The sequence below is a fragment of the Ancylobacter oerskovii genome (assembly GCF_018390555.1).
Classification (GTDB): Bacteria; Pseudomonadota; Alphaproteobacteria; order Rhizobiales; family Xanthobacteraceae; genus Ancylobacter; species Ancylobacter oerskovii.
In genome coordinates this window covers 166,683-223,686 of sequence record NZ_JAHBGB010000033.1, presented here as the reverse complement: position 1 = coordinate 223,686, position 57,004 = coordinate 166,683, and the positions used below count along the sequence as shown (strand labels likewise).

The following is a 57,004-nucleotide window of genomic DNA, read 5'->3' as shown; positions in this document are numbered from 1 at the left end:
TTGCCTCGCCGCCTGTCCGTGGAACAAGTTCGCCGCGCTCGGCCGCGAGGCGCGGCTCGCCGCCCGCGAGGAGAACCGCAACCCGGCGCTGGCGGAGCTCGCCCGGCTGGATGACGGTGCCTTCCGGGCCCGCTTCGCCAAGAGCCCGATCAAGCGGACCGGCCGCGTGCGGTTCCTGCGCAACGTGCTTACCGCCATCGGCAATTCCGGTGATCCGGCGCTGGCGCCGGAGGCCGAGCGCCTGCTCGCCGATCCCGAGCCGCTGATCCGCGGCGCGGCGGTCTGGGCGCTGTCGCGCCTTGTGCCGCCCGCCGTCTTCGCCCGCCTCGCCGCCCGCCACGTGCCGGCCGAGGCCGATGCCGCGGTGCGGGCGGAATGGGATCCTTCGCTGGAGAATGCCGCGTGACGACCTTGATCTGCCTCGGCTACGGTTTCTGCGCCCGGGGCTATGCCGCCCTGTTCGCCGCGCGCTTCTCCCGCCTTCTCGGCACCACGCGGAAAGGCGAGCGCGACGCCGGCCCCGTCCGCCTTCTCGCCCCGGATTCCTCCCTGCTCGCCGATGCCGCCGCCGGCGAGGCCGCGATTCTCGTCAGCGCCGCGCCAGGGGAGGCGGGCGATCCCTTCCTGGCGTCGCTCGCCGATGCGCTCGCCAAGGGCACCGGGCCGATCGTCTATCTCTCCACCATCGGCGTCTACGGCGACAGCGCCGGCGCCTGGATCGACGAGGGCGCCCGGCTCGATGGCGGCAAGCCCCGCGCCGGTCGCCGCATCGAGGCCGAGGCCGGCTGGGCCGCGCTCGGCGCCCGCACCGGCCGCCCGGTGGCGGTGCTACGGCTCGGCGGCATCTACGGTCCCGGCCGCAATGCGCTGGTCGACGTCGCCGATGGCAGCGCCCGCTGCATCGAGCGCCCGGGCCAGGTGTTCAACCGCATCCATGTCGACGATATCGCCCGCGCCGTCGACGCCGCCTTCCGGCGGGGGTTTTCCGGCGCGGTCAATGTGGTGGACGACGAGCCCTCCCCGGCCTGCGCGCCGGTGCGCCACGCCGCCCGCCTGCTGGGCCGCCCGGAACCGGTCGCGGTGCCCTTCGCGGAGGCCGCCGCCTCGATGTCGGCGATGGCGCTGTCCTTCTGGGCCGATAATCGCCGGGTGCGCAACGATCGGCTCCGGCGGGAGCTTGGCGTCGACCTCGCCTTTCCGAGCTATCGCGAGGGGCTCGCGACGCTGTTCGCGCAGGGCGAGGGCGCGAGCGAGGGCGCGGCCGGCTGATCCCGTTCCGCCGCCGGGCCGAAGGCACGCAGGAAGGCGTCGACGGTGAAGCGGATGGCGCGGTCGACCTCCTCCGGCGCCGGCGCGTCCATCTGGCCGAACAGCATGGGGGTGACGGTCTGGGCATAGCAGCTGCAGATGAACTGCCGCGCCGCCAGCTCCGGCGCCTCCATGGCGAGCTCGCCGCGGGCGGCCTTGCCGGCGAGCCAGTCGCGCAGCAGCGCCACGGCGGTCTCGATGCCCGCCTCGTGATAGGCGGCGCCGATGGCGGGAAACTTGTCGGCGACGCCGATCACCACCCGCAGCGTGGCGATGTATTCCGGCTCGGCCATCGCCGCGATGTAGCGGCGGGCCACCGCCGTCAGCTCCGCCCGCACCTCGCCGTCCGGCGCCAGCAGGAAGCAGCGCTCGGCGGTGCCCGAGCATTTCTCGCGCAGCAGCGCGCGGAAGAGCTCTTCCTTCGACGGGAAGTAGGTGTAGAGCGTGCCCTTCGACACCCCGGCCGCGCGGGCGATCTCGCCCATGCTGGCGCCGTCGAAGCCGCAGGCCAGGAACACCCCCGCGGCGCCGTCGAGGATCTGCCGGCGCTTGGACGCGCCGGGCGAGGGAAAGGCCCAGGCAAACGGCAGGGTGACGGAGGCTTGCATCGGGCGTATCGCTCGCGGCGCATCGCTTCGGGAAATCGATTCAAATCTATTATGTTTTTGAATCGTTGCGATCACGTTGTCGCTAGTGCCCGCGGCATTTTCGCGACCTCCCTGACAAAACCGCGCCCCGGGACTATATTCACGACTAATGACCGAACCGTTCGGATGGAAAATTGGATCCAACTCCTCCGTTCCGAACGTCGCTACCCGCCGTCGCGAGTCCGAATGGCCCCCGCAAGCCTTAGGGTTGCTCCGACGGATGGTCGAGGGAGGGGAGCTTTCCGCCCCCCACGCTCCCCTCCCTCAAATCCTTGCCGCGCTTCGCTCCGTCCGGGGAATATCGAGGCGCCGTCCGGCGGATTCCTGCCCTTTCATGGTCCCGTCGAGGGAAACTCCGCTTGGCGGCGGCAACCGGCCGCGCTATTGCTGCGGGGTGCGACTTCCTCCTCATCGCCGGCGTCGATCATGCCACGTGCCAGTTTGGTGAATTGCATCCGCAGCGGCGGCTGGGGCCGGCTGTGCCGCCCGGCAGCGGCCTGACGAGGCATTATGGCCCGATCCGCTTCCTCGACCAGCGCGCGTCGCTTGTTTCCCTTTACGGCGGAACTCGCGGCGCTCGGCGTGGTGTTCGGCGACATCGGCACCAGCCCGCTCTATGCCTTCAAGCAGGGATTGCTGGCGGTGGGCGGCGCCTCGGCCTCCCATGACGAGGTGCTGGGCCTGCTGTCGCTGGTCACCTGGGCGATCATCCTTTCCGTCACCGTCAAATATGTGCTGCTGGTGCTGCGGGCCGACAATGACGGCGAAGGCGGCATCCTCGCGCTGGTGACGTTGCTCGACCTGCACCGCAGCGCCACCGGCGGGCGGCTGTGGCTGCTCGTCGCCGGCCTGATCGGCGCGGCGATGCTGATCGGCGACGGCGTGCTCACCCCGGCCATGTCGGTGCTTTCCGCCATCGAGGGGCTGGAGGTGGTGGCGCCGGCGCTGGATCACTGGATCGTCGCCGTCACCGTGGTGGTGATCCTGGCGGTGTTCGTCTCGCAGCGGGCCGGCACTGACCGCATCGGCGCCTTCTACGGGCCGATCATGCTGGTGTGGTTCGTCACCCTCGGTGCCTTCGGCGTCTACGGCATCATCCAGCAGCCCGGCGTGCTGGTGGCGGTGGACCCGCGCTACGGCATCGCCCTCCTCGCCGACCATATCTGGCTGGCGGGCGCGGTGCTCGGCGCCACCTTCCTCGCCATCACCGGCGGCGAGGCGCTCTATGCCGATCTCGGCCATTTCGGCCGCAAGGTCATCACCCGCGCCTGGCTGTTCGTCGCCATGCCGGCGCTGCTGCTCAACTATTACGGCCAGGGCGCCACCGTGCTGGTCAACCCGGCGGCGGTGCGCAACCCGTTCTACGACCTGTCGCCGGACCTCTTCGACGTGCCGCTGCTGTTCCTGGCGGCCGCCGCGACGGTCATCGCTTCGCAGGCGATCATCACCGGCGTGTTCTCGCTGGCCAAGCAGGCGATCGAGCTCGGCTACCTGCCGCCGATGCGCATCCGCTACACCAGCGAGCACAACGACCAGCACATCTATGTCGGCCGTCTGAACTGGCTGCTGATGCTGGCCTGTACCGCGGTGGTGGTGTCCTTCGGCTCGTCGGACCGGCTGGCCTCCGCCTATGGCATCGCGGTGGCGATGGCGATGATCTCCACCACCATCCTGTTCGTCGCCTTCGTCAAGCGGCTGGGCCGTCTGCCGGTGCTGGCGCTCGTCGGGCTCGCCGGCGGGCTGCTGGTGGTCGACCTCTCCTTCGCCGCCGCCAACCTCACCAAGCTGCATGATGGCGGCTGGCTGCCGGTGGCCATCGCCTCGGTCGTGCTGGTGGTGATGGTCAGCTGGCGGCGCGGGCTGGAGGGGCTCGGCATCCAGCAGAAGCGTTTCGCCGAGCCGCTGGAGGAATTCATCGCCCGCGGCAAGCCGGCCGGCTGCGCGACCAGCTCGCGCACCGCCATCTTCCTGTCGCGCGGCGGCGCGCTCACCCCGGTGGCGCTGGGCCGGCTGTCCGACCTGCTGAACGTGCAGTTCTCGAAATCGGTCATCGCCTCGGTGTGGATCGCCTCGCGCCCGCGCGTGCCGGTGGACGAGCGGGTGCGCGTCACCGTGCTCGATGCCGGCCATGTGCGGGTCGACGTGCGCTTCGGCTACATGCAGCAGATCGACGTGCCCTCGGTGCTTGGCCCGGCCCTCTATTCGCTGGGCATCGACCCGGACGAGGCGGTCTATGTCATCGGCCACGAGCGCATCATGCCGCCGGAGGAAGTGCTGGGCATACGCGACGCGCTCGCCCATGTGTTCGCCTTCCTGGCGCGCAATGCCGAACGCTCGGTGGACCGCTTCGGGCTGCCGCGCCCGCGCACCATCGAGATCGGCTATCCGGTGCGGTTGTGAGGAGGCCGGCGAGCGGTCCGTTCACGCCGTCGCGAGCACGGGCGGTTCGCCACGGCTATGCCGCGTTCGCGGCGGAGAAGGCCGCGCCGCGCGGTGTCGCCGCAGTGGGCGCCGGTTCCGCCGCCGGCCAAGGTCTGGTAGGGCTGGAAGGGAGATGCGGGTGACGACAGACGGGATGACGCACAGGCCATGAGCAGCACGCTGAACACGATGTCGAGGTTCTTCCGCGAGCGTGTCGGCTGGCATGGCGTCGGTCTGGCCGCGAGCCTGATCATCATCGGCGTGGCGGCGGTCGTCCTCTACGAGATGCTGCGCAACATCCGCCCGGGCGAGGTGCTGGACGCGCTCACCGATACCGCGCCATGGCGGGTGGCGCTCGCTGCGCTGTTCGTCGCCTGCGCCTATTTCACCCTCACCTTCTACGATTGGTTCGCGCTGCGCACCATCGGCAAGGGCCATGTGCCCTACCGCACCGCGGCGCTGGCGTCCTTCACCTCCTATTCCATCGGCCACAATATCGGCTTCTCCGCCTTCACCGGCGGCACGGTGCGCTACCGCATCTATTCCGCGCACGGCCTCGGGGCGGTGGACGTCGCCAAGCTGTGCTTCATCACCGGCCTGACCTTCTGGCTGGGCAACATGGCGATCCTCGGCCTCGGCGTCTCGGTGGAGCCCTGGGCGGCGAGCGCGGTGGACAAGCTGCCGCCCTGGATCAACCGGATGATCGGCCTCGGGCTGCTGGCGGCGCTCGCTGCCTATGTGGTGTGGGTGGGGCTGAAGCCGCGCCGCATCGGCATCGGCAAGGGCCACTGGCAGGTCACGCTGCCGGGCTGGAAGCTCACCCTGCTGCAGATCGGCATCGGCATCGTCGACCTCTCCTTCTGCGCCATGGCGATGTATGTGCTGATGCCGCAGGCGCCGTTCATCGATCCGATCGCGCTCGGCGTGGTGTTCATCTCGGCGACGCTGCTCGGCTTCGCCAGCCATGCGCCCGGCGGGCTCGGCGTGTTCGACGCCGCCATGCTGGTGGCGCTGCCGCAATTCGAGACCGAGCCGCTGCTCGGCGCCCTGCTGCTGCTGCGCCTGCTCTATTACGTGACGCCCTTCGCCCTTGCCCTGATCATCATGGGCATCCGCGAATTGCTGGTCAGCCGCCGCCGGCGCTTCGCCGCGCCGGCCTCGCTGGATTCGGCGCTGGCGGCCGCCGCCGTGCCGGCGCGTCTCGACGATCTGCAGCCGCAGATCGGCGACGTCCCGCCCGCGGCCGTGGCGGATGGTGAGGCCGAGGCCCCCCGCCGCGCCGTCGGCTGAGGGCGGCGGCCCCGGAAACGGGGCCGCGCGGGGGGGCGTTCAGCGCGTCAGGCTCGGCACCATGCCCTTGAGGGCGCCGGGAAGCCGGGTGACCTTCACGCCCTTGGGCAGCGCCACCGCCTCGGGGCCGAGCGGCTTGCGGGAAATCTCCACCGCCTCGAACATCACTTTCTTGCCGGAATCGGTATAGCTCAGCGAGCGCAGCGGCAGCCCGTCGAGGGTGATGCACGCCTCGATCGGCGCCGCGCCGAGGCCGTCGGCGCGCCAGACGTCGCAGGGCTCGCCGGCGACGGTATCCGTCCCCCAGTACCGGCTGTCCGGCGGCATGTCGATCGCCACATATTCCGGCGGCAGCTTCATCTCCACCGCCACCCGGCCGAGGCCGGGCAGGTTGGACAGCACCGCGAGCTTGCGCGCCTTCAGGTCGATGAAGCCGGTCAGCGTCGTCGACACCGTGGCGACGTCGACATCGACGCGCATCCGGCCCTGGCGATGGACGATGCGCACCTCCCCGCCCTCCGGCAGGGTGCGCCCGCGCAGCGTGAAGTCGACGGCGGGGCGCGGCGGCAGCGGCCCGGGCACCGGCGGCCCGAACGGCGCCAGGGCGAAGGGCGGAGGCATGAACGATTCGGGAGGCGGGCCCGGCGGCGGGCCGAAGGCGGAAGGCGGGGCATCCAGCGGCCCGGGCGGCGGCGGCCGATAGGGCGGCGGCTCCGTGGCGGCGGCCGCGCTCGCGCACAGGCCGAACAGACCCGTGGTCAGCAAGCGCCGCATCGGCCAAAGGAGGATCATGCTCGGTTAGGGCCCCGGGTCGGACGGAAACGCATCGGAGGTGTCGATGGGCGGACTCTCGCCGTCGCCCACGGCGCGGACGGCACGGCGCACTCCCGTCCTCCGCCGGGCTCGTCCCGGCGGATATGGGCGCTGTCGTGCATCCGCCCCCTGTGGCCGACGCAGCGTCATGCTCTTACGTCGAGGAGCACTGGCAGGCAATCTGGGCGTCAGCGGGGCTCAACCGTCGCTCCGATGCAGAAAATTGCGTCCGTCGAGCACGATTTGCGGGTCGGGCACCCCGACGACCCGGTCGTCGCGCTCGGCATAGGGCAGCCGGGCCAGCACCTGGCGGATCACGCCGAGCCGCGCGCGCATCTTGTCGTTGGCGAGCACCACCGTCCAGGGGGCCGCCGGCTGGTCGGTGGCGGCGATCATCGCGTCGCGCGCCGCCGAGATCGCGTCCCAGCGCGCCGGCGCGGCGAGGTCGACCGGCGACAGCTTCCAGTGCTTCAGCGGATCCTTCTTGCGGGCGAAGAGCCGCTTGAGCTGCATCTCCCGGCCGATGTCGAGCCAGATCTTGAACAGCCGGATGCCGTCATCGGCGAGCATCTTCTCGAAGGTAGGCGCCTGCTCCAGGAAATGCGCCGTCTCCTGCGGCGTGCAGAAGCCCATGACCGGCTCGACCACGGCGCGATTGTACCAGGAGCGGTCGAACAGCACGATCTCGCCCTTGCGCGGCAGGTGGGCGATATAGCGCTGGACATACCATTGCCCGGCCTCCGCCTCGGTCGGCTTGGTCAGGGCCACCACCCGCACATAGCGCGGATTGAGGTGCTGGATGAAGCGGTGGATGGTGCCGCCCTTGCCGGCGGCGTCGCGCCCCTCGAACACGATCACCACGCGCTCGCCGGTGTCGCTCACCCAGCGCTGCAGCTTCAGGAGCTCGATCTGCAGCGCCCGCAGCTCCTTCTGGTAGTGCTTGCGCTTCGGGCGGTCGGCATAGGGGTAGTTGCCGCTGCGATAGGCGCGCTCGTCGATGAGCGCCGGCAGCGCCGGCAGGTCGAGCGAGAAGCCGGCAAGCGTCTCGGCGAGCCGGTCGCTTGCCTTGCCGGACCCGTTTCCCTTGCCAGGCCCGTTTCCCTTGCCGGAGCGGCCGCCCTTGGCGGCCTTGTCGCCCTTGCCGTTCTTGCGGTCCGCGGCAGGGGCGTCGGTGACGGGCGCGTCGGTGGCCGCCGCCTGTGCCAGCGTGGCGTCGGGGGTGGAGGATTTGGCCGCTGCGGGCTTGACCGCCGGCCGGTTCGGCTTCTTCGTCATATGGAAGCCTCTCGATGAGATCATAAGGAGACGGCTGAGTCGTTCCCGGCCCGCCGGGCGTGATTCCCACGAATCCGCTCGATGAGCCGGGGACAGCATAGCGAAATTGAGCCCGCCGGGGGAGTAAACCGCCATGAGTATCGACGAATCCGGCCCCTTCGCACGCGAGACGCTCGGCGAGCGGCTTGCGGCGGCGCGCTGGATTCTGCTCGCCGGCGGGCTCGGCCTCGTCGTGGCGGTGGTGCAGGAAGTGCTCGCGGTCGGCCCGGCGCTCGGCCTCGGCGCCGTGCTGCTGGTGGCCGCCGGCCTGCCGGCGGGCCGCGGGCGGCTGCGCCGGCCGGTGGCCGCCGCCCTGTCGCGTTTCCGCGAGCCGCCGCCGGCGCCCGACCGGCTCGCCTGGCTGGTGGGGGCGCTGCCGGAGGCGGCGCTGCTGCTGGATCATCGCGGCACGGTGCGCGCCACCAACAGCCGCGCGTCGGGCATGCTGGCCGCCGTGCGCGTCGGCGATCCCGTCTCCTTCGCGGTGCGGGTGCCCGAGGTGCTGGAGGCCATCCGGGCCGCCAGCGCCGACGGCCAGGCGCGGCGCGTCGAGTTCAGCCAGCGCGTGCCGGTCGATCGCTGGCTCAGGGCCGACATCGTGCCGGTGGCCGGGCCGGCGGGTGCCGGCGGCCGGGCGGAAAAGGTGGAGGCGCTGCTCCTCACCTTCACCGATCTCACGCCGCAGCGGCGCGTCGAGCAGATGCGGGTGGACTTCATCGCCAATGCCAGCCACGAGCTGCGCACCCCGCTGGCCTCGCTCTCCGGCTTCATCGAGACGCTGCAGGGCCCGGCGCGCAACGACGCCACCGCCCGCGAGCGCTTCCTCAAGATCATGGCGGAGCAGGCCCGCCGCATGTCGCGGCTGATCGACGACCTCCTGTCGCTGTCGCGAATCGAGCTCAACGCCCATCTGCGCCCGCAGGGACGGGTCGACCTCACGGCCGTGGTCGGCCATGTGCGCGAGGCGCTGGCGCCGCTGGGCGCCGAGCGGCAGATGGAGATCGTGTTCGCGCATCCCGAGGCGCCGGTGACGGTGCAGGGGGATCGCGACGAGCTGATCCGCGTCTTCGAGAACCTGGTCGAGAACGCCCTGAAATATGGCGCTTCCGGCGGGCGGGTGGACATCACCCTGTCGCGCGAGGGCGAGGACGCGCTGGTGGCGGTGCGGGACTACGGTCCGGGCATCGCGCCGGAGCATGTGCCGCGCCTCACCGAGCGTTTCTACCGGGTCGATACCGCCCATTCGCGCGAGCAGGGGGGCACCGGGCTCGGCCTCGCCATCGTCAAGCATATCGTCGCCCGCCATCGCGGACGCCTCGGCATAGACAGCACGCCGGGCGAAGGGTCGACATTCTCGGTGCGGCTGGCGGCGCTGCCGGCCGAAACGTCGAAACTCGACGTAAAAACAATGGCTTGAACTGTCATCCGAGTGTCATTGCAAAGTCATAGAACGGTGGCGTCCGGTCGTTAAGAGTCCGGTGTGATCCCTTTCACCGCCTCCGGGCAAAAACCTCCGGCCGGGTCCGCGCACCGCGCGGGCCGCTGAAGCACTGGGAGAAGTCCTTTGAAATTCAACCGCCTCCTCGGCGTCGCCGTGGTCTCGTTCGCCTTCGCCGGCTCCGCCTTCGCCGCCGACATCAACGGCGCCGGCGCCTCCTTCCCCGCCCCGGTCTACCAGGCCTGGGCCGCGGCCTATAAGGAGAAGTCGGGCACCGGCCTCAACTACCAGTCCATCGGCTCGGGCGGCGGTCAGAACCAGATCGTCAATCGCACCGTCGATTTCGGCGCCTCCGACGCGCCGATGAAGGACGACAAGCTCGAAGCCGCCAACCTGCTGCAGTTCCCGACCGTGATCGGCTCGGTGGTCGCCATCGTCAACATCGACGGCATCGGCGACGGCCAGCTGACCCTGTCCGGCCCGGTGCTGGCCGACATCTACCAGGGCAAGATCACCAAGTGGAACGACCCGAAGATCGCCGAGCTGAACAAGGGCGCCACGCTTCCCGATCTCGCCATCGTCCCGGTCTACCGTTCGGACTCGTCGGGCACCTCCTTCGTCTACACCTCCTATCTCGCCGCCGCGAGCGCGGACTGGAAGGCGAATGTCGGCGCCGCCACCTCGGTGCAGTGGCCGGCCGGCGCGGGCGCCAAGGGCAATGAGGGCATTGCCGGCACCGTGAAGAACACCAAGGGCGCGGTCGGCTACGTCGAGTTCGTCTATGCCGCGGCCAACAAGCTCGCCACCACCAACCTGGTCAACAAGGCCGGCAAGGTCGTGAAGCCCGAGACCGCTGCTTTCGTCGAGGCCGCCGCCGCCGCCGACTGGAAGGGCGCGAAGAACTTCGCCGCCTCGATGATCGACACCGCCGGCGAGAAGGCCTGGCCGATCACCAGCCCGACCTATATCCTGCTGCCGAAGAACCCGACCAACGCCGCGCAGTCGGCCGAGGCGATCAAGTTCTTCGACTGGGCCTATGGCGCCGATGGCGACGCCATCGCCGAGAAGCTGCACTACATCCCGCTGCCGGACGCGGTCGTTACCCAGATCCGCGATGCCTGGAAGGCCGAGGTGAAGGCCGACGGCAAGGCCGTCTGGACCAACTGAGCCTGATGCCACGCAGGGGCGGGGGGATGCCGCGAGGAGGAACGCCTCCCGCGGTCGTCCCCTCGCCCGCCTTCGCCTGCTCCTTGCCGTGCCTTCGTCTTGCCCCGCGAGGGCGTGCCGGCGTCGCCCTGCGGACGCCCGCGCCGCCAGCGGTCGGCCACCCCGTTTCAAGCGCATCAGCGGCGACAGCGCTCAAGGAAATTCGACATGGCTGCCTCCATCAGCGGAACCGAGGCCAATACGGCCCTGATCGCCGCGCATAAGCCGACCGGGCGCATCAGCGACCCGATCTTCGTCGGCCTGCTCTGGGCCAGCGGCATCTTCGTGCTGGTTCTGCTCGGCTTCATCATCGCCATGCTCTTCGAGGGCGGGCTGCCGGCGCTGCGTGAATTCGGCATCTCCTTCGTCTGGTCGACGATGTGGAACCCGGTCACGGAGCGCTTCGGCGCCGGCGTCATGGTGTACGGCACCGTCCTGTCGGCGGTGATCGCCGTCATCGTCGCGCTGCCGCTCTCCTTCGGCATCGCCTTCTTCCTCACTGAGATCGCCCCGGGCCGGCTGCGCCGCCCGATCGGCGTCGCCATCCAGCTGCTGGCCGCGATCCCCTCGATCATCTACGGCATGTGGGGCTTCTTCGTCGTGGTGCCGCTGATCGCCGCCTATGTCCAGCCGCCGCTGATCGAATGGCTCGGCCCGATCCCGCTGATCGGCGCGCTGTTCCAAGGCCCGCCGCTCGGCGCCGGCATGCTCACCGCCGGCCTCATCCTGGCGCTGATGATCCTGCCCTTCATCACCGCCATGTTCGTCGAGGTGCTGGAATCGGTGCCGCCGATGCTCAAGGAATCCGCCTACGGCGTCGGCGCCACCACCTATGAGGTCTACCGCAACGTCTCGGTGCCCTATGGCCGCACGGCCATGGTCGGCGCGGTGATGCTCGGCCTCGGCCGCGCGCTGGGCGAGACCATGGCGGTCACCTTCGTCATCGGCAACGCGACCCGCATGTCGGCCTCGCTGTTCGCGCCGGGCGCCACCATCGCCTCCACCATCGCCAACGAGTTCCCCGAGGCCTCGATCGGTTCGCTCAAGCTGCAGGCGCTGCTGCAGCTCGGCTTCATCCTGTTCGTCATCTCCTTCATCGTGCTGGCGCTGTCGCGGCTGCTGGTGCGCTCGAAGCTCAAGTCCTGAGGGGAGGGGAAATCATGGCCTCGCTCGCCCGTCGCCGTACCACGGACCTGGTCGTCAAGGCGGTTTCCACCGGCTTCGCCGCGCTGTCGATCGTGCTGCTCGCCTGGATCCTCTGGACCCTGCTCTCGCGCGGCCTGCCCGCGCTCGGCCCGCACGTCTTCACCCGCATCACCGCGCCGCCCGGCGCCGGCGGCGGCCTGCTCAACGCCATTGTCGGCTCGCTGATCCAGATCGTCGTGGCGCTGGTCATCGGCACGCCGATCGGCCTGATGTGCGGCACCTTCCTCGCCGAGAACGGCCGCGGCACCCAGATCGCCAATGTCGTGCGCTTCGTGAACGACGTGCTGCTCTCGGCGCCGTCGATCCTGATCGGCCTGTTCGTCTACCAGCTGCTGGTGGTGCCGTTCGGCGGCTTCTCCGGCTGGGCGGGCTCGATCGCGCTGGCCATCCTGGTCATCCCGGTGGTGGTGCGCACCACCGAGGACATGCTGAACCTGGTGCCGATCGGCCTGCGCGAGGCGGCCTTCGCGCTCGGCGCGCCGCAATGGAAGGTCGTGACCTTCGTCACCTGGCGCGCGGCCCGCGCCGGCCTCGTCACCGGCATCCTGCTGGCGCTCGCCCGCGCCGCCGGCGAGACCGCGCCGCTGCTGTTCACCTCGCTCGGCAACAATGGCTGGTCGATCAATCTCGGCGCACCCATGGCCTCGCTGCCGATCGCCATCTATCAATACGCCGCCAGCCCCTTCGAGGACTGGGTCGCCCTCGCCTGGGCCGGCGCCCTCATCATCACCGTCGGGGTGCTGACCCTGAACGTCCTGTCCCGCCTGATTCTGGCGAAGATGAAGTGAGACGGCTATGAACTTCGCACCCGATACCTCCATCGACATCGCTTCCGCGGTGAACCGCGCCACCGCGCCGTCCTCCGCGCCCAAGCTCAAGGTCGAGAAGCTGAATTTCTACTACGGCGACAACCACGCGCTGAAGAACATCAACTTCGAGATCCCCGAGAAGCGCGTCACCGCGATGATCGGCCCCTCGGGCTGCGGCAAGTCCACCCTGCTGCGCATCTTCAACCGCATGTACCAGCTCTATCCGGGCCAGCGCGCGGAAGGGAAGATCCTGTTCGACGGCGGCGACCTCCTGTCGAAGGACCTGGACTCCACCGTGGTGCGCTCGCGCATCGGCATGGTGTTCCAGAAGCCGACGCCGTTCCCGATGTCGATCTACGACAACATCGCCTTCGGCGTGAAGCTGCACGAGAGCCTCTCCAAGTCGCAGATGGACGAGCGCGTCGAGTGGTGCCTGCGCAAGGCCGCCATCTGGGAAGAGACCAAGGACCGCCTGCACACCTCGGCGCTCGGCATGTCCGGCGGCCAGCAGCAGCGCCTGTGCATCGCCCGCACCATCGCGGTGCGCCCGGAAGTGATCCTGCTCGACGAGCCGACCTCGGCGCTCGACCCGATCTCCACCTCGAAGATCGAGGATCTGATCGACGAGCTGAAGCAGGAATTCACCATCGTCATCGTGACGCACAACATGCAGCAGGCCGCCCGCTGCGCCGACATCACCTCGTTCTTCTATCTCGGCGAGCTGATCGAAGTGGGGGCGTCCAACGAGATCTTCACCAATCCGCGCGAGGCGCGCACCCGCGACTACATCACCGGCCGCTTCGGCTGAGCCGCGACGGGAAAAAGGACTGCCCCATGCCCTCCGAGCACATCGTCTCGTCCTTCGATACCGATCTCAAGGAGATCAGCCGCCGCGTGGTGGAGATGGGTGGCCAGGCCGAGCAGCTGGTCGCCGATTCCGTGCAGTCGCTGGTCAAGCGCGACACCGAGCTCGCGCAGAAGGTCATCGTGCTGGACGGTCCCATCGACCTGCTCCAGCGCGAGATCGAGGAGAAGTCGGTCCTCACCATCGCCCGCCGCCAGCCTCTGGCCGGCGACCTGCGCGAGATCGTGGCGGCGATGCGCATCGCCAACGACCTCGAGCGCATCGGCGACCTCGCCAAGAACACCTCCAAGCGGGTGCTGGCGCTCACCGGCGAGTTCCATCCGCAGAAGCTGGTGCGCGGTGTCGAGCACATGTCGAGCATGGTGCTCGAGCAGCTCAAGGAAGTGCTCGACGCCTATGCCAGCCGCGAGGACGCCCGCGCCATCGAGGTGTGGAAGCGCGATGGCGAGATCGACATCCTCTACACCTCGCTGTTCCGCGAGCTCCTCACCTACATGATGGAGGATCCGCGCAACATCTCGCTGTGCACGCACCTGCTGTTCTGCGCCAAGAACATCGAGCGCATCGGCGACCACGCCACCAACATCGCCGAGACGGTGCACTATCTCGCCACCGGCCAGCTGCTGACCGAGGAACGGCCGAAGCAGGACAACTCCAGCCTGACCACGGTTCCGTTCCCGTCCTGAGACGGGCGGAACCGGCGTTAGCGACCATTCGCACGGAAAAAGCGATGCCGACCAACATTCTCATCGTCGAGGACGAGGAGCCGCTCACCCTGCTGCTGCGCTACAATCTCGAGGCCGAGGGCTATTCGGTGGAGAGCGTGGGGCGGGGCGACGAGGCGGAGACGCGGCTGCGCGAGAGGGTGCCGGACCTCCTGCTGCTGGACTGGATGCTGCCCGGCCTGTCCGGCATCGAGCTGTGCCGGCGCCTGCGGGCCCGGCCGGAAACCGAGCGCATGCCGATCCTCATGCTCACCGCCCGCGGCGAGGAGACCGAGCGGGTGCGGGGCCTCGCCACCGGGGCCGACGACTATGTGGTGAAGCCGTTCTCGGTGCCGGAGCTGGTCGCCCGCGTGCGCGCCCTGCTGCGCCGGGCCAAGCCCGACCACATCTCGACGCTGCTGCGCGCCGGCGACATCGAGCTCGATCGCGAGACCAAGCGGGTGCACCGCTCCGGCCGCGAGCTGCATCTCGGCCCCACCGAGTTCCGGCTGCTGGAGTTCCTCATGCAGTCGCCGGGCCGGGTCTATTCGCGCGAGCAACTGCTCGACGGCGTGTGGGGCCAGGACGTCTATATCGACGAGCGCACGGTGGACGTGCATGTCGGGCGGCTGCGCAAGGCGCTCAACCGCCCGCGCCAGCCCGATCCCATCCGCACCGTGCGCGGCTCGGGCTATTCCTTCAACGAGATGTTCGCCCGCACCCATTGACGGCGCGACGGTGCCGGCCGGCACCGCCGCTTCGTCGCCCTTGTCGCTTGAAATCGGCTCATCCTCGTCCCCGCCCCTTCTTCCCCCTCTCCCCGTCGGGGAGAGGGTTGGGGTGAGGGGCCCTCGCCGCCCCGCTGACGGGCTGCCCCTAGGTGCGGGTGATCGACAGCCCGCCATCCACCAGATGCGCGGTGCCCGACACGAAGGACGCGTCGTCCGAGGCGAGGTAGAGCACCGAGCGCGCCAGTTCCTCCGGGCGCGCCACCCGCTTCAGCGCGTGCAGGCCGGTCACGAAGGCCTGCGCTTCCGGCGTGCCGTTGGCCTCGCGATACATCTCGGTCTCCACCGCCCCCGGCAGCACGGCGTTGACCCTTATGCCCTGCGGCCCGAACTCCGCCGCCAGCGCCTGGGTCAGGCCGATCAGCCCGGATTTCGAGGCGGCATAGGCGGCCAGCCCCGGAAACGCCGTCGTGTAGCCGACGAAGGTGGAGGTGAAGATCACCGAGCCGCCGCCGGTCTTCAGCATTTCGGGAATCTGGTGCTTGGCGCCGAGGAAGGCGCCGGTCAGGTTCACCGCCAGCGTGTCCGCCCAGCCCTGCGCCGATATGCCGGTGCTGGGGCCGCCCTCGCCCAGCGTGCCGGCATTGTTGAAGGCGATGTCGAGCCGGCCGAACCGGTCGGCCGCCAGTGCCGCCAAAGCGCGGGCATAGTCCTCGTCCTTCACGTCGCCGGCCAGCGCCGCCGCCGCCCCGCCGGCGCCGGCGATCTCCGCCACCAGCGCGTCCAGCTCGGCCTGGCGGCGGGCGCCCACCACCACGCGGGCTCCCTCGGCGGCGAACAGCGTCGCCGTCGCGCGGCCGATGCCGGAGCTGGCGCCGGTGATCAGCGCGACCTTTCCTTCGAGACGTCCCATCGGAATCTTCCTCATCCATCGGCTCCCGCGCGATGCGGAAGCCCTCTCGCCGGGAAGTATGGTGAGGCGGCCGCGTTCGGATTAGCATGCGGCTCATGGAATTCATGTCCGGGAAATCCGAACGATGAAGCTCGACGGCATCGCCGCCTTCGTCGCCGTGGCCGAGGCGGGCTCGATCAGCGAGGCCGCCCGCCGGCTCGGCCTGTCGAAATCGGTGGTCAGCGACCGGCTGAAGGAGCTGGAGCGTCGGCTCGGGGCCAGCCTGATCCATCGCTCTACCCGCCGGCTGTCGCTCACCGAGGATGGAAGCGCCTTTCTGGAGCGGGCATCGGGGGCGCTGCGCGAGCTCGATGCCGCCGCGGCCGATCTCGCCGAGCGGCGCAGCACGCTGGCGGGGCCGCTGCGGCTCTCGGCGCCCGTCACCTTCAGCCGGCTGCATCTGGGCCCGGCGCTCTATCCCTTCCTCGCCCGCCACCCGCAGATCGAGCTGACCCTCGATCTCGACGACCGGGTCATCGACGCGCATTCGGAAGGCCATGACGGCGTGGTGCGCCACGGGCCGTTGCGCGACAGCCGCCTCGTCGCCTGGCGCCTCGCCCCCAGCCGGCGGGTGCTGGTCGCCTCGCCGGATTATCTCGCCCGTCACGGCAGCCCGACGAGCCTGGCCGAGCTCGATCGCCACCGCGCCATCTTCTACACCGGCCGCGGCGTCGCCGACTGGCGCTTCCTCACCCGCAGCGGGGCGGTGCAATTGCGGGCGACGCCGGCGCTGCGGGTGAACAATGGCGAGCTGATGCGCGATGCCGCCGAGGCCGGCCTCGGCATCGCGCTGCTGCCATTGTTCATTTCCGGTCCGCCGCTGAAGGCCGGCACCCTGCAGCGCATCGAGATCGACGCCGCGCCGGAGCCGGAATTCATCTACATCGCCCATCCCGAGGGCCGGCGCCCCACGGCGAAGCTGCGGGCGCTCGCCGACTGGCTGCGCCGATGCTTCGGCGACCCGCCCTATTGGGAGCCCTGAAGCGCCCGGTGCCGGCGCCGGCCGGCCCGATTGACATTTCTTCCGTTGCGTCACACCTCTGCCCGCCAGCAAGCCGCGACAAGAAGGCTGCCCGGGGGGACTGCATGCAACGCCTGTCGACCGAGGACGTGCCGCGGCACGAGCGCCTCGCCTTCGTCCATGACGTGGTCGGCCGCCACGCCGCCGGCATGAGCTTCCGGCCGGTGGATCCCGAGGGTTTCCGCGCCCGCTTCGCCATCCTGCCGCTCGACGGCGTGCTGGTCGGCGAGGCCTGCTACGACGCCTTCACCGGCGTGCGCAACGGCGAGCTGCTCGCCGACGGGCGCGACGACTACCAGCTGCTGGTCAATCCCGCGGGCTACGAGACGGAGATCGACGGCGCCCGCACGCTCGGCGTCGGCGCCGGGGAACTGCTCGCCATCGACCAGGCGGCGCGCTTCGTCACCCGGGCGCCCGCCAGCTGCTACGAGGTACTGGTGCTGCCGCGCCGCGCGCTGGCGGCGCTGGTGCCGGGCCTCGGCGGGCGCGCCTTCCGCACGGCGGGCCGCGAGGCGGCGGGCCTCGGCTTGCTCGTCGGCTATGCCCGGCTGCTGCGCCGCCAGCCGCCGTCGACGCCGGAAGCGGTGCGGCTGGCGAGCGACCATCTCGTCCGGCTCGCCGCGCTCACCCTCGCCGCCGAGCCGGCGGAGGCGGCGCGCGAGCACGGCTCGGCGCTGCGCAGCGCCCGGCTCGCCCTGCTCAAGAAGCACATCCTGTCCCGGCTCGATGATCCGGCGCTGGATGTCGCCGCCGTCGCCCGCCGCCACGGCATCTCGCCGCGCTACCTGCAGCTCCTGTTTGCGCAGGAGGACACCAGCTTCTCCGATTTCCTGCGCGAGGCGCGTCTGGAGCGCGCCTTCCGGCGGCTCGGCGACCCGGCCAATCGCGAGGGCATTGCCGGCCTCGCCTTCGATGCCGGCTTCGCCGACCTGTCGACCTTCAACCGCGCCTTCCGCCGCCGCTATGGCTGCACGCCCTCCGATGTGCGGGCGCGGGCGATGCGGGCGCGGCACGGCTGAGGCGCTGCGCCGCGCGCCCAGTCGCTGCGCGCCATGCCGAGACCGGACCGGATGGTCCGTTTAGCAAGGTGCCCGCCTGTCATCAGCGAGTGCCAGCCATGTCTTTCCTGCCCCTACGCCTGCGGACGCGTGCGGCCATCGTCACCCTCGCGCTCATCCTTCTTGCCGGTCTCGTCGCCCACGCCGCGGCCCACGCCGCGGCCCACGCCGCGGCCCATGCTGCGGCCAATCCCGCGGCCGATCCCGCCCTCACCGCCGCCGAGGCGGCCCGGGTCGTGGATCTCATCGAGACGCTTTCCCCCGAGCTCGGCCCGCTCGCCTATGACGAGGAGAGCGCCGAGGAATGGTTCACCCGCGACGAGGTGCGCGACCGGCTGATCGCCAAGGCGGGCTTCACCCGCGAGAGCTGGCGGGCCGCCTTCGATGCCACCATCTGCGGCTATCTCGCCAATCTGCCGGCCGGGCCGCTGGAGGCGCGCTTCGCCCAGATGCGCCGGCGCCTCGAGCACGCCCCGCGCATGACGCCCGAGCAGCGCGCCGCCGCCCTCGGCTTCGTCGAGGAGCATGAGCAGCGCCTCGGCCAGCTGCGCGCCGCAGGGCGGGCGGATGCCGCGGCGGTGCGTCCGCTGATGCCGCGCCTCGAGCGGCTGATGCCACAGGATGTCGCCGGCGAGTAGTCGCCGGCGCGTCCCCCTCCGCCGGCGCCCATTCGCGGCGGCGGGCCGTCACCTGCGGCTCGCCGGGGGGGGGGGCGCGGGGCCGGCGGAGGCGCGGGGATCGTCGATTTTAAGCAGGAGACGGGCGCGGGCGGCAGGTTCTTCGCGGCCGCCGTGCCGGCGCCGGGAGTACGCAACCCCGGAGCCGGAACGCCCGCCGGAACATAGTGCCGGGCGGCGGCTTCCAAATTCCGCCCGGCGACACCGATTGCGACGGACGGCGCGAGCCGGACGGGCGGGGCCAGCCAGGCAGGCCAGGCTATGGCCGGCCCCGCCGATTTTCACGCGTCCGGGGCGGGCCCGGGCGCTTCCGCCGGCTGGTTGTGTCCCTTCTTCGGCCAGTTGTGGCTGAGCACGAAGTCGGAGATGCGCGGGGCGATCTCGGCGCGGAAGCGCGAGCCGTTGAACACGCCGTAATGGCCGACGGTCGGCTGCAGATAGTGCGCGCGCTTGTCCTCCGGCAGGTTGGTGCACAGCTTGTGCGCCGCCCGCGTCTGGCCGACGCCGGAGATGTCGTCGTTCTCGCCCTCGACGGTGAGCAGCGCCACGTTGCGGATGGCGCCGGGATCCACCGTCTCGCCGCGATGGGTGAACGCCCCCCGCGGCAGCGCATGGTCGATGAACACCGATTGCAGCGTCTGCAGGTAATATTCCGCCGGCAGGTCCATCACCGAGAGATATTCGTCGTAGAACTCGCGGTGCTTGGACGCGCTGTCGCCGTCGCCCTTCACCAGATGGCGGAACATGTCGGCATGCGCCTGCAGGTGCCGCTCCAGATTCATGCTCATGAAGCCGTGCAACTGCAGGAAGCCGGGATAGACCTCCCGCATCACCCCGGCATGCGGCCAGGGCACGGTGGTGATGACATTGCGGCGGAACCAGTCGAGCCCGCGCGCCTGCGCGAAGTCGTTCACCGCCGTGGGGCTCTCGCGGGTGTCGATCGGCCCGCCCATCAGCACCATGGAGGCCGGCACGTCGGGATCGCCCTTCGCCTCCATCACCGAGACGGCGGCCAGCACCGGCACCGCCGGCTGGCACACGGCGAGCGCATGCACGCCGCCGCCGAGGAAATGGAAGATCTCGATCAGGTAGTCGATGTAGTCGTCGAGGTCGAAGCGCCCCTCGGCGAGCCGCACCATGCGCGCATCCACCCAGTCGGTGACGTAGATGTCGTGGTTGGGCAGCAGCGTCTCCACCGTGCCGCGCAGCAGCGTGGCATAGTGGCCCGACAGCGGCGCCACGATCAGCATGCGCGGCTGCGGCCGGCGCGGCGGCCGCGCGAAGGCCCGCTCGAAGTGGAGCAGCCGGCAGAACGGCTTCTCCCACACCGTCTCGATGCGCACCGGCACCTTGGTGCCGCCCACCGTGGTGTCCTCGATCCGCCAGTCCGGCTTGCCGTAGCGCCGCGTCGTGCGCTCGAACATCTCGAAGCCCGCGAGCAGGGTGCGGCCGAAATCGGTGTGGGCGAGCGGGTTGGCCGGGTTGCGGTAGTAGAGCCGGCCGGCATCGGCCATCGCCCGGAACGGGTCGAGCGCCGCCTGGCCCATCTCGAACATCCAGTAGAGCGGCCGGGAGAAGACGGAGGCCGCCTCCAGCATGTCCGTCGGCGTCCGAGCGGCTTCCCCCGCATCGGGCACGGCCCCGAATACCCCGATCGCCATTCGCGCCTCCGCTTTCAAACGATGGTTCTGCCACTCATCGGCGCCGCGTCCCGCATCAGGGGCATCCGGCAGCCTGCCATGGGTGGAACGGCACGTTCCGGCAGCCGATCCCGGCGCACATTACCGAGGTCCCGCCCGGTTTCCGCGGCCGCGAACGGCCGGCGGCGCTGTTGTGCAACGCAACACATAGTCGCTTTCGGCGGCGCGTCAACGAATCAACGCATTCCCGCGCCGCAGCGCTTGCCTGTATAGAAGGCGCGCAGGGGGGAACAAAATGCCACTTTCGCTGGATCATCCGATCGGCGAGCGCTTCTTCGGCCTCAGGCTCGATACGCTCATCCGCCTGCGCTGGCTGGCGATTTCCGGCCAGACGGCCGCGATCGTGGTGGTGCAGTGGCTGCTCGGCTTCAGCGTGCCGATCGGCGCCTGCCTTGCCGTGGTGGCGCTGTCCGCCTGGCTCAATCTCGCCCTGCGCCTGCGCTCGCCCGGCGCCCGGCGGTTGTCCAATACCGAGGCGACCTGGCTGCTGGCCTATGACATCCTGCAGCTCGCCGCGCTGCTGTTCCTCACCGGCGGCCTCGCCAACCCCTTCGCGGTGCTGTTCCTCGCGCCGGTGCTGATCTCGGCCACCGCGCTGTCGCCGCGCTCCACCCTGCTGCTGGGCCTGCTCGCCGGCGCCCTCGCGGCGCTGGTCGGCCTGTGGCAGATGCCGCTGCCGTGGAAGTACAGCGAGGCGCTCGGCGCCGGGCCGGTGCTGCCGCCGCTCTATCTCGCCGCCATCTGGAGCGCGCTGGCGGTCGCCATCGCCTTCATCGGCTCGCATGCCTGGCGGGTCGCCGAGGAGACGCGCGAGCTCTCCGAGGCGCTGGCCGCCACCGAGCTGGTGCTGGCCCGCGAGAAGCATCTTTCGGCGCTGGACGGGCTCGCCGCCGCCGCTGCCCATGAGCTCGGCACGCCGCTCGCCACCATCACCGTGGTGGCCAAGGAACTCGCCCGCGGCCTGCCGCCGGACCTGCCCGCCGACAGCCCGATCGGCGACGACATCCGCCTGCTCGGCGAGCAGGCCGAGCGCTGCCGCGCCATCCTGCGGCGGCTCACCACCCTCGATGCCGGCGAGGCGCCGTTCGACCGCATGAAGGTCACGCATCTCCTGGAGGACGTGGCGGCGCCGCACCGCAATTTCGGCATCGCCGTCGAGGTCTCCGCCTCGACCCGCATCGGCGAGCCGGTGATCGCCCGCAATCCCGGCCTCACCTACGGCCTCGGCAACATCGTGGAGAACGCCGTCGATTTCGCCGCCGGCCGGGTGGAGATCGCCGCCGACTGGAACGACCGCGACGTCGTCGTCACCGTCACCGATGACGGCCCCGGCTTCCCCGCCGAGCTCATCGACAGCATCGGCGCGCCCTATCTCACCAGCCGCGGCCGCCACCGCTGGCGGCGCGAGGACAGCGAGGAGGGGCCGGAGGACGAGGCGGGCGAGCACGGGCTGGGCCTCGGCCTGTTCATCGCCAAGACGCTGCTGGAGCGCTCCGGCGCCGAGCTCGCCTATGTGAACCTGCCGGCGCCGCGCCACGGCGCCCGCGTCACCGTGCGCTGGCCGCGGCGCCTCGTCGACATTTCCGAGCGCGAGACCGTCGCTGCGGCGCCGAAATGACAAGGCCCGACGCTGCGTTATAATGCCACGGCGCTGTGCATCGCCGTCCCTGCGGTGTAGCTTCGCACAAAATGCAGAGGCCGCCGCAAAGAATGGCGGCCGCAAGGGAGCCCTCGCCGGGGAAACGCCATGCTCGATACCACCGCCGATACGATCGAACGCTCGCTGCTGATCGTCGACGACGACCGACCCTTCCTGCAGCGTCTGGCCCGCGCCATGGAGATGCGGGGCTTCGCGGTGACCACGGCGGAAACCGTCGCCGACGGCCTCGCCCGCGTCGAGGGTGGCCCGCCCGCCTATGCGGTGGTGGACATGCGGCTCGGCGACGGCAACGGCCTCGACGTCATCTCGGCGCTGAAGCGCCGGCGCCCGGAGGCCCGCGGCATCATCCTCACCGGCTATGGCAACATCGCCACCGCGGTGAACGCGGTGAAGATGGGCGCCGTCGACTACCTCGCCAAGCCGGCCGATGCCGACGACATCTGCGCCGCGCTCAACGCCCAGGCCGACTACAAGCCGCAGCTGCCGGAAAACCCGATGTCGGCCGACCGGGTGCGCTGGGAGCACATCCAGCGGGTCTACGAGCTGTGCGGGCGCAACGTGTCGGAGACGGCGCGCCGCCTCTCCATGCACCGCCGCACCCTGCAGCGCATCCTCGCCAAACGCGCCCCGCGCTGAGGCTCGCGCCTCGCCGTCCGCCCGCCGTTCCGGTGGCGGACGGCGGCGCCTGCGCCGCTAGATCCGGCGCTGGACGATATCGAGGAACTTGCTCATCGCCCGCGCCGGCAGCCGGTTCAGCAGCGGGCGAAAGGCGATCCGCTCATAGGAAGCGAGCGCGAGATAGAGGTCGGGATACACCATGTCGGTCGGGAAGGCGGCGAGCCCGGCCCGCTCGCGATAGGCTTCCGCCAGGGCGATGAGGTCCGGGCGCCGCTCGTTGATGTAGACCAGCGCGTTCTGCTTGTACCAGAAATGCACCTCGTCCTGGTTCCACACCTGCGGCCGGATCAGGTCGAGGTGGCGGAACGAGCGCGCCTTGAACAGCCCCACCCAGTAGGATTGCCACTGCTCGTTGATGTGCCGGAACCCGCCCTGGAACGGGATCGCCGCCCCGAACAGGATCAGGTCGCTATGGCGCGTCAGGCTGCGGACCAGCTGTTCCCCGCCGCCGTGGCTCACATGCTCGGCGACTTCCAGGCAGATGGCGAGATCGAACGTCCGGCCGAGATCGAAGGGCCGTTCGAGGTCGACGATGCGCACGGCATCGGCGGGGATGCGGAGCCGGGCGACATCCGTCCAGGGGCCGTCGACCCCGAGGATCGTCCCGACGCCGAGCCGCTGCGCCGCCTGCAGCCAGATGCCGTCGCCGCAGCCGACATCGAGCGCGGTCTCGAAGGGCAGGACGGCGCGCAGCAGCGACAGGATGCGGTCGGCGGAGGCTTCCGTCCGGGCTTCGTGCCGGCGATGCCAGTCGACGTCGTACATGCGCGCGCTCCGCGGTGGAGGAGGCTGGAGACGATCGAACGGAAGTCGCCCGGCGGAGCGAACTCGCGCCGGCCACGCCCGCAACGGATAGGCACGGCGGAACAGGCCTCCGCATTCCCCGCACCGGCGAAGAGATTACGTAAGGGAATGCTCCGGCCGGAAAACGGGCGGACCCAGCCTAGCCTGCGGCGCCCCGGTGCCTGAAGCGATCATGAGAGGTAGGCCGGCCTCCCCCTTCGGACAGGGCGTCGGGCGAGCCGGCGACCAAAGGGACAGCCCCATGCCGTCTTTGGAGGCATCGGGTATGTCCCGGCGGACAGGCCTGCGCCGGGCAGCCGGCGCGCGCGCTCAGCCTCCCGGCGCCTGCCGGAAGGCCAGCACCGCGCTGATCTCGATGACGTCGTGGAAGCGCCCGTCCGGGGCGAGGTGCGCGAGTTCGTCCCGCAAGTCGCGCTCGAAGGCCGGCTGCGCCGCGCCCAATGCCGCCGGCGAGGTGAGCGAGCGGGAATAGGCGAGGCCCACCACGTCCTCGACATCGCGCTCGCGCGGCAGGATGCGGCCGATCCGCTCCACATGGCCGAAGGGCGAGGCGACCAGCACCGCCTCATGCGGCATCCAGTCCGGCTGCTGGCGTCGCTTGCGGTCGGCATAGCGCTGCGGCGCGTGCCGCTCGGCCAGCCGGTCGAGCGCCGCGTGCCAGTCGGGCCGGCAGTCCACCCGCCGGTCGCCCATCAGCACCACCGCGCCGCCGGGCTCGACGAGCGCGTCGAGCGCCCGCAGCGTCGCCGCCCGGTCCATCCAGTGGAAGGCGCGGCCCATCGTCACCGCGCGGAACCGGCCGAGCGCCGGGGAAAGGTCGTAGGACGAGCCCTCGACGAGGCGCAGCGCCAGCCCGGCGGCCGCCGCGTCGGCGCGCGCGGCTTCCAGCATGGAAGGCTCGGGGTCCATGCCGGTGACGTCGAGGCCGAGCCGGGCGAAGCCGATCGCCAGCGGCCCCGGCCCGCAGCCGAGGTCGAGCAGCCGGTCGCCGGGCTTCAGCCCGATCCGGCGCGCCACCGCGGCCAGCAATTCCGGCGGGTAGGGCTGGCGATAGCGGCCGTAGAATTCCGCCGTCGAGCGGAAGCGGCTGGCGTCATAGGGAAGTGGCGGGGTCTCGAGCTGCACGACGCTCATGGGACGAACCTCGGAGGGCGAACCTCGGACGCGCGACGGTCGCCAAGCTTCGCCGGCAATCGTGACGAAGTTGCGTCGTCGCGCCCGATCCTGCCGCCCGATCCCGCCGCTCCGTCCCGGGCGCTCACACCCGCAGGCCGTTCTCCTGCGCCAGCTCCTTCAGGCCGCGTTCGGGGCGCGCGCCCATATGGCCGATCACCTCCGCCGCCGCCAGCGCGCCGAGGCGCAGCGACTCCGCCGGGGCGAAGCCGCGCGCGAAGCCGTGCAGGAAGCCGGCGGCGAACAGGTCGCCGGCGCCGGTGGTGTCGATCACCTGCGCCACCGGGAAGGCCGGCACCGCCACCCGCTCGGTGCCGGAGACCCACAGCGCCCCCTGCTCGGAGCGTGTCACCACCGCGCGGCGCACGTCGAGGGTGAGCTGGGCCAGCGCGGTGTCGAAGTCGGCGGTCTCGTAGAGCGATTTCAGCTCCGCCTCGTTGGCGAAGACGAGGTCGACCGTGCCGGCGCGCATCAGCTTGAGGAACTCGGCGCGGTAGCGGTCGACGCAGAAGGCGTCGGAAAGGGTGAGCGCCACGCTGCGCCCGGCCTTGTGGGCGATGCCGGCGGCCTTGAGGAAGGCTTCCTTGGCCGGCGGCGGGTCCCAGAGATAGCCTTCGAGATAGGTCACGGTGGCGCCCGCCACCATCTCCTCGTCGACATCGGCGGGCGAGAGGTCCTGCGCGGCGCCGAGATAGGTGTTCATGGTGCGCTCGCCGTCGGGCGTCACCAGGATCAGGCAGCGGGCGGTGGCCGGGCCGTCCTGCGCCGGAGCGGTGCGGTAGGCGATGCCGGCGGCGCCGATGTCATGGGCGAAGATGGTGCCGAGCGCGTCGTCCTTCACCTTGCCGACGAAGCCGGCGCGTCCGCCCAGCGCCGCCACGCCGGCGACGGTGTTGGCCGCGGAGCCGCCGGAGATCTCGACCCCCGGCCCCATGGCGGCATAGACCGTCTCGGCGCGTTCCTCGTCGATCAGCGTCATGCCGCCCTTGCGCATGCCGTGCGCGATCAGGAAATCGTCTTCGGTGCGGGTGAGCACGTCGACGATGGCGTTGCCGAAACCGATCACATCGAGCTCTGCGGTCACGTTCAGGCCTTTCGCATGGGGAAGGATGAGCCTTCCGGTAGCAGAGCCGGCAAGGGGCCGCAACGTGGCCGCAACGTGGCCGCAACGGCCCCCGACATGGCCGGTCCGTCCCCGTCCCGTCCCTGCCGTGGCATGGCCCCATCGCCGGGGGCGCCGGCGCGGCCTTCAGGGAGTGCGGCCCCGGCCGCTTCCGCACGCAGGATGGCGCCGCTGCCCGACCCCGGAGATCGACGTCTCCGCCGCCGGCCTGCCAATTCCCGGCGACCTGCCGGCGGCTCAGCTCGGCCTTGCCTCTCGCATCTTCCCCGCCCCTCTTCCCTGCCGCGCGGCATCCCGCCCTTCCGCCGCGCGGCGCGAGCGTCTATTGCTGGCGCGGTCCCAATCGCCGGCGCCTTGATGTCGCTTCTCAGGCATGCCTCCACCGTCGTCTCGCTGACGCTCGTCTCGCGCGTGCTCGGTTTCGCCCGCGATGCGGCGGTGGCGGCGCTGTTCGGCACCGGCGCGGTGGCCGATGCCTCGGTGGCCGGCCTCGCCATCCCGCAGCTGGCCCGCCGCCTGCTCGGCGAGGGGGCGCTCAACGCCGCCATCCTGCCACGGCTCGCCGGCCGGTCGCCCCCCGAGGAGCCGCCCGGCGCGGCCGGCGCAGGGCTCGTCGACGAACGGTTCGTCGACGAATGGCCCGTCGACGAACGGCTCGCCGGTGACGCGCCCGCCGTGCCGGCCGAGAGCCTCGGGGCATCGGGCGGCGAAGGGCCCGCCGGCATGTCCCGCGGCTCTCGCCTCGACAGGCCGCATGCCGTGGCGTCGGCGAGAGCCATTCCCGCCGGTGCCTCCCTTGCCGGTGCCTCCCTTTCCGAATCCCGCTTCGCCGGCGCGCTGGTCCTGGTGTTCACCCTTGCTGCCGCTCTCATCGCGGCGGGGCTCGGCTTGTTCATGCCGCAGGTGACGGCGCTGCTGGCGCCCGGCTTCCTCGACGATCCCGCCCGCGCCGGCGGCGCGGTGCTGGCGGGGCGCCTCGCCGTCTTCGCCCTGCCGCTCGCTGCCTGCGCCGGGGTGCTCGCCGCGCTGGTGAACGCCGCCGGCCGGGTGACGCGCCCGGCCTTCGCGCCGGCCGCCGGCAATCTCGCCGTGCTGGCGGTGATCGGCCTGCTCGCCTTGCTGCATGCCGGCGGCGAGCCCTCCCTCGCGCTGGCCCTGCTCGCGGTGGCGACGCTGGCCGGCGCGTTCGCCCAGCTGGTGGTGATCGGCGTCGCGCTGCCCTATCGGCCCGCCACCCTCATGCCGGACCGTGCGGCGCTGAAGGCGGCGCTGCCGGTACTGGCGGCGGCGGGGCCGACCCTGTTCGCCGCCGCGCTGCCGCAGCTGCGCATCCTCGTCGCCAATGCCAGCGCCTCCGGGGTGGAGGGCGGCGTCTCGGCGCTGTTCTATGCCACCCGCCTCGTCGAATTGCCGCTCGGCCTCGTCGGGGCGAGCGCCGGAGCGGTGCTGCTGCCGGCGCTGGCCATGCGCGGCCGGCCGGAGCCGGCGGCCGGCGGCAGCCTGCTGGGCCACGCCCTCGTCGCGGCGCTGGCGCTCACCGCGCCGGCGGCGATGGGCCTCGCTCTGCTCGCCGAGCCGATCGTGCGGGTATTGTTCCAGCGCGGTGCCTTCGATGCCGCGGCAACCCTGCTCACCGGCGAGGCGCTGGCGATGCTGGCGCTCAGCCTGCCGCTGCAGGCGATGGAGCGCATCCTCTCCACCGCCGCCTTCGCGCAGGGCCTGGGGCGCCTCGTCACCCGCGTGAGCCTCGCCGCGCTCCTGCTCGGCGGCGTGATCGGCTTCTTCTTCGCCGGCCCGCTCGGCCTCGCCGGGCCGGCGCTCGGCGTCGTCGCTTCCAGCCTGCTGGCGCTCGCCGGCCTGTGGATCGGCCTTGCCCGCGCCGGCCGGCTGCGGCTCGGCGGCGAGGACTGGCGCCGGCTTGCCGCCTGCCTCCTCGCCACCCTCGCCATGGCGGTGCCGGTCGGGCTCGGCGCCCGGCTTCTCGCCGGCCCGCTGGCCGCGGGCGGCCTGCACGGGGCGCCGGCGCTCGGCCTCATGGTGCTGGCGGGCCTCGTCGCCTACGGCCTCGCCGCCCGCCTCCTCGGCCTGCTGCCGCGGCGCTGAGGGCGCCACGAGGGCGGCACGAGGGCGCCACCCTTGCGCCTCCGGGCCGTGCGTGCCATGACGCGGACCCCGGAAGGCCGCGCCCGCGGCGAATCCGGGCGCCCTACCGTTTCTTCGAGGATGCCAGGCTTTTCGAGGGTCTAATGAACGTCAAGCAGCGCGTATTCTCCGGCGTGCAGCCGACCGGCAACCTGCATCTCGGCAATTATCTCGGCGCCATCAAGCGTTTCGCCGAATTGCAGGACAGCTTCGACTGCATCTATTGCGTGGTGGACCTGCACGCCATCACCCCGGACATGCGCGTCTGGGGCGGGCCGGCCGAGCTCTCGCGCAACATCCGCGAGGTCACCGCCGCCTATCTCGCCGCCGGCATCGACCCGACGAAGAACATCGTCTTCAACCAGAGCCAGGTCTCCGGCCATGCCGAGCTCGCCTGGGTGTTCAACTGCGTCGCCCGCCTCGGCTGGCTGAACCGCATGACCCAGTTCAAGGAGAAGGCCGGCAAGGACCGCGAGAACGCGTCGGTCGGCCTCTACGCCTATCCGAACCTGATGGCGGCCGACATCCTGCTCTACCACGCCACCCATGTGCCGGTGGGCGAGGACCAGAAGCAGCACATCGAGCTCACCCGCGACATCGCGCAGAAGTTCAATAACGACTTCGCCGAGTCCATCGCCGCCAACGGCTTCGGCGAGGCCTATTTCCCGCTCACCGAGCCGCTGATCGGCGGCCCGGCGGCGCGGGTGATGAGCCTGCGCGACGGCTCGAAGAAGATGTCGAAGTCGGATCCCTCCGACCTCTCGCGCATCAACCTCACCGACGATGCCGACGCGGTCGCCTCCAAGATCCGCAAGGCCAAGACCGATCCCGAGCCGCTGCCCACCGAACTCGACGGCCTCAAGGGCCGGCCGGAGGCGGAGAACCTCGTCGGCATCTATGCCGCGCTGTCCGGCACCGGCAAGGAAGAGGTGCTGGCGAATTATGGCGGCGGCCAGTTCTCCACCTTCAAGGGCGCGCTGGTCGAGCTGGCGGTGGACAGGCTCGGCCCGATCGGCGGCGAGATGAAGCGCCTGGTCGCCGATCCCGGCCATATCGACGCGGTGCTGCGCGACGGCGCCGCCCGTGCCCGCGCCATTGCCGACGTCACCATTGCGCAGGTCAAGGACATCGTCGGCTTCGTGCGCTGACCGTCCGGCCGCGGCGGCGCCTGCCGCCGCGCTTCCGCCTCTCCGCGCCGCTGATGCACGGGGGCCGCCGCCGCGCCGGCGGCCCCCGTCATCGTGCCCGTTGCGCGCCCGCTTCCACCGCTTCCCGCCCGCTTTCCTTCCCCCGGACATGTCCGCGAGGGCGCGTCGCCGCGCGTCCGCGCCCGTGTTTTCGCGCGTCCGCGCCTCACGCCGTTCGGCGGCTGAAAAGTCAAACAGTATGACTATTCAAGCGTTCCAAACCATGCCATAAAACGCCAGCTTACAAGCGCCCGAAAGTGGCGCGCAGCTGGACCCCATGGGAGAAACGCTATGTCTTTCAAAGCTTTGATGCTCGCTACCGCCATGTCCGGCGCCCTGTTCGCGGCCACCGGCGCCCGCGCGGGCGACCTCACCGTCGGCTTCTCGCAGATCGGCTCGGAATCGGGCTGGCGCGCGGCGGAGACCACCGTCTCCAAGGCGGAAGCCAAGAAGCGCAACATCAATTTCAAGATCGCCGACGCCCAGCAGAAGCAGGAGAACCAGATCAAGGCGATCCGCTCCTTCATCGCCCAGGGCGTCGACGCCATCTTCCTCGCCCCCGTGGTCGCCACCGGCTGGGACACGGTGCTGAAGGAAGCGAAGGAGGCCAAGATCCCGGTCGTGCTGCTCGACCGCGACATCGATCCCTCCGGCAAGGAGCTCTACCTCACCGCCGTCACCTCGGATTCCGTGCATGAGGGCAAGGTCGCCGGCGAATGGCTGGTGAAGACCGCCGGCGGCAAGCCCTGCAACGTGGTCGAGCTGCAGGGCACGGTGGGCGCCTCCGTCGCGGCCAACCGCAAGAAGGGCTTCGAGCAGGGCATCGCCGGCGCCTCCAACGTCAAGATCGTCCGCTCGCAGACCGGCGACTTCACCCGCGCCAAGGGCAAGGAAGTCATGGAGAGCTTCATCAAGGCCGAGGGCGGCGGCAAGAACATCTGCGCCGTCTACGCGCATAATGACGACATGATGGTCGGCGCCATCCAGGCGATGAAGGAAGCCGGGCTGAAGCCGGGCACCGAGGTGCTCACCGTCTCCATCGACGCGGTGCCGGACATCTTCAAGGCGATGGCGGCCGGCGAGGCCAACGCCACCGTCGAGCTCACCCCCAACATGGCCGGCCCGGCCTTCGACGCCATCGTCGCCTTCAAGGACAAGGGCACGGTGCCGCCGAAGTGGATCCAGACCGAATCCAAGCTCTACACCCAGGCCGACAACCCGAAGGCGATCTACGAGAGCAAGAAGGACCTCGGCTACTGAGGCGGCCGGCTGGGCGGTGCGTCGGCGGGGATATGCCCTCATCCCTTGCCCGTCCGGTTCCCGCCATACGACGTCATCCCCGGGCTTGACCCGGGGATCCACGACGATCCGCCGGTGCGCCCGGCTGTCGTCGGTGTGACATGAAGCGGCACTCGCCCATTCGGGCGCCTGCCTCTCCCCGAGGGGGAGAGGGGGGTGAGGGGGCGAACCGCTCCCAGGCTCCGCGGCTGCGTTCCTCACCGACCCGCTGCGCGGGCCACCTTTCCCTAATGGGGAGAGGGAAAGAACGAGCGAGCGAACGAACGAACCGTCATAGCCGCGACGTTCCTTGCGCCCTCGGATGCCCGGCAGAGCCGGGCCCCGGAGGATGCTCGCCCCCCAGCCGTCCGGCGGACCTGCCCGGCCCGTCGGCATTGTCCACAGCGTGTCCCTGTGGAAAAGGCCGGTCCATCCACCGCCTTTTCCACCGGGATGTCCCCATCCGATCCGCCCTGTTGGCGAGGCCGCTCATGTCCGAAACCGCCGCCATTCCCGGCCTCTCGATCGACACCGCGCCGCTTCTGGAGCTGACCGGCTTCTCCAAGTCCTTCGCCGGCTTCAGGGCGCTCGACCGCGTCGACCTGACGCTGCATGCCGGCGAGGTGCACGCGCTGCTGGGCGAGAACGGTGCCGGCAAGTCGACGCTGATCAAGTGCATGACCGGCGTCGTGCATCGCGATGCCGGCACGCTGCGGCTCGCCGGCGCCGACATCGCCCCGCGCTCGGCGGAGGAGGCGGTGAAGTCCGGCATCGCCACGGTGTACCAGGAGGTCAACCTGGCGCCGAACCTCTCGGTGGCGCAGAACCTGTTCCTCGGCCGCCAGCCCACCCGCTTCGGCCTGGTGCGTGAGGGCGAGATGCGCCGGCGCGCCCGCGAGGTGCTGGCCGGCTTCGACCTCCACATCGATGTCGCGGCACCGCTGGAGAGCTATTCCGTCGCCGTGCAGCACATCGTCGCCATCGCCCGCGCAGTGGACCAGTCGGCGCGGGTGCTGATCCTCGACGAGCCGACCGCCAGCCTCGACGCCCATGAGGTCGAGATCCTGTTCGCGGTGATGCGGAAATTGACGGCGCGCGGCATCGGCATCCTGTTCGTCACCCATTTCCTCGATCAGGTCTATGCGATCTGCAACCGCATCACCGTGCTGCGCAACGGCCGCCTTGCCGGCAGCGCCACCACCGCGCAGCTGCCGCGCCTCGATCTGGTGCGGATGATGCTCGGCCGCGAGCTGGCCGAGGCGACCGCCCACACCGGCGCCGGGCGCGCCGAGGCCGGCCCGGAGCAGCCGGCCTTCGCCTCCTTCGAGGATTACGGCAAGGCCGGCTATGTCGCGCCCTTCGATCTCGCCTTGCGGCCCGGCCATGTGGTCGGGCTCGCCGGCCTGCTCGGCTCCGGCCGCACCGAGACCACCCGCCTCGTCTTCGGCGCCGCCCATGCCGATACCGGTGCCGCCACCGTGGACGGGCGCAAGGTCGCGCTGGCGAGCCCGGCGGAGGCGCTGCATCTCGGCTTCGGCTACTGCCCGGAGGAGCGCAAGACCGAGGGCATCGTCGCCGAGCTCACGGTGCGCGAGAACATCGTGCTGGCGCTTCAGGCGCGGCGCGGGGCGCTGAAGCCGCTGTCGCGCCGTGAGCAGGACGAGATCGCCGCCAGGTTCATCCGCCTGCTCGACATCCGCCCGCCCGACCCGGAGCGGCCCATCGGCCTGCTGTCCGGCGGCAACCAGCAGAAGGCGCTGCTCGCCCGCTGGCTCGCCACCGAGCCGCGCCTCCTGATCCTCGACGAGCCGACGCGCGGCATCGATGTCGGCGCCCATGCCGAGATCATCGCGCTGATCCGCCGGCTGTGCGCCGAGGGCATGGCGCTCCTGGTGGTATCCTCGGAGCTGGAGGAGATCGTCACCTATGCCGACGAGGTGATCGTGCTGCGCGACCGCGCGCATGTCGCCCGCCTCACCGGCGAGGAGATCACCGTGCCCGGCATCCTCAAGGCCATCGCCGCCGATGCCCCGGCGAGCGGGCAGGCCGCGTGAGGGAGATGACCATGCCGCTCCGTCTTCCCCGCATCGGTACCTCGCAGATCGTCGCGCTGGCCGCGATCCTGGCGATCAACTGGGTGGTGTCGCCGCAATTCTTCGACATCCGCCTGCAGGACGGCCGCCTGTTCGGCAGCCTCATCGACGTGCTCAACCGCGGCGCGCCGGTGGCGATCCTGTCGCTGGGCATGGTGCTGGTCATCGCCATGCGCGGCATCGATCTCTCGGTCGGCGCGGTGATGGCGATCTGCGGCGCCATCGCCGCCAGCCTCGCCGATACGCATTCCCTGCCGGTGGTGCTGGCCGCCGCGCTGGGCGCCGGCCTCGCCTGCGGGCTGTGGAACGGCTTCCTGGTGGCGGTGCTCGGCATCCAGCCCATCGTCGCCACGCTGATCCTGATGGTGGCCGGGCGCGGCATCGCCCAATTGATCACCGAGGGCCGCATCGTCACCTTCAGCTCGCCGGAGCTGGCCTTCATCGGCGGCGGTTCGGTGCTCGGCCTGCCCACGCCGGTGGTCATCACCCTCGCCCTGCTGGGGCTGACGCTTCTCATCGTGCGCGGCAGCGCGCTCGGCCTGATGATCGAGGCGACCGGAGGCAATGCCCGCGCCGCCGCCCTGGCCGGCATCGGCACGCGGCTGATCACCCTCGCCGTCTATGGCTGGTGCGGGCTGTGCGCCGCCATCGCCGGCATCATCGCCGCCGCCGACATCCTCGGCGCCGACGCCAACAATGCCGGGCTGTGGCTGGAGCTCGACGCCATCCTGGCGGTGGTGATCGGCGGCACCTCGCTGTTCGGCGGCCGCTTCTCGCTGGTGCTGGCGGTGGTCGGCGCGCTCATCATCCAGGCGATGAACACCGGCATCCTTCTGTCCGGCTTCCCGCCGGAGACCAATCTGGTGGTCAAGGCGGTGGTGGTGCTGGCGGTGCTGCTCGCCCAGTCGCCGCGGCTCAAGGGGCTCGGCAGCAGCCTGTTCGGGAGGGGCAAATGAACGTCGCCGGCCGCAATTCCGTGAGCCGCCTGCTGCCGGTCGCCGCCACCAGCGCGGTGTTCCTCATCGGCTTCCTCATCTGCTCGCTCACCTTCCCGAACTTCGCCTCGCTGCGGGTGGTGATGAACCTGCTCACCGACAATGCCTTTCTCGGCATCGTCGCGGTGGGCATGACCTTCGTCATCATTTCCGGCGGCATCGACCTGTCGGTCGGCTCGGTGATCGGCTTCACCACCGTCTTCCTCGCCATCGCCATCGAGCAATGGGGCGTGCCGCCGCTGATGGCCTTCGCCCTCATCCTCGTCATCTCGGCGCTGTTCGGCGCGGCGATGGGCGCGGCGATCGAATATTTCGAGCTGCCTCCCTTCATCGTCACGCTGGCCGGCATGTTCCTCGCGCGCGGCGCCAGCTTCCTGATGTCGACGGAATCGATCCCGATCACCGCCGACCTCTATTCGCATCTCGCCGAGCAGGCGATCCGCCTGCCGGGCGGCGCCCGGCTCACCGTGCCGGCGATGGCGATGCTGGCGGTGGTGGCCGGCGGCATGGTGCTGCTCCACCTCACCCGCTTCGGCGCCAATATCTATGCGCTCGGCGGCTCGCGGGTCTCCACCGCGCTGATGGGGGTGAACGTCACCCGCACCACCGTCGCCATCTACACGCTGTCGAGCGCGCTGGCCGGCCTGTCGGGCATCGTGTTCTCGCTCTACACCTCCTCCGGCTACTCGCTCTCCGCCGTGGGGGTGGAGCTCGACGCCATCGCCGCGGTGGTGATCGGCGGCACGCTCCTGTCGGGCGGCTACGGCTTCGTGTTCGGCACCTTCGTCGGCGTGCTGATCCAGGGGCTGATCCAGACCTACATCTCGTTCGACGGCTCGCTGTCGAGCTGGTGGGCGAAGATCGCCACCGGGCTGCTGCTGTTCGCCTTCATCGGCTTCCAGCAGGCGACGCTCGGTCTGGCGCGGCGCTCGCGCCGCCTTGCCGCCGCAGGAGCGCACTGATGAGCTCGCAGATCGTCGTCATCCCCGCCCGCCGCGGCCATTCCAACCATGCCGAGGTGGCGCGCACCATCGGCATCGACATCATCGCCGGCCGCTATGGCGAGGGCGCGAAGCTGCCGGGCGACGCCGAGCTCACCCTGCTGTTCGGCGTCTCCCGCCCGGTGCTGCGCGAGAGCGTGAAGACGCTGGTCGCCAAGGGGCTCCTGTCCACCAAGGCCCGGGTCGGCACGGTGGTGCGCGAGCGGGCGAGCTGGAACATGTTCGACCCGGACGTGCTCGCCTGGCATCTCGACGCCGGCATCGACCGCCGCTTCCTGCGCGACCTCGCCGAGATCCGCCTGGCGGTGGAGCCGCAGGCGGCCGCCCTCGCCGCCGAGCGCCGCAGCGAGGACGACCTCACGCTGATGCGCGCCGCCGTCGCCCGCATGCAGGAGGAGCCCGGCGCCTCCGAGGGCTTCGCCGAGGGCGACCTCGCCTTGCACATCGCCATCGCCAACGCCTCGGGCAATCCCTTCATGCGCTCCATCGGCGCGGTGATCGAGGCGGCGCTGCGCGCCTCCTTCGTGCTCTCCGCCCCGGCGGACACGCATGAGCGCGACGTCGCGGTGAGCGCGCATGCCAGCATCGTCGAGGCCATCGCCGCCGGCGATGCCGGGGCCGCCGGCGCGGCGATGACCAATGTGATCTTCAACGGCCTGCGCCGCCATGGCGCGGCAGGCTGAACGGGTGCCGAGATGAGCGACGACAACAAGAAGAAAACCCTGCGCAGTCAGGCCTGGTTCGGCCGCCAGGACAAGATGGGCTTCTATTACCGCTCCTTCCTGAAGAACTCCGGCACGCCGCAGGACCAGTTCGACGGCCGCCCGGTGATCGGCATCTGCAACACCTGGTCCGAGCTCACCCCCTGCAACATCCATTTCCGCGACCTCGCCGAGCATGTGCGGCGCGGCGTGCTGGACGCCGGCGGCTACCCCTTGGAGTTTCCGGTCTCCTCGCTCGGCGAGGTGACGATGCGCCCCACCGCCATGCTGTTCCGCAACCTCGCCTCGATGGATGTCGAGGAAGCCATCCGCGCCCATCCGCTCGACGGCGTGGTGCTGCTGATGGGCTGCGACAAGACCACCCCGGCGCTGCTGATGGGGGCCGCCTCCGCCGATCTTCCCGCCATCGGCGTGTCCGGCGGCCCGCAATTGCGCGGCGTCTATCGCGGCCAGATCATCGGCTCGGGCACCAACATCATCTCGATGAGCGAGCAGTTGCGCGCCGGCGAGGTGACGCTGGAGGAGTTCCACGCGGCGGAAGCCGGCATGAACCGCTCGGCCGGCTCCTGCATGACCATGGGCACCGCCTCGACCATGGCCTCGATGGTGGAAGCGCTCGGCATCGGCCTGCCGGAGAACGCCGCCATCCCCGCCGCCGACGCCCGCCGCGCCTTGCTCGCCCGCATGGCCGGCCGCCGCATCGTCGAGATGGTGCATGAGGACCTGAAGCCCTCCGACATCCTCACCCGCGACGCTTTCGAGAACGCCATCCGCACGCTGGCGGCCATCGGCGGCTCCACCAATGCGGTCGTCCACCTGCTGGCCATCGCCGGCCGCATCGGCGTCGACCTCACCCTCGAGGATTTCGACCGCCTCGGCCGCGACATCCACTGCCTCGTCGACCTGATGCCGTCCGGCCGCTTCCTGATGGAGGATTTCTACTATGCCGGCGGCCTGCCCGCCGTGCTGCGCGCGCTCGGCGAGCGCGGCCTCCTGCACAAGGACGCACGCACCGCCAATGGCCGCACCTTGTGGGAGAACGTCGCGCAGGCGCCGAACTGGAACGAAGAGGTCATCACCCCGTTCGAGGCGCCGTTCAAGGAGGAGGCTGGCATCGCCATCCTCACCGGCAACCTCGCCCCGGACGGCGCCGTCATCAAGCCGTCGGCGGCCTCGCCCGAACTGATGCGCCACACCGGCCGCGCCGTGGTCTTCGAGAGCGTCGAGGAGATGCACCACGCGGTGAACGACGAGGACCTCGACATCGACGCCTCCTGCATCATGGTGCTGAAGCATTGCGGGCCGAAGGGCTATCCCGGCATGGCGGAGGTCGGCAACATGCCTTTGCCGGCTAAGCTCCTGCGCCAGGGCGTGCGCGACATGATCCGCATCTCCGATGCCCGCATGTCCGGCACCGCCTATGGCACGGTGGTGCTGCATGTCGCCCCGGAGGCCACCGCCGGCGGCCCGCTGGCGCTCGTCCGCAATGGCGACCTCATCACCCTCGACGTGCCCGCCCGCTCGCTGCACCTGCATGTGGACGAGGCGGAGCTCGCCGCCCGCCGCCAAGCCTGGGTGGCGCCGGAGCCGCACGCCGCGCGCGGCTATCAGCGCCTCTATATCGACCATGTGCTGCAGGCTGATCGCGGCGCCGATTTCGATTTCCTGGTCGGGCGCTCCGGTTCGCCGGTACCGCGCGACAACCATTGAACCGTTTGCACCGATCCCTGCGCATCGATCTGTTTTGAGGTTGCATGATGACCACGACTTCCGCCGCCCGTCCCTATAAAGGCGTCTTCCCGGTCGCCCCGACCGTGTTCGATGCCGAGGGACGGCTCGATCTCGACGGCCAGAAGCGCGCCATCGACTGCATGATCGACGGCGGCTCGCACGGCCTGTGCATCCTCGCCAATTTCTCCGAGCAGTTCGTGCTTACCGATGACGAGCGCGATCTCGTCATGCGCACCGTGCTGGAACATGTCGCCGGCCGGGTGCCGGTGATCGTCACCACCACGCATTTCTCCACCTTCGTCTGCGCCGAGCGCTCGAAGCGGGCGCAGGAAATGGGCGCGGCGATGGTGATGATCATGCCGCCCTATCACGGCGCCACCTTCCGGGTGCCGGAGCCGGCGATCTACGATTTCTATCGCGCCGTCTCGGATGCCATCGATATCCCGATCATGGTGCAGGACGCCCCGGTGGCCGGCACGCCTCTCTCCGTGCCCTTCCTCGCCAGGATGGCGAAGGAGATCGAGCATCTCGCCTATTTCAAGATCGAGGTGCCCGGCGCCGCGAACAAGCTGCGGGCGCTGATCGAGGCGGGCGGCGAGGCCATCGAGGGCCCGTGGGACGGCGAGGAGGCCATCACCCTGCTGGCCGATCTCGACGCCGGCGCCACCGGCGCCATGACCGGTGGCGGCTACCCGGACGGCATCCGCCAGATCATCGATCCGTATTTTGCCGGAGATCGCGAGGCGGCGGTCGACGCCTATATGCGCTGGCTGCCGCTGATCAATTACGAGAACCGCCAGACCGGCCTCGCGGCAGCTAAGATCCTGATGAAGGAAGGCGGCGTCATCGCCCATGACACGCTGCGCGCGCCGTTGCCGCCGGTGCATCCCGCCACCCGCGCCGGGCTGATCGAGATCGCGAAGCGGCTCGATCCGGTGGTGCTGAGCTGGGGGAAATGAGCATGAGTGCCATCACGGGTGCCCTGCTGATCGGTTCGCGCGACGTGGCGGAGGGCCCGACCTTCCGCGCCGTCGATCCTGCGCGCGGCAGCGAGATCGAGCCCGCCTTCGTCGAGGCCGGCCCGGCCCATGTCGCCGAGGCCGCCGCGCTCGCCGCGCAGGCCTTCCCGATCTACCGCGCGACGGCGCCGGAAGCCCGCGCGGCCTTCCTCGACGCCGTCGCCGCCGAGATCGAGGCGATCGGCGACGCCCTCATTGAGCGCGCCTCGCAGGAAACCGGCCTGCCCGCCGCCCGGCTTCAGGGCGAGCGCGCCCGCACCACCGGCCAGCTGCGGCTGTTCGCCTCGTGGATCCGCGCCGGCGGCGCCGACGAGCCGCGCCTCGACTCACCGCTGCCCGAGCGCAAGCCCTTGCCCCGCGCCGATCTGCGGCTGCGCCATATCGGCGTCGGCCCGGTGGCGGTGTTCGGCGCCTCGAATTTCCCGCTCGCCTTCTCGGTGGCCGGCGGCGACACCGCCTCGGCGCTCGCCGCCGGCTGCCCGGTCATCGTCAAGGGCCACCCCGCCCATCCCGGTACCTCGGAGCTGGTCGGCCGCGCCATCCGCGCGGCGGTGGCGAAGGCGGGGCTGCCGGAAGGCGTGTTCTCGCTGCTCACCGGCACCTCGCATGAGCTGGGCGGCGCGCTGGTGGGCGATCCGCGCATCGCGGCGGTGGGCTTCACCGGCTCGCGCGCCGGCGGCCTCGCGCTGGTAGCCATCGCCGCGAAGCGCCCGGTGCCGATCCCCGTCTATGCCGAGATGAGCAGCATCAACCCGGTGTTCCTGCTGCCCGCCGCGCTGGAATCGCGTGCCGAAGCGCTCGGCACTGCCTTCGTCGGCTCGCTGACCATGGGCGCCGGCCAGTTCTGCACCAATCCGGGCCTCGTCATCGCCATCGAGGGCGAGGGGCTCGACCGTTTCCTCGCCAGCGCCGGCACGGCGATGGCAGGGGCGCCGTCCGCCACCATGCTCACCCCCGGCATTGCCGGTGCCTATGCCAAGGGTGTGACCGCGCTCGCCGGAGCCGGCGCCACCGAGATCGCCCGCGGCGGCGCGGAAGCCGGCCCGAATGCCTGCCGCCCGGCGCTGTTCGTCGCCGAAGCGGGGGCCTTCCTGTCGGAGGCCGCCCTGTCGCACGAGGTGTTCGGCGCCTCCTCGCTGGTGATCCGCTGCCGCGACGCCGCCGAGATGCTCGCCATCGCCCGTGCGGTGGAGGGCCAGCTCACCGCCACCCTGCATCTGGACGCCGCCGACCACAAGCTGGCGGCCGAGCTCGTCCCGGTGCTGGAGGAAAAGGCCGGCCGCATCCTCGCCAATGGCTGGCCGACCGGCGTCGAGGTCTGCCACGCCATGGTGCATGGCGGTCCCTTCCCGGCGACCTCGGACCCGCGTTCGACCTCGGTCGGCACCCTCGCCATCCGCCGCTTCCTGCGCCCGGTCTGCTACCAGGACCTGCCCGAGGCGCTGCTGCCGGCGGCGGTGAAGGACGGTAATCCGCTGCGCCTGCCGCGCCTCGTCGACGGCACCATCGTGCCGGCGCCCGCATCGGAGGACGGAAAATGATCGCATCGGTCATTCCGGCCGGCAAATCGGCCGCATCGTCCACCTCATCGTCCTCGAATTCGCTCTCATCGGACAGCGCGTCATGATCCGTCTCGCACTCGTCGGCCTCGGCAAGATCGCCCGCGACCAGCACCTCCCCGCCATCGCGAAGACGGAGGGGATCGAGCTGGTGGCCATCGCCAGCCGCAACGCCACGCTGGAGGGCGTCCCGCATTTCGCCAGCCTCGACGAATTGCTGGCGAGCGGCGTCGCGGTCGATGCGGTGGCGCTCTGCACCCCGCCGCAGGTGCGCCGCGAGCAGGCGACTCTGGCGCTAAGTCACGGAAAACATGTGCTTTTGGAGAAGCCGCCCGGCGCCACCGTCAGCGAGCTCGCCCCGCTGGTCGCCGCGGCAGATGCCTCCGGCCGGACGCTGTTCGCCACCTGGCATTCCCGTTTCGCCCCGGCGGTGGAGCCCGCCCGCGCCTTCCTCGCCGAGCACGCACCCCGCGCGGTCACGGTGGAGTGGAAGGAAGACGTCCGCGTCTGGCATCCCGGCCAGGACTGGATCTTCGAGCCCGGCGGGCTCGGGGTTTTCGACCCTGGAATCAATGCCTTGTCGATCCTTACCCATATCCTGCCGGCCCCCTTCTTCCTGACGAAGGCGACGCTCGGCTTCCCGGCCAACCGTGACGCCCCCATCGAGGCGACGCTCGATTTCGCCGATAATGCCGGCGTCCCCATCCGCGCCGAACTCGATTTCCTGCAGACCGGCCCGCAGACCTGGGACATCCATGTCGAGACGGCCGCCGGCCGCCTTACCCTCTCGCTCGGCGGCTCGAAGCTGTTCCTCGACGGCACGTCGCTGATCGAGGCGCCGGAAGCCGAATATCCCGGTATCTACAAGCACTTCGTCGATCTCGTCGCGCGCGGCGCCTCGGATGTCGATCTCGCGCCCCTGCAACACGTCGCCGATGCATTCCTGCTTGGTCGGCGTATCGTGGTGGCACCTTTCGAAGGCTGAGGAGAGCATCATGCACGGCAACACCCCCGCACCCGACCGCAAGCTTCGCTCCCGCGCCTGGTTCGACAACCCGCACAATATCGACATGACCGCGCTCTATCTCGAGCGCTACCTCAATTTCGGCCTGTCGCAGGAGGAGTTGCAGAGCGGTCGTCCGATCATCGGCATCGCCCAGACCGGATCCGACCTATCCCCTTGCAATCGCCACCATATCGAGCTCGCCAAGCGCACCCGCGAGGGCATTCGCGAGGCCGGCGGCATCGCCATCGAATTCCCGGTGCACCCGATCCAGGAGACCGGCAAGCGCCCCACCGCCGGCCTCGACCGCAACCTCGCCTATCTCGGGCTGGTGGAAGTCCTCTACGGCTATCCGCTCGACGGCGTGGTGCTCACCATCGGCTGCGACAAGACCACCCCGGCGCTGCTGATGGCCGCCGCCACCGTCAACATCCCCGCCATCGCGCTGTCGGTCGGGCCGATGCTGAACGGCTGGTACAAGGGCGAGCGCACCGGTTCCGGCACCATCGTGTGGAAGGCGCGCGAGCTGCTGGCGGCCGGCGAGATCGACTATGCCGGCTTCGTCAAGCTGGTGGCTTCCTCAGCGCCGTCAACGGGTTACTGCAACACCATGGGCACGGCGACGACGATGAACTCGCTCGCCGAGGCGCTGGGCATGCAGCTTCCCGGCTCCGCCGCCATCCCGGCGCCCTATCGCGACCGGCAGGAGGTCGCCTACCGCACCGGGCTGCGCATCGTCGAGATGGTGCATGAGGACCTGAAGCCGTCCGACATCCTCACCCGCGACGCCTTCCTCAACGCCATCCGGGTAAACTCGGCGATCGGCGGCTCCACCAACGCGCCGATCCACCTCAACGCGCTGGCCCGCCATGTCGGCGTCGAGCTCTCCATCGACGACTGGCAGACCTATGGCGAGGAGGTGCCGCTCTTGGTCAACCTCCAGCCGGCCGGCGAGTATCTCGGCGAGGACTATTACCATGCCGGCGGCGTGCCGGCGGTGGTGAAGCAGCTGATGGATCAAGGGCTTATCGCCGAGGACGCCCTCACCGCCAATGGCCGCAGCCTCGGCGACAACTGCCGGACGGCGAGCATCGAGGACGAGAAGGTCATCCGCCCCTATGACAAGCCGCTGAAGCAGAAGGCCGGCTTCCGGGTGCTGCGCGGCAATCTGTTCTCCTCGGCGATCATGAAGACCAGCGTCATCTCGCCGGAATTCCGCGACCGCTACCTCTCCAACCCCGACGACCCGGAGGCCTTCGAAGGCCGCGCCGTGGTGTTCGACGGGCCGGAGGACTACCACGCCCGCATCGACGACCCCGCGCTCGCCATCGACGAGGCGACGGTGCTGTTCATGCGCGGCGCCGGCCCGGTCGGCTATCCCGGCGCCGCCGAGGTGGTGAACATGCGGGCGCCCGACTACCTCATCAAGGCCGGCGTGCACTCGCTGCCCTGCATCGGCGACGGCCGCCAGTCCGGCACGTCGGGCTCGCCCTCCATCCTCAACGCCTCGCCCGAGGCGGCGGTCGGCGGCGGCCTCGCTTTGCTGCGCACCGGCGACCGGGTGCGCATCGACCTGAAGCGCAATAGCGCCAACATGCTGATTTCCGACGAGGAACTGGAGAAGCGCCGGCAGGAGCTGGCGGCGGAGGGCGGCTATCGCTACCCGCCGCACCAGACGCCCTGGCAGGAGATCCAGCGCGGCCTGGTCGGGCAGATGGAAACCGGCGCGGTGCTGGAGCCGGCGGTGCGCTACCAGCGCATCGCCCAGACCATGGGGATGCCGCGTGACAACCATTAGCGCGCCCTTCGCCGCGGCCGGTTCCGCCACCACGGTGCTTTGCGCCGAGCGCTGCCATCTCGGCGAGGGCCCGAGCTACGACGCGGCGAGCGACACCGCCTGGTGGTTCGACATCCTCGAGCGGCGGCTCTACGAGCAGAGTCCATCCGGCGGTGCCCACCGCGTGCACGAGCTGCCGGTGATGGCGAGCGCGCTCGCCGTCGTCGACGACCGCCGGCAGCTCCTGTCCACCGAGCAGGGCCTGATGCTGCGCGAGATCGCCACCGGCCGCCTCGCCCCCGTGGCGGCGATCGAGGCGGAGGATCCGGCGACCCGCTCCAACGATGCGCGGGTGCACCCCTCCGGGACCTTCTGGGTCTCCACCATGGGCAAGCGCGCGGAGAACGGCGCGGGGTCCATCTACGCCTTCCGCGCCGGCGCGCTGCTGCGGCTGTTCGCCGGCATCAGCATCCCCAACGCCATCTGCTTCTCGCCCGACGGGACGGTCGGCTACTTCGCCGACACCCGCGAGAACACGCTTTGCCGCGTCGAGCTCGATCCGCTGACCGGCTTGCCCGAGGGCGAGCCGCAGGCGCTGCACCGGCACCCGGGCGCCGGCGGCCTCGACGGCGCGGTGACCGATGCCGAGGGCTTGATCTGGTGCGCGATCTGGGGCGGGGGCCGCGTCAACGCCTATTCGCCGGCCGGCGAGCTGGTCCGCAGCGTCGACGTCCCGGCGCGCCAGCCGAGCTGCCCGGTCTTCGTCGGCCGCGATTTCGGCCGGCTGCTGGTCACTTCCGCCCATGAGGGCATGGACGACGCGGCCCGTGCGGCCGATGCCGGCCACGGCCAGGTCTTCCTGCTCGATGTCGGGGTGCGCGGGCGCGCCGAGCCGCGGGTGCGGCTGGGGGGCCTGTGATGCGCACGCCCTCTCATGTGGTGGTCGACTGGGGCACGTCGAGCTTCCGCCTGTGGGCGCTCGATGCCGGCGGCCATGTGCTGGGCGAGCGGCGCAGCGCCCAGGGGCTTGCGGCCTCGGCCGCCGAGGGATTCGAGGCGGTACTGGAATCCTATCTCGCCGCGCTCGGCGTGCGGGAGGGCGTGCCCGCCATGATGTGCGGCATGGTCGGCTCGCGCGCGGGCTGGAAGGAAGCCGCCTATCTCGACGCTCCGGTGCGGCTCGACCGCCTCGCGGCGCTGGCCACCGACGTGCCCGCCGCCCGCCGCCGGGTCGCCATCCTGCCCGGCATCGCCCAGCGCCGCCGGCGTCATCCCGACGTCATGCGCGGCGAGGAGACCCAGTTGCTGGCCCTCACCCGCGAGGGACATGATGGCCTCGCCTGCCTGCCCGGCACGCATTCCAAATGGGTGCGGCTGGAGAAGGGAGCGGTCGAGCGCTTTTCCACCTTCATGACCGGCGAGCTGTTCCAACTCGTCCGCACCGCCACGGTGGTGGCGCCGGCGGTGGAGGGCGCGCCGCCGGTGGAGGCGGCCGCGCCCGCCTTCGCCCGCGGCGTCGCCGATGCCCTCGAGGCGCCGGAGACGGTCGGCAACCGCCTGTTCGAGCTGCGCGCCGGCTGGCTGCTCGCCGATGCGCCGGCCGAGGAGACGCTGGCGCGGCTCTCCGGCCTGTTGATCGGGCTGGAGATCGCCGGCGCCCGCCAGCGCCTCGGGCGGCTGGACGGCACGGTGCTGATCGCCTCCGGCCCGGCGGCGGCCCTGTACCGCCGGGCCTTCGCCGTCGCCGAAATCGCCGGCGTCACCCTGCGCGACGCCGAGACCTGCGTGCGCGACGGGCTGCACGAGGCGGCCCGCATCGCTTTCGCCCCCGTCGACGGAGCGGCGCGATGACGGCCGGGCTCTGCCGATGGCGCCGTCGGCGGGAGAGGCGGCGCGCCTCGCGGTGAGGCGCGGCTGACGTCACAAGCGGCGGGGGACGCGGGTCCCATGCGCCGCCAAGAACACGGTACGCGAAACGCGGCCAATCCAACCCAAACGGGAGTCCGAGATGAAGCGCCTTATCCCTACGCTTTCCGCCTTCGCGCTCGGCGCGATGATGCTGGCCCAGCCCGTCTCCGCCCAGGAGAAGGCCACCGTCGGCATCGCCATGCCCACCAAGTCCTCCGCCCGCTGGATCGCCGATGGCGACAACATGGTGAAGGTGCTCAAGGAGCGCGGCTACAACACCGACCTGCAATATGCCGAGGACGACATCCCCAACCAGCTCTCGCAGATCGAGAACATGGTGACCAAGGGCGCCAAGGTATTGGTGATCGCCTCCATCGACGGCACCACCCTGTCGGACGTGCTGAAGCAGGCCGCCGACAAGGGCATCAAGGTCATCGCCTATGACCGGCTGATCCGCGAGACGCCGAATGTCGACTATTACGCGACCTTCGACAATTTCCAGGTCGGCGTGCTGCAGGCGCAGTCGCTGCTGAAGGGCCTCGGCTATCCCGAGAACAAGGGGCCGTTCAACATCGAGCTGTTCGGCGGCTCGCCGGACGACAACAACGCCTATTTCTTCTACGACGGCGCCATGTCGGTGCTGAAGCCGCTGATCGACAACGGCACGCTGAAGGTGGCCTCCGGCCAGATGGGCATGGACAAGGTGTCCACCCTGCGCTGGGACGGCGCCACCGCCCAGGCGCGCATGGATAATCTGCTCAGCGCCTACTACACCGACAAGAAGCTCGACGGCGTGCTGTCGCCCTATGACGGCCTGTCGATCGGCATCCTGTCCTCGGTGAAGGGCGTCGGCTACGGCTCGGGCGGCATGAAGATGCCGGTCGTCACCGGCCAGGACGCCGAGGTGCCCTCGGTGAAGTCGATGCTCGCCGGCGAGCAGTATTCCTCGATCTTCAAGGACACCCGCGAGCTCGCCAAGGTCACCGCCGACATGGTCGACGCCTCGCTCTCCGGCAAGGAGGTCACGGTGAACGACACCAAGACCTACAATAACGGCAAGAAGGTCGTTCCGTCCTATCTGCTGAAGCCGGTCGTGGTCGACAAGAGCAACTGGGAGCCGGTGCTGGTCGGCTCGGGCTATTACAAGCCCGGCCAGATCAACTGATCGTCCAGGCCCTTCCCCCTCTCCCCGTCGGGGAGAGGGGTCTTTGACGCTCCGCAATCGCAGAAACCCCTCACCGACCCGCTTCGCGGGCCACCTCTCCCAAGGGGAGAGGGACGTAGCATAAGGTTCGAAGGCAAGTGAGGCGCTCATGAATGCCCTTCTGGAAATGCGCGGCATCAGCAAGCACTTCACCGGGGTGAAGGCGCTCAGCGGGGTCGACCTCACCGTCGCGCCCGGCGAGATCCATGCGCTGGTCGGCGAGAACGGCGCCGGCAAGTCGACCCTGATGAAGGTGCTCAGCGGGGTGCATCCGCACGGCTCCTATGAAGGCGCCATCCTGTTCGACAGCGAGGAGCGGCGCTTCCGCGACATCAACGATTCCGAGGCGCTCGGCATCATCATCATCCATCAGGAACTCGCCCTGATCCCGCTGATGTCGATCGCCGAGAACATCTTCCTCACCGATCCGCCGGCCCGCTTCGGCATCATCGACCGCAGCGCCGTCCATCGCCGTGCTAGGGAGCTGCTCGCCAAGGTCGGCCTCGACGAGAACCCCGACACGCTCGTCACCAATATCGGGGTGGGCAAGCAGCAGCTGGTGGAGATCGCCAAGGCGCTGTCGAAGAAGGTGCGGCTGCTCATCCTCGACGAGCCGACCGCCAGCCTGTCGGAGAAGGACAGCGCGGCGCTGCTCGACCTGCTGCTGGAATTCAAGGCGCAGGGCATCGCCTCCATCCTCATCTCGCACAAGCTGAACGAGGTGTCGCGCGTCGCCGACCGCATCACCGTGCTGCGCGACGGGCGCACCGTCGACACCATGGATTGCTCGGCCGGTGCGGTGGAGGAAGACCGCATCATCCGCTCCATGGTCGACCGCGACCTCGAGCACCGCTATCCCAAGCGGGAGCCCACAGCCTCCGGCACGGCTATCGGCGAGACCATCTTCAAGGTCCGCGACTGGTCGGTGTTCCATCCGCTGCATGCCGACCGGCAGGTGATCCGCAACGTCGATTTCGAGGTGAAGCGCGGCGAGATCGTCGGCATCGCCGGGCTGATGGGCGCCGGGCGCACCGAATTCGCCATGAGCATCTTCGGTCGCTCCTGGGGCCAGAAGATCGCCGGCCAGGTCGAGATCGAGGGGCGCCCGGTGGACCTCTCCACGGTGCGCCGGGCGGTCGATGCCGGCCTCGCCTATGTCACCGAGGACCGCAAGCAGCTGGGCCTGCTGCTCGCCGACGACATCCGCAAGAACATCACTCTGGCCAATCTTCCCGCGGTGGCGCCGGCCAGCGTCATCGACGACGTGAGGGAGCTCAAGGTCGCCGCCGATTACCGCGCCCGCATGCGCATCCGCAGCCACAGCGTCTACCAGGAGACCGGCAAGCTCTCCGGCGGCAACCAGCAGAAGGTGGTGCTGTCGAAATGGCTGTTCACCGATCCGAAGGTGCTGATCCTCGACGAGCCGACGCGCGGCATCGATGTCGGCGCGAAATACGAGATCTACTGCATCATCAATGAACTGGCCGATGCCGGGAAGGCAGTCATCGTCATCTCTTCGGAGATGCCGGAGCTGATCGGCATCTGCGACCGCATCTGCGTGATGAACGAGGGCGCCTTCGTCGGCGAGTTCCCCGGTCCCGACTGCACGCAGGAGAAGATCATGCGCGCCATCATGCGCCACACCAACAGGGCCAAGGAAGGAGAGCGTCCATGAGCGAGGCGGCGCTGCCGGAGAAGCCCCGGCATACGGGCTTCCTGAAGAACAACCTGCGCGAATACGGGATGATGATCTCGCTGTTCGCCATCATGATCTTCTTCGAGGTGGTGACGGGCGGCACGCTGCTGCGGCCGCTGAACCTCACCAACCTCGTGCTGCAGAACAGCTACATCGTCATCATGGCGCTGGGCATGCTGCTGGTCATCGTCACCGGGCATATCGACCTGTCGGTCGGCTCGGTGGCGGGCTTCGTCGGCGCGGTGGCGGCGGTGCTGATCGTCAAGTTCGGGCTTGATTGGATCACCGCCACCCTGCTCTGCCTGCTGCTGGGCGCCGCCATCGGCGCCGCGCAGGGCTATTGGGTGGCCTATTTCAAGATCCCGTCCTTCATCGTCACCCTGGCCGGGATGCTGGTGTTCAAGGGGCTGGCGCTCGCCATCCTCGCGGGCCAGTCGGTCGGGCCGTTTCCGCCGGCCTTCCAGAAGCTGTCCTCCGGCTTCATCCCGGAACTGGTCCCCGATGCGGGAACGCTCTACCCGACCTCGCTCGCCATCGGCGCGCTGCTGGCGCTCGCCTTGGTCTGGCAGAACTTCCGCAGCCGCGCCCGGCAGGAGAGCCACGGCATCGAGACCGAGCCCTATGGCTTCTTCCTCCTGAAGAACGTCGTGTTCTTCGCGGTGATCGTCTATTTCGCCTATCTCATCGCCTCGCATCGCGGCCTGCCCAACGTGCTGGTCATCATGACCGCGCTGGTGGCGCTCTACGGCTTCATGACCACGCGCACGGTGATCGGCCGGCAGATCTACGCGGTGGGCGGCAACGAGAAGGCGGCCAAGCTGTCGGGCATCAAGACCGAGCGGCTCACCTTCCTCACCTTCGTCAACATGGGCGTGCTGGCCGCGCTGGCCGGCCTCATCTTCGCCGCCCGCCTCAACACCGCGACGCCCAAGGCCGGCCTCGGCTTCGAGCTCGACGTCATCGCCGCCTGCTTCATCGGCGGTGCCTCGGCCTATGGCGGTGTCGGCCGGGTCGGCGGCGCGGTGATCGGCGCGCTGATCATGGGGGTGATGAACAACGGCATGTCGATCCTCGGCATCGGCATCGATTACCAGCAGGTGATCAAGGGCCTCGTCCTGCTCGGCGCCGTCTGCCTCGACGTCTACAACCAGAAGCGGGGATGAGCGGGGCCCGTCCCGTCCGTTGCGTCCGTCGCGTCGGGACCCTCGCACACGGCGTCATCCCCGGGCTTGTCCCGGGGATCCACGACTTGGGGCGAATGCGCCAGCCGAAACGAAGGCGTGGATGGCCGGGCCAAGCCCGGCCATGACGGCTGTGCGGGCTCCTCTGCGGACCCATTCAAGGGAAGACCCTACACAAGGGAAGCGCCCTCACAAGGCAAGCCCCACCCGAGGAAAGCCCCCTCATCCTGAGGTGCCCGCCGACAGGCGGGCCTCGAAGGATGGTCGTCCGGGCGCGTTTGAGCGAGCAGACCTCAAAGCCCGCCTACGCTCGTCCCTCAGTATGAGGGAGCCCGATGAGCCAAAGCTCTCGAATCGAGGCCGCCCCGCCGGCCGGCCCTCACGCCGCCCGCGCCGTCAGCGCCGTCCGCCCGCGCGCTTTCAGTTCGTCCACCGAGGTGAGCCCCATCAGCGCCAGCGTCAGGCTCACCTCCTCGGCGAGATGGGAGAGGATGCGCGCCACCCCCGCCTCGCCCGCGGCGCCGAGGCCGTAAACATAGGCGCGCCCCAGCAGCACGCCCGACGCCCCGAGCGCCAGCGCCTTCACGATGTCGGCGCCGCGCCGCACGCCCCCGTCGAACAGCACCTCCAGCGAGCCGCCCACCGCCTCGGCGATGCCGGGCAGCGCGGCGATGGTGGAGGAGGTGGCGTCGAGCTGCCGCCCGCCATGGTTGGAAACCACGATGGCGTCCGCCCCCGCCGCCCGCGCCGTGAGCGCGTCCTCCGGCGAGAGGATGCCCTTCAGCACCAGCCGCCCCTTCCAGCGCCCGCGCAGCCAGTCGACATCCTTCCACGACAGGCCGGTGTCGATGCGCCGCGACAGGTTGCCCGCCTGCTCCAGCACGCCCTTGCCGAAGCCCGGCCGGTGCTTCACCGCGCCCACTTCCGGCAGGCCGGCGCGGAGCATGTCGAGGCACCAGGCCGGCCGTGCCGCCAGCCGCAGCGCAAGGCCCGGGGTGATCCGCGTCAGCGCCCGGAAGCCGTTCCTCACGTCGCGCTCGCGCACGCCGGTGATGGCGGTGTCCACCGTGAGATAGAGCGTGTCGACGCCGGCGGCTTCCGCCTGCGCCAGCAATTCGTCGCCGATCGCCCGGTCGCTCATCACATAGAGCTGGAAATGCAGCGGCCCGGCGGTGGCGGCCCGCAACTCGCCGAGCGAGGCGATGGAGAAGGTGGAGAGGCACAAAGGCACCCCCGCCGCATGCGCCGCCCGGGCCGCGGCGATCTCGCCATGGCCGGCATAGAGGCCGAGGAAGCCCACCGGGCCGGGCATGAAGGGCAGGGGATGGCGGGTGCCGAGGAAGTCGGTCGAGAGGTCGCGCACCGAGATGTCGTTGAGCACCCGCTGCACCAGCGTCCAGCGCTGGAAATCGGCGCGGTTGGCGCGCAGCGTGTCCTCGTTGAAGGAGCCGCCATCGACATAGTCGAAGAAGATCTTCGGCAGCCGCTTGCGCGCCGCCTGCCGCGCGTCCTCGACATTGACGATCATGTGGCGACTCCAAAGAGATGCTGCGGGCCAGACCCTATAGGGCCATGAGACGGAGATGTCTTCCTGCGCGACAGGCCGCAAACGGCCGTGCCTCGCCGTGTCGCCCATCGTCATGTCGCCCATCGCCACTCCGCACACCGTCATGGCCGGGCTTGACCCGGCCATCCACGTCTTCGGCCGGCCGCTTCGGGCTTAAGACGTGGATGCCCGGACCAAGTCCGGGCATGACGTGGCTCCGGTGCAGGGGACATGCGGATCGTGGGTATGCGGGTGCATGGGCATGCGGGAGGCGCCTGCATTCGCGATCAGCCGCCCGCGGGTGCGACCGCATCGAGGAACCGCGTGACCACATCCTCGCCCGCCACCGGCGCCGAGCCGACCATCGTCGCCACCGACCATCCGATCAGCGAGGAGACCGGCATGTGCGAGCGGGCGCCGGCGCGCAGGTTCATCACCAGCGTCGGGCACAGGAACAGCCCGAGCCGGATCACCTCGCGCCAATCGGCCGGCAGCAGGCCGCGCACCTTCAGCTCCGCCAGCAGCGGTTGCCACACCTCCCGCGCCTTCACCTCCATGAGGTCGCGCCGCACGGGCGAGGGCGCCCAGTCGGTCTCGACGACCAGCGTCCCCTCGCCCAGCCGCGCGGTGGCGGAAAACCGCTCGCTCGCCAGCGCCGGATCGTAGAGCCAGAACGGATGCGCGAAGACATTGTGGAAGGTCGCCTTCACCTCGGCGAGCAGGGCCGGCACGTTCTCGCCGGCGAAGGCGGGATCGAAGAAGGAGAGCTGCGCGCTGCCGCCCTCGCCGGTGAACCAGACATTGGCGTTGTGCGCGTCGCCATGGGCGGTGACGCCGCCGGCATCGGCGAGGCGCTCCGGCCGCAACCGCGCCTGCGCGGCGTCGAACAGTTCGCCGAGCGGCCGGGCATAGGCGAGACCGTTGATCACGAAGCGCCGTGCCGCCAGATCCTCCCACCCCAGCTCCACGCCGGGAAAGGCGAAGCGCTTGCCGACATAGAAATCGGCCAGCCGCCCGCCCGGATAGCGCGGCGGGTTGCGGTCGATCAGCCGCTCGTGGAACAGCCGGTGGATCGGCTCGGCCGCCGCCTCTTCGGGCGTGATCGGATGCAGCGTCGCGAGATAGGTGGCGGCGAGGCGCCGCGACAATGCGCGCTCGGCCTCGATCGCCACCGCCCGTTCCGCCGCGTCGTCGGCGAGGTCGAGCGCGCGCAGCACGTCGGAGAAGCGCGGCTCGTCGCGGCGGCGATAGACCAGGATCTGCTCGCCCGGCGCGGTCGAGACATGCACCGGCTGGTCCACCGGCAGGCCGGCACGGGCGAGGATGTCGGCGCGGTAATATTCGCCGGCCATCGCCTCCTCGCCCTCCTCCTGGTGGAACTTGAAGAAGAAGGCGCTGTCCTCGGTCTCGAAGAAGCCGTTGAGCGAATTGAGGCTGTAGCGGTCGAGATTGATCCGCACATTCGTCGCGCGCAGCCCGAACAGGTCGGCCAGCAGCGCCGCGAGCGGCGCCTCGGCCGCCTGCGGGTCGCGTGCCGCCAGCGCCCGCAAGGCGGCGGTACGGCTCATGCCGGCACTCCATGGGGGCGGATGATGGTCTTGAGGCCGGTCGCCTCGCCGGCGATCAGCCGGGCATAGGCGTCCGGCACCGCGTCGAGGCCGATCTGCCGGTCGATCAGCCGCGCGAGATCGGCGGCCAGCGCCGGCAGCCGCGCCACCGCCTGCGGCAGCTCGCCGGTGAAGGCGTGGCAGCCGATCATGGTGAGCTCGCGCTCCACCAGCAGGTTCGGATCGAGGTCGAGCCGGCCGTGGAAGATGCCGACCAGCGCCACCCGTCCCCCGCCGTCCAGCGCGCCGACCAGATGGGCGAGCGCGGCGGTGGAGCCGGTCGCCTCGATGGCCGCCGTCGGCAGCCGCCCTCCGAGCGCGGTGCGGATCGCGCCGGCGTCGAGCGCCACCGCCGTGCCGCCCGTCACCTGCGCCACCAGCGCCGCGCGGGCGGCGTTGCGGTCGGCGACCAGCAGCGGGCCGTCATGGTCGCGCGCCAGCACCAGCGCGGCGAGGCCGCCGATGGGCCCGCAGCCGAGCACCAGCACCGGCTCGCCGGACTGCGGGGCGAGCCGCTTCACCGCGTGCAGGGCCACCGCCAGCGGCTCGGCCATCGCCGCCACCGCCGGGTCGAGATCGGGCGATACCGGGATCAGCAGCCGCGCCGGCAGCACGATCTCCTGCGCGAAGCCGCCGTCGCAGGCCTCGCCGACGAAGCCCAGCCTCTCGCACAGATGGTGCCGCCCATTCCGGCAGGCGGTGCACTCCCCGCACCAGAAGCGCGAGTCCGCCACCACCGTATCGCCGGTGGCGAAGCCCGTCACGCCCACGCCGATCTCCGTCACCACCCCGGCCAGCTCATGCCCGGCGATGGAGGGCGCGCGGCTGATCCATTGCCCGGTGCGGAAATTATGCAGGTCGGAGCCGCAAATGCCGGCCGCGCTCACCTTCAGCCGCACCCAGCCCGGTGCCAAAGCGCCGGGCGAGGGCACGTCCTCGACACGCAAATCGCCGGCACCATGCAGCCGCACCGCCTTCATGGCTCAGCCCTTCAGCAATTGGTCGCGGATCTCGGAGACGGCGTTCTCGTGGCTGGAGAAGCCCTCATAGCGGGCGAGGCGGCGGGCATGGTCGGCGAATTCGGGATAGGCCGAGGCGGTGACGTAGCCGATGGAGGAGCGCTTGAGGAAATCCGTCACCGAGAGCGGCCCATAGCTGCGCGCCCAGCGGCTGGTCGGCAGCACCGCGTTCGGCCCCAGTACGAAATTGGCGATGGTCACGGGGGTGTGCGGTCCCATCAGCACTTCCGCCGCCTCGGTGATGCGGCCGAGATGCGCGAAGGGATCGGTGGAGAGGATCTCCAGATGTTCCGGCGCATAGGCGTTGATGAAATCGATGCTCTCCTCGACCGAGGAGGTGAGCACGATGCCGCCGCTCTTGCCGGTTAGCACCGCCTTGGAGAAGGCGACGCGCTGCTCGGTCATTCGCCCCCAGTGCTCGGGCAAGGCCTTCAGCGCCGCCTCGGCGACCTCGCGGGAATGGGTGACGAGATAGGCGGAGGAATCCGGCCCGTGCTCGGCCTCGATCAGCAGGTCGAGCGCCGCCACCGCGCCGTTCACCGTGCCGTCGGCGAAGATGATCGCCTCGGACGGCCCGGCGGGAAGCCCGGTATCGATGATGCCGGACAAAAGCCGCTTGGCCGCCACCAGCCAGGGCGAGCCGGGGCCGACGATCTTCAGCGCCTTGCCGACGGTTTCAGTCCCATAGGCGACCGCCGCCACCGCCTGGGCGCCGCCGCTTTTATACACCGTCTCCACCCCGGCGAGGCGTGCCGCCACCAGCGTCGCCGCATCGACGCCGCCGTCGGCGGTCGGCGGGGTGAGGATGGCGATGTCCGGCACCTTGGCGACGCTGGCGGGCACCGCCGTCATCATCGTCACCGAGGGAAAGGCGCCCTTGCCGCGCGGCACATAGAGCGCGACGGACTGGATCGGCGTGAAGCGGTCGCCGGCGAAGGCGCCGGGGCGTACCTCCTTCAGCCACATCGGCTCGGGCGCCTGTTCCTCGTGGAAGCTGCGGATGTTGGAGATGCCGAAGCGGATGGATGAGATCACCTCCGGCTCCACCGCCTTGAAGGCGGCGTCGAACTCTTCCTCCGTCACCTTCAGCCGGTCGGCGGTGATCTCAGCCTTGTCGAGGTCGCGGCCGAAGCGGGCCAGCGCCGCGTCGCCCTCGGTGCGCACCGCCTCGACGATCGGCCGCACCTTGTCGATGAAGGCGGAAAGGTCGGTCTCCGAGCGCTTCAGCAGCGCCGCGCGGGCCTCTGCGTCGAGGGTGGCGAGCTCGTGGAGATTGCAGATGTCCGACATGGCCGTTCCTTCGGGATCACGCCTCATTCGGATAGAATATGTATAGCCATATTCACCGCGCCGTGAGGCCAAATTTTTCGCGCCGCTGCCTGATTCCTGAGCGGTTCAGATCGAGGCGAGATAGCCGCCGTCGACCGGCAGGCATTGGCCGGTGACATAGGCGGAGGCGGGCGAGGCAAGGAAGATCGCCGCTCCGGCCAGATCGCCGAGCTCGCCGAAGCGCGCCTGCGGGATCTTGCCGAGCATGGCCTTCTGCCAGTCCTCGTCGGCATAGAACACGTCGGTCATGTCGGTGCGGAAATAGCCGGGCGCGATGGCGTTCACCCGGATGCCGAGCGGCGCCCATTCCGCCGCCAGCGCCCGCGTCATGCCGAGCAGGCCGGATTTCGACGCCCCATAGGGCACCGCGGTGGGCACCCCGACCTCGGAGGTCAGCGAGCACAGATTGACGATGGCGCCGCCATGGTTCGCGGCCTTCATCGCCCGCGCCGCCGCCTGCGCGCAGAAGAACGCGCCCTTGAGATTGGTATCGAGGATGCGGTCCCAGAGTTCCTCCTCGACATCCAGCGAGGGACACACCTGCTCGATGCCGGCATTGTTGACGAGGATGTCGAGCCCGCCCAGCGCGGCGGCGGCCTCCGCCACGCCGGCGCGGCAGCGCGCGGCATCGCTCACGTCGATCTCCACCGCCACCGCGCGCCGGCCGGCGGCCTCGATCCCGGCGGCGGTCTGCGCCAGCGAGGCCCGCGAACGCGCGGCGATGGCGACATCGGCGCCGGCGGAGGCAAGTGCCTCCGCGATGAGGCGCCCGATGCCCCGGCTGGCGCCGGTCACCAGCGCCTTGCGGCCGGTCAGCTCGAAGAGGGACAGCCAGTTCATGACGCGCCGCCGAGCCTAATGCTCGTCGTCCTTGATCTCGTTCTTCAGCAACTCGAGGATGTGCCGCTTCACCGCGATGAACTCGGGGTCCATCACCATGTCCAGCGCGCGCGGGCGGGGGATGTCGACCACCACCTCCTCCTTCAGCCGGCCGGGGCGGGCGGTCATCACATAGATGCGGTCGGCGAGCAGGATCGCCTCGTCGATGTCGTGGGTGACGAACAGCACCGTCTTCTTGTGCTGCTCCCACACCCGCAGCAGCAGCTTCTGCATCGAATTGCGGGTCTGGCTGTCCAGCGCGCCGAAGGGCTCGTCCATCAGCAGGATCTTCGGGTCGTTGGCGAGCGCGCGGGCGATGGCGACGCGCTGCATCATGCCGCCGGAGAGCTGCTTGGGATAGGCGTCGTGGAAGGCGGCGAGGCCGGTCTCGTTGAGGTAGCGGTTGACGATCTCGTCGCGCTCGGCGGCCGGCACCTTGCGGCGCTTCAGCCCGAACTCGACATTCTCGCGCACGGTGAGCCAGGGGAACAGCGTGTAGCTCTGGAACACCATGCCGCGGTCCGGCCCCGGCCCGTCGACCTCCTCATTGCCGAGCAGGATGCGGCCGGAGGTCGGCTCGTTCAGCCCGGCGACGAGATAGAGCAGGCTCGACTTGCCGCAGCCGGACGGGCCGACGATCACCGCGAACTGGTTGTCGGGCACGTCGAGCGAGATGTCGTCGATGGCGAGGACGGTCTTGCCCTGCCGCGTGGTGTATTCGAGCCGCACATCCTCGATGCGCAAACGCGGGGCGGCCGGCGCGGCGGGACTCGTGGCGGCGGAAACCTCGCGCAGGGCGGTCACGGCGGTCATGGTCGGCTCCTTTAGTTCGCCCACGCCACCAGCCGCATCCGCAGCAGCCGGAAGACGAGGTCGGTGAGCAGGCCCAGGAGGCCGATCACCGCGATGGCGAGGAAGATCACGTCGACCTGGAAGCCGCGCATCGCCTTCATCGAGATGTAGCCGAGGCCCGAGGAGGCGGCGACCAGCTCGGCGACGACGAGATAGGTCCAGGCCCAGCCCATGGTGACGCGCAGCGTGTCGAGCACGCCGGGCATGGCGGCGGGGGTCAGGACGTGCAGCACCGCGTCGCGGCGGGTGGCGCCGAGCGTATAGGACGCGTTGATCAGGTCCTTCTGCACCCCGCGCGAGACGTCGGCGATCATCACCAGCTGCTGGAAGAAGGTGCCGAAGAAGATCACCATGATCCGCTGCTCGATGCCGATGCCGATCCACAGGATGAACAGCGGCACGAAGGAGGTGACGGGCAGGTAGCGGATGAAGTTCACCAGCGGCTCGAGCCCGGCCTGCACCACCCGGAAGGTGCCCATCAGGAGGCCGAGCGGCACGGCGATCACCGAGGAGATGACGAAGCCGACCACCACCACCTGCACGCTGGCCCAGATGTGCTGGCCGAGCGTGCCGTCCTCGAACAGGCGGAAGAAGGCGGCGATGACGGCGGTCGGCGAGGGCAGGAAGATCTCCTGCATGAAGCCGCCATAGGTGGCGACCGACCAGGTGCCGATCACCGCCAGCCACACCAGCGTCGACACCGCGAAGCGCAGGCCGGTGGGAATCTCGGCTTTCGGCGTCAGGCAGAGGTCGACGAGGGAGCGCTTGCGGGCCATGCGGGCATCACCGGTTTCGAAGCGGGCCGGGACGCGGCGCACCGCGTCCCGCAAGGGTCACAGCGAGCGGATCACTGGGTGAAGCTGGCGTCGATGATGTCCTTGTATTCGATCGGCTTCTTGATCTTGCCGAGGTCGGTCCAGATCTCGTTGCCGAGCGCGATCACCTCGGTCACCTTGCCGGGCTTCTCCGGGGTGCCGAGATATTCGACGGTCATCGCCTTGTCGTAGAACTTCACGCCGGAGGCGGCGTCGGCGAAGTCCTTCGGCTCCTTCAGATAGCCGCCGACGCCCTTGGCCATGATGGCATAGGCCTTTTCCGGGTTGGTCTTGATGTAGTCGACCGCCTTCTGCAGCCCGGCGACGAAGCCCTTCACGTCGGCCGGCCGGTCCTTCAGCACCGAGCAGGAGATCTCCAGCACGTCGACGATCACGCCCGGGGTGGCGGCGCTGTCGGTCAGCACCTTGCCGGCGTTCTTGGTCTTCACCAGGGTGAGGTTCGGCTCCCAAGTCACCGCCACCGGCACCTGGCCGGCGATGAAGGCGGCGGCGGCGGCGTCGGCACTCATGTTGAGCACCTCGACCTCCTTCAGCGGGATGCCCTGCTTCTTCAGGAGGTAGGAGAACCAGAACTGCGAGGTGGAGCCCTCGTTGAGCGCCACCGTCTTGCCCTTGAGGTCGTTCAGCGAGTTGATCTCCTTCAGGGAGACCATGCCGTCGCCGCCATGGCTCTCGTCGAACAGCGCCACCGCCTTGAAGCAGAATTCCGGCGAGCGGTACTTCAGGATCTCGTCCAGCGTGGTGGCGGTGCCGTCCAGCTTGCCGGCCGCCTGGGCGGCCATGGCGAGGGCGGAATCGTCCACCACCTGGAAGTCGACGTCGACGCCGTTCTCCTTGAAGAAGCC

General features: G+C 70.1%; 49 protein-coding genes (2 of these 49 only partly in view). 33 read left to right on the top strand and 16 right to left on the bottom strand.

From position 1 onward, the window contains the following. On the top strand, positions 1-406 hold the 3' end of the coding sequence (queG, locus tag KHC19_RS15590) for a tRNA epoxyqueuosine(34) reductase QueG (protein WP_213353445.1). 761 nt of this gene lie to the left of the window's left edge; 406 of the gene's 1,167 nt are visible here — the last part of the coding sequence; the start codon falls outside the window, past its left edge; it ends in the stop codon at positions 404-406. Beyond that, positions 403-1,269: a Rossmann-fold NAD(P)-binding domain-containing protein gene (locus KHC19_RS15585; protein ID WP_343207736.1), complete on the top strand. Its 867-nt coding sequence runs from the start codon at positions 403-405 to the stop codon at positions 1,267-1,269. The genes queG and KHC19_RS15585 overlap by 4 nt, the downstream gene beginning before the upstream one ends. Here KHC19_RS15585 and KHC19_RS15580 read toward each other — a convergent pair. Further along, positions 1,203-1,916, bottom strand: a complete 714-nt coding sequence (locus KHC19_RS15580) for a TetR/AcrR family transcriptional regulator (RefSeq protein ID WP_213353291.1) — start codon at positions 1,914-1,916, stop codon at positions 1,203-1,205. The genes KHC19_RS15585 and KHC19_RS15580 overlap by 67 nt on opposite strands. 549 nt (positions 1,917-2,465) lie before the next feature. Between KHC19_RS15580 and KHC19_RS15575 the strand changes: the two genes are divergently transcribed. Both KHC19_RS15575 and KHC19_RS15570 read left to right on the top strand, forming a co-directional pair. Then, entirely contained in the window at positions 2,466-4,355 is a 1,890-nt protein-coding gene (locus tag KHC19_RS15575) for a potassium transporter Kup (RefSeq protein ID WP_213353290.1), read from the top strand. 189 nt (positions 4,356-4,544) lie between these two features. Then, positions 4,545-5,666, top strand: a complete 1,122-nt coding sequence (locus KHC19_RS15570; RefSeq protein ID WP_213353289.1) for a putative bifunctional lysylphosphatidylglycerol flippase/synthetase — start codon at positions 4,545-4,547, stop codon at positions 5,664-5,666. 39 nt (positions 5,667-5,705) lie between these two features. On the opposite strand, the gene KHC19_RS15565 is transcribed toward KHC19_RS15570, so the two are convergent. Beyond that, the gene (locus tag KHC19_RS15565) at positions 5,706-6,431 is read right to left on the bottom strand and encodes a hypothetical protein (RefSeq protein WP_213353288.1); all 726 of its coding nucleotides are present in this window, start codon (positions 6,429-6,431) and stop codon (positions 5,706-5,708) included. A gap of 246 nt (positions 6,432-6,677) precedes the next feature. Next, positions 6,678-7,754, bottom strand: coding sequence for a polyphosphate kinase 2 (gene ppk2 / locus KHC19_RS15560; RefSeq protein ID WP_213353287.1), 1,077 nt, complete (start codon positions 7,752-7,754; stop codon positions 6,678-6,680). Positions 7,755-7,887: 133 nt separating this feature from the next. Here ppk2 and KHC19_RS15555 point away from each other — a divergent pair, with 133 nt between their 5' ends. The 7 genes from KHC19_RS15555 (at position 7,888) to phoB (ending at position 14,749) form a co-directional block, all read left to right on the top strand. After that, the gene (locus KHC19_RS15555) at positions 7,888-9,210 is read left to right on the top strand and encodes an ATP-binding protein (protein ID WP_213353286.1); all 1,323 of its coding nucleotides are present in this window, start codon (positions 7,888-7,890) and stop codon (positions 9,208-9,210) included. Positions 9,211-9,357: 147 nt separating this feature from the next. Next, the gene (gene pstS / locus KHC19_RS15550) at positions 9,358-10,398 is read left to right on the top strand and encodes a phosphate ABC transporter substrate-binding protein PstS (RefSeq protein WP_213353285.1); all 1,041 of its coding nucleotides are present in this window, start codon (positions 9,358-9,360) and stop codon (positions 10,396-10,398) included. Positions 10,399-10,605: 207 nt separating this feature from the next. Next, the gene (pstC, locus tag KHC19_RS15545; protein WP_213353284.1) at positions 10,606-11,583 is read left to right on the top strand and encodes a phosphate ABC transporter permease subunit PstC; all 978 of its coding nucleotides are present in this window, start codon (positions 10,606-10,608) and stop codon (positions 11,581-11,583) included. 14 nt (positions 11,584-11,597) lie between these two features. Continuing rightward, positions 11,598-12,431, top strand: coding sequence for a phosphate ABC transporter permease PstA (pstA, locus tag KHC19_RS15540; RefSeq protein WP_213353283.1), 834 nt, complete (start codon positions 11,598-11,600; stop codon positions 12,429-12,431). A 7-nt stretch (positions 12,432-12,438) separates the two neighbouring features. Continuing rightward, positions 12,439-13,260, top strand: coding sequence for a phosphate ABC transporter ATP-binding protein PstB (gene pstB, locus KHC19_RS15535; protein ID WP_213353282.1), 822 nt, complete (start codon positions 12,439-12,441; stop codon positions 13,258-13,260). A gap of 26 nt (positions 13,261-13,286) precedes the next feature. Next, on the top strand, positions 13,287-14,003 hold the full coding sequence (gene phoU / locus KHC19_RS15530) for a phosphate signaling complex protein PhoU (RefSeq protein ID WP_213353281.1): 717 nt from the start codon (positions 13,287-13,289) through the stop codon (positions 14,001-14,003). A gap of 44 nt (positions 14,004-14,047) precedes the next feature. Then, positions 14,048-14,749 carry a phosphate regulon transcriptional regulator PhoB gene (phoB, locus tag KHC19_RS15525; protein WP_213353280.1) on the top strand — a complete coding sequence of 234 codons (702 nt, stop codon included), beginning with the start codon at positions 14,048-14,050 and terminating at the stop codon, positions 14,747-14,749. A gap of 148 nt (positions 14,750-14,897) precedes the next feature. Here the strand turns inward: phoB and KHC19_RS15520 are convergent, their stop codons facing one another. After that, complete coding sequence (locus tag KHC19_RS15520; RefSeq protein WP_213353279.1) at positions 14,898-15,662, bottom strand: SDR family oxidoreductase; 765 nt, start codon at positions 15,660-15,662, stop codon at positions 14,898-14,900. Positions 15,663-15,786: 124 nt separating this feature from the next. Between KHC19_RS15520 and KHC19_RS15515 the strand changes: the two genes are divergently transcribed. From KHC19_RS15515 to KHC19_RS15505, 3 genes are all read left to right on the top strand, one after another. Further along, positions 15,787-16,683, top strand: a complete 897-nt coding sequence (locus KHC19_RS15515; RefSeq protein ID WP_213353278.1) for a LysR family transcriptional regulator — start codon at positions 15,787-15,789, stop codon at positions 16,681-16,683. Between the two features lie 104 nt (positions 16,684-16,787). Next, complete coding sequence (locus KHC19_RS15510) at positions 16,788-17,741, top strand: AraC family transcriptional regulator (RefSeq protein WP_213353277.1); 954 nt, start codon at positions 16,788-16,790, stop codon at positions 17,739-17,741. A gap of 98 nt (positions 17,742-17,839) precedes the next feature. After that, positions 17,840-18,418: a hypothetical protein gene (locus KHC19_RS15505; protein WP_213353276.1), complete on the top strand. Its 579-nt coding sequence runs from the start codon at positions 17,840-17,842 to the stop codon at positions 18,416-18,418. A gap of 320 nt (positions 18,419-18,738) precedes the next feature. Here KHC19_RS15505 and KHC19_RS15500 read toward each other — a convergent pair whose 3' ends face one another. After that, complete coding sequence (locus tag KHC19_RS15500; RefSeq protein WP_213353275.1) at positions 18,739-20,118, bottom strand: polyhydroxyalkanoate depolymerase; 1,380 nt, start codon at positions 20,116-20,118, stop codon at positions 18,739-18,741. Positions 20,119-20,392: 274 nt separating this feature from the next. Between KHC19_RS15500 and KHC19_RS15495 the strand changes: the two genes are divergently transcribed. Further along, positions 20,393-21,775 (top strand): ActS/PrrB/RegB family redox-sensitive histidine kinase, encoded by a 1,383-nt coding sequence (locus KHC19_RS15495; RefSeq protein ID WP_213353274.1) that lies wholly within the window; start codon positions 20,393-20,395, stop codon positions 21,773-21,775. Positions 21,776-21,904: 129 nt separating this feature from the next. Continuing rightward, on the top strand, positions 21,905-22,453 hold the full coding sequence (locus KHC19_RS15490) for an ActR/PrrA/RegA family redox response regulator transcription factor (protein WP_213353273.1): 549 nt from the start codon (positions 21,905-21,907) through the stop codon (positions 22,451-22,453). Between the two features lie 57 nt (positions 22,454-22,510). Here the strand turns inward: KHC19_RS15490 and KHC19_RS15485 are convergent, their stop codons facing one another. From KHC19_RS15485 to KHC19_RS15475, 3 genes are all read right to left on the bottom strand, one after another. Further along, complete coding sequence (locus tag KHC19_RS15485; RefSeq protein ID WP_213353272.1) at positions 22,511-23,260, bottom strand: class I SAM-dependent methyltransferase; 750 nt, start codon at positions 23,258-23,260, stop codon at positions 22,511-22,513. Between the two features lie 348 nt (positions 23,261-23,608). Further along, on the bottom strand, positions 23,609-24,433 hold the full coding sequence (locus tag KHC19_RS15480) for a class I SAM-dependent methyltransferase (protein ID WP_213353271.1): 825 nt from the start codon (positions 24,431-24,433) through the stop codon (positions 23,609-23,611). A gap of 124 nt (positions 24,434-24,557) precedes the next feature. Further along, a complete protein-coding gene (locus KHC19_RS15475) occupies positions 24,558-25,556 on the bottom strand; it encodes an adenosine kinase (protein ID WP_213353270.1) in 999 nt (332 codons plus the stop codon). 396 nt (positions 25,557-25,952) lie between these two features. Between KHC19_RS15475 and murJ the strand changes: the two genes are divergently transcribed. From murJ to mmsB, 17 genes are all read left to right on the top strand, one after another. Further along, positions 25,953-27,698: a murein biosynthesis integral membrane protein MurJ gene (gene murJ, locus KHC19_RS15470; RefSeq protein ID WP_213353269.1), complete on the top strand. Its 1,746-nt coding sequence runs from the start codon at positions 25,953-25,955 to the stop codon at positions 27,696-27,698. Positions 27,699-27,841: 143 nt separating this feature from the next. Next, positions 27,842-28,885, top strand: a complete 1,044-nt coding sequence (gene trpS, locus KHC19_RS15465; RefSeq protein WP_213353268.1) for a tryptophan--tRNA ligase — start codon at positions 27,842-27,844, stop codon at positions 28,883-28,885. Positions 28,886-29,215: 330 nt separating this feature from the next. Beyond that, positions 29,216-30,184 (top strand): galactofuranose ABC transporter, galactofuranose-binding protein YtfQ, encoded by a 969-nt coding sequence (ytfQ, locus tag KHC19_RS15460; protein WP_213353267.1) that lies wholly within the window; start codon positions 29,216-29,218, stop codon positions 30,182-30,184. A gap of 509 nt (positions 30,185-30,693) precedes the next feature. Next, positions 30,694-32,256 carry a sugar ABC transporter ATP-binding protein gene (locus KHC19_RS15455; protein WP_213353266.1) on the top strand — a complete coding sequence of 521 codons (1,563 nt, stop codon included), beginning with the start codon at positions 30,694-30,696 and terminating at the stop codon, positions 32,254-32,256. Between the two features lie 11 nt (positions 32,257-32,267). Continuing rightward, a complete protein-coding gene (locus KHC19_RS15450) occupies positions 32,268-33,251 on the top strand; it encodes an ABC transporter permease (protein WP_213353265.1) in 984 nt (327 codons plus the stop codon). Then, on the top strand, positions 33,248-34,252 hold the full coding sequence (gene yjfF / locus KHC19_RS15445) for a galactofuranose ABC transporter, permease protein YjfF (protein WP_246548941.1): 1,005 nt from the start codon (positions 33,248-33,250) through the stop codon (positions 34,250-34,252). Before KHC19_RS15450 ends, yjfF begins: the two co-directional genes overlap by 4 nt. Then, positions 34,252-34,974, top strand: a complete 723-nt coding sequence (locus tag KHC19_RS15440) for a FadR/GntR family transcriptional regulator (protein ID WP_213353264.1) — start codon at positions 34,252-34,254, stop codon at positions 34,972-34,974. The genes yjfF and KHC19_RS15440 overlap by 1 nt, the downstream gene beginning before the upstream one ends. Before the next feature lie 12 nt (positions 34,975-34,986). After that, a complete protein-coding gene (locus tag KHC19_RS15435) occupies positions 34,987-36,723 on the top strand; it encodes an IlvD/Edd family dehydratase (protein ID WP_213353263.1) in 1,737 nt (578 codons plus the stop codon). 44 nt (positions 36,724-36,767) lie between these two features. After that, positions 36,768-37,703 carry a dihydrodipicolinate synthase family protein gene (locus KHC19_RS15430; RefSeq protein ID WP_213353262.1) on the top strand — a complete coding sequence of 312 codons (936 nt, stop codon included), beginning with the start codon at positions 36,768-36,770 and terminating at the stop codon, positions 37,701-37,703. 2 nt (positions 37,704-37,705) lie between these two features. Further along, positions 37,706-39,304, top strand: a complete 1,599-nt coding sequence (locus KHC19_RS15425; RefSeq protein WP_378295854.1) for an aldehyde dehydrogenase (NADP(+)) — start codon at positions 37,706-37,708, stop codon at positions 39,302-39,304. Positions 39,305-39,386: 82 nt separating this feature from the next. Continuing rightward, positions 39,387-40,307, top strand: coding sequence for a Gfo/Idh/MocA family protein (locus KHC19_RS15420; protein ID WP_213353260.1), 921 nt, complete (start codon positions 39,387-39,389; stop codon positions 40,305-40,307). A gap of 10 nt (positions 40,308-40,317) precedes the next feature. Next, positions 40,318-42,123, top strand: coding sequence for an IlvD/Edd family dehydratase (locus KHC19_RS15415; RefSeq protein WP_213353259.1), 1,806 nt, complete (start codon positions 40,318-40,320; stop codon positions 42,121-42,123). Continuing rightward, positions 42,110-43,021, top strand: coding sequence for an SMP-30/gluconolactonase/LRE family protein (locus KHC19_RS15410; protein ID WP_213353258.1), 912 nt, complete (start codon positions 42,110-42,112; stop codon positions 43,019-43,021). The genes KHC19_RS15415 and KHC19_RS15410 overlap by 14 nt, the downstream gene beginning before the upstream one ends. Further along, on the top strand, positions 43,021-43,953 hold the full coding sequence (locus tag KHC19_RS15405; RefSeq protein ID WP_213353257.1) for a 2-dehydro-3-deoxygalactonokinase: 933 nt from the start codon (positions 43,021-43,023) through the stop codon (positions 43,951-43,953). Before KHC19_RS15410 ends, KHC19_RS15405 begins: the two co-directional genes overlap by 1 nt. Before the next feature lie 157 nt (positions 43,954-44,110). Further along, on the top strand, positions 44,111-45,175 hold the full coding sequence (chvE, locus tag KHC19_RS15400; RefSeq protein WP_213353256.1) for a multiple monosaccharide ABC transporter substrate-binding protein: 1,065 nt from the start codon (positions 44,111-44,113) through the stop codon (positions 45,173-45,175). Between the two features lie 148 nt (positions 45,176-45,323). Next, a complete protein-coding gene (mmsA, locus tag KHC19_RS15395) occupies positions 45,324-46,889 on the top strand; it encodes a multiple monosaccharide ABC transporter ATP-binding protein (RefSeq protein WP_213353255.1) in 1,566 nt (521 codons plus the stop codon). Beyond that, on the top strand, positions 46,886-48,073 hold the full coding sequence (gene mmsB / locus KHC19_RS15390) for a multiple monosaccharide ABC transporter permease (protein ID WP_213353254.1): 1,188 nt from the start codon (positions 46,886-46,888) through the stop codon (positions 48,071-48,073). Before mmsA ends, mmsB begins: the two co-directional genes overlap by 4 nt. A gap of 397 nt (positions 48,074-48,470) precedes the next feature. On the opposite strand, the gene KHC19_RS15385 is transcribed toward mmsB, so the two are convergent. The 8 genes from KHC19_RS15385 to KHC19_RS15350 all read right to left on the bottom strand — a co-directional run. Further along, on the bottom strand, positions 48,471-49,619 hold the full coding sequence (locus tag KHC19_RS15385) for an alpha-hydroxy acid oxidase (protein ID WP_213353253.1): 1,149 nt from the start codon (positions 49,617-49,619) through the stop codon (positions 48,471-48,473). Positions 49,620-49,924: 305 nt separating this feature from the next. Continuing rightward, positions 49,925-51,205 (bottom strand): hypothetical protein, encoded by a 1,281-nt coding sequence (locus KHC19_RS15380; protein WP_213353252.1) that lies wholly within the window; start codon positions 51,203-51,205, stop codon positions 49,925-49,927. Further along, positions 51,202-52,224, bottom strand: coding sequence for a zinc-dependent alcohol dehydrogenase (locus tag KHC19_RS15375; protein WP_213353251.1), 1,023 nt, complete (start codon positions 52,222-52,224; stop codon positions 51,202-51,204). The genes KHC19_RS15380 and KHC19_RS15375 overlap by 4 nt, the downstream gene beginning before the upstream one ends. 3 nt (positions 52,225-52,227) lie before the next feature. Beyond that, positions 52,228-53,553, bottom strand: coding sequence for a histidinol dehydrogenase (gene hisD / locus KHC19_RS15370; RefSeq protein WP_213353250.1), 1,326 nt, complete (start codon positions 53,551-53,553; stop codon positions 52,228-52,230). Between the two features lie 105 nt (positions 53,554-53,658). Beyond that, positions 53,659-54,432, bottom strand: coding sequence for an SDR family NAD(P)-dependent oxidoreductase (locus KHC19_RS15365; protein ID WP_213353249.1), 774 nt, complete (start codon positions 54,430-54,432; stop codon positions 53,659-53,661). A gap of 15 nt (positions 54,433-54,447) precedes the next feature. Further along, positions 54,448-55,284: an ABC transporter ATP-binding protein gene (locus KHC19_RS15360; RefSeq protein ID WP_213353248.1), complete on the bottom strand. Its 837-nt coding sequence runs from the start codon at positions 55,282-55,284 to the stop codon at positions 54,448-54,450. Between the two features lie 11 nt (positions 55,285-55,295). Next, entirely contained in the window at positions 55,296-56,099 is an 804-nt protein-coding gene (locus KHC19_RS15355) for an ABC transporter permease (protein WP_213353247.1), read from the bottom strand. Between the two features lie 71 nt (positions 56,100-56,170). Next, positions 56,171-57,004, bottom strand: the 3' portion of a protein-coding gene (locus KHC19_RS15350; protein ID WP_213353246.1) for an ABC transporter substrate-binding protein. It continues 153 nt past the right edge of the window; only the last 834 of its 987 coding nucleotides appear in the window; the start codon falls outside the window, past its right edge; it ends in the stop codon at positions 56,171-56,173.

What these genes read in the sequence shown, in the direction of transcription:
- pstB (WP_213353282.1), top strand. Translation starts at nt 12,439, where the DNA reads ATGAACTTCGCACCCGATACCTCCATCGACATCGCTTCCGCGGTGAAC.
- KHC19_RS15485 (WP_213353272.1), bottom strand. Translation starts at nt 23,260, where the DNA reads ATGTACGACGTCGACTGGCATCGCCGGCACGAAGCCCGGACGGAAGCC.
- KHC19_RS15420 (WP_213353260.1), top strand. Translation starts at nt 39,387, where the DNA reads ATGATCCGTCTCGCACTCGTCGGCCTCGGCAAGATCGCCCGCGACCAG.
- KHC19_RS15355 (WP_213353247.1), bottom strand. Translation starts at nt 56,099, where the DNA reads ATGGCCCGCAAGCGCTCCCTCGTCGACCTCTGCCTGACGCCGAAAGCC.
- KHC19_RS15580 (WP_213353291.1), bottom strand. Translation starts at nt 1,916, where the DNA reads ATGCAAGCCTCCGTCACCCTGCCGTTTGCCTGGGCCTTTCCCTCGCCC.
- KHC19_RS15455 (WP_213353266.1), top strand. Translation starts at nt 30,694, where the DNA reads ATGTCCGAAACCGCCGCCATTCCCGGCCTCTCGATCGACACCGCGCCG.
- KHC19_RS15380 (WP_213353252.1), bottom strand. Translation starts at nt 51,205, where the DNA reads ATGAGCCGTACCGCCGCCTTGCGGGCGCTGGCGGCACGCGACCCGCAG.
- KHC19_RS15440 (WP_213353264.1), top strand. Translation starts at nt 34,252, where the DNA reads ATGAGCTCGCAGATCGTCGTCATCCCCGCCCGCCGCGGCCATTCCAAC.
- KHC19_RS15425 (WP_378295854.1), top strand. Translation starts at nt 37,706, where the DNA reads ATGAGTGCCATCACGGGTGCCCTGCTGATCGGTTCGCGCGACGTGGCG.
- KHC19_RS15515 (WP_213353278.1), top strand. Translation starts at nt 15,787, where the DNA reads ATGAAGCTCGACGGCATCGCCGCCTTCGTCGCCGTGGCCGAGGCGGGC.
- KHC19_RS15385 (WP_213353253.1), bottom strand. Translation starts at nt 49,619, where the DNA reads ATGATCGTCAATGTCGAGGACGCGCGGCAGGCGGCGCGCAAGCGGCTG.
- KHC19_RS15495 (WP_213353274.1), top strand. Translation starts at nt 20,393, where the DNA reads ATGCCACTTTCGCTGGATCATCCGATCGGCGAGCGCTTCTTCGGCCTC.
- KHC19_RS15405 (WP_213353257.1), top strand. Translation starts at nt 43,021, where the DNA reads ATGCGCACGCCCTCTCATGTGGTGGTCGACTGGGGCACGTCGAGCTTC.
- hisD (WP_213353250.1), bottom strand. Translation starts at nt 53,553, where the DNA reads ATGTCGGACATCTGCAATCTCCACGAGCTCGCCACCCTCGACGCAGAG.
- KHC19_RS15505 (WP_213353276.1), top strand. Translation starts at nt 17,840, where the DNA reads ATGTCTTTCCTGCCCCTACGCCTGCGGACGCGTGCGGCCATCGTCACC.
- KHC19_RS15415 (WP_213353259.1), top strand. Translation starts at nt 40,318, where the DNA reads ATGCACGGCAACACCCCCGCACCCGACCGCAAGCTTCGCTCCCGCGCC.
- KHC19_RS15365 (WP_213353249.1), bottom strand. Translation starts at nt 54,432, where the DNA reads ATGAACTGGCTGTCCCTCTTCGAGCTGACCGGCCGCAAGGCGCTGGTG.
- KHC19_RS15375 (WP_213353251.1), bottom strand. Translation starts at nt 52,224, where the DNA reads ATGAAGGCGGTGCGGCTGCATGGTGCCGGCGATTTGCGTGTCGAGGAC.
- KHC19_RS15520 (WP_213353279.1), bottom strand. Translation starts at nt 15,662, where the DNA reads ATGGGACGTCTCGAAGGAAAGGTCGCGCTGATCACCGGCGCCAGCTCC.
- KHC19_RS15500 (WP_213353275.1), bottom strand. Translation starts at nt 20,118, where the DNA reads ATGGCGATCGGGGTATTCGGGGCCGTGCCCGATGCGGGGGAAGCCGCT.
- yjfF (WP_246548941.1), top strand. Translation starts at nt 33,248, where the DNA reads ATGAACGTCGCCGGCCGCAATTCCGTGAGCCGCCTGCTGCCGGTCGCC.
- KHC19_RS15510 (WP_213353277.1), top strand. Translation starts at nt 16,788, where the DNA reads ATGCAACGCCTGTCGACCGAGGACGTGCCGCGGCACGAGCGCCTCGCC.
- chvE (WP_213353256.1), top strand. Translation starts at nt 44,111, where the DNA reads ATGAAGCGCCTTATCCCTACGCTTTCCGCCTTCGCGCTCGGCGCGATG.
- KHC19_RS15435 (WP_213353263.1), top strand. Translation starts at nt 34,987, where the DNA reads ATGAGCGACGACAACAAGAAGAAAACCCTGCGCAGTCAGGCCTGGTTC.
- murJ (WP_213353269.1), top strand. Translation starts at nt 25,953, where the DNA reads ATGTCGCTTCTCAGGCATGCCTCCACCGTCGTCTCGCTGACGCTCGTC.
- ytfQ (WP_213353267.1), top strand. Translation starts at nt 29,216, where the DNA reads ATGTCTTTCAAAGCTTTGATGCTCGCTACCGCCATGTCCGGCGCCCTG.
- ppk2 (WP_213353287.1), bottom strand. Translation starts at nt 7,754, where the DNA reads ATGACGAAGAAGCCGAACCGGCCGGCGGTCAAGCCCGCAGCGGCCAAA.
- phoU (WP_213353281.1), top strand. Translation starts at nt 13,287, where the DNA reads ATGCCCTCCGAGCACATCGTCTCGTCCTTCGATACCGATCTCAAGGAG.
- KHC19_RS15480 (WP_213353271.1), bottom strand. Translation starts at nt 24,433, where the DNA reads ATGAGCGTCGTGCAGCTCGAGACCCCGCCACTTCCCTATGACGCCAGC.
- KHC19_RS15570 (WP_213353289.1), top strand. Translation starts at nt 4,545, where the DNA reads ATGAGCAGCACGCTGAACACGATGTCGAGGTTCTTCCGCGAGCGTGTC.
- KHC19_RS15360 (WP_213353248.1), bottom strand. Translation starts at nt 55,284, where the DNA reads ATGACCGCCGTGACCGCCCTGCGCGAGGTTTCCGCCGCCACGAGTCCC.
- trpS (WP_213353268.1), top strand. Translation starts at nt 27,842, where the DNA reads ATGAACGTCAAGCAGCGCGTATTCTCCGGCGTGCAGCCGACCGGCAAC.
- KHC19_RS15490 (WP_213353273.1), top strand. Translation starts at nt 21,905, where the DNA reads ATGCTCGATACCACCGCCGATACGATCGAACGCTCGCTGCTGATCGTC.
- KHC19_RS15450 (WP_213353265.1), top strand. Translation starts at nt 32,268, where the DNA reads ATGCCGCTCCGTCTTCCCCGCATCGGTACCTCGCAGATCGTCGCGCTG.
- KHC19_RS15575 (WP_213353290.1), top strand. Translation starts at nt 2,466, where the DNA reads ATGGCCCGATCCGCTTCCTCGACCAGCGCGCGTCGCTTGTTTCCCTTT.
- mmsB (WP_213353254.1), top strand. Translation starts at nt 46,886, where the DNA reads ATGAGCGAGGCGGCGCTGCCGGAGAAGCCCCGGCATACGGGCTTCCTG.
- mmsA (WP_213353255.1), top strand. Translation starts at nt 45,324, where the DNA reads ATGAATGCCCTTCTGGAAATGCGCGGCATCAGCAAGCACTTCACCGGG.
- KHC19_RS15555 (WP_213353286.1), top strand. Translation starts at nt 7,888, where the DNA reads ATGAGTATCGACGAATCCGGCCCCTTCGCACGCGAGACGCTCGGCGAG.
- pstC (WP_213353284.1), top strand. Translation starts at nt 10,606, where the DNA reads ATGGCTGCCTCCATCAGCGGAACCGAGGCCAATACGGCCCTGATCGCC.
- KHC19_RS15430 (WP_213353262.1), top strand. Translation starts at nt 36,768, where the DNA reads ATGATGACCACGACTTCCGCCGCCCGTCCCTATAAAGGCGTCTTCCCG.
- pstA (WP_213353283.1), top strand. Translation starts at nt 11,598, where the DNA reads ATGGCCTCGCTCGCCCGTCGCCGTACCACGGACCTGGTCGTCAAGGCG.
- phoB (WP_213353280.1), top strand. Translation starts at nt 14,048, where the DNA reads ATGCCGACCAACATTCTCATCGTCGAGGACGAGGAGCCGCTCACCCTG.